A 42,858-nucleotide genomic window follows, 5' to 3' on the forward strand; every position below is an offset into this window, starting at 1 on the left:
AGGCCGCCCGTCAGTGGACGTTTCCAGTCCAGCGCACCGCGTGCCCGGGCTCGCACGGTCACGGCGACAGAGGCGAGCCCGGCACCGGTCGACGCCACCGCGAACGACAGCAGCGGGGCGCCGCCGAGACCCGCGAGGGGCAGGAACCACCCATCCGACTGCCCGAACGCCAGTCGCCCCCAGGGGAATCCGCCGAACGGGACGCTAGAGCGGAGCCACTCGGTGAGCGACCAGCACGCCGCGATCCACAGCGGCGCCCAGCGCAGCCCGGACACGAAGACGGCCAGCAACCCGAACAATCCGATGAACAACGACTCGACAGCGGCGAGCGCGAGCCACGGCAGCGCGCCTACGAACACACCGATCCACGGCAGGAGCGGCACCAGGAACCCGAGGCCCGCGAGATAGCCGTAGCCGAAACCCGCACGGAGCCTGGGCGCCGGTCCCCCGGCGCCGGTCAGCACCAGAACCAACAGGGCGATCCCGATCGGCGCGAGGAACCACAGCGGTCGCGGCGGAAAGCCCGCGAACACCAGGAAACCGGCCAGCACCGACACGACGGATCGCAGCAGCACTCCCCTCCCGCCCGTGGTCCAGCGCTTCACGTGCCCCGGCGTCGAAGTTGCGGTTGCCGGCTCACCGCTCATGAACGACGCTCCCGCGGTGCACCGAACGAAGCAGCACCGGCATCGGAGCGTCCTGCTCGAGACGAGGCAGTGCCGGCACCCGGGAGCGGGGATCGGTGGACCACCGTTGCACGGAGTCCTTGGGAGCACTCACCACCAGTTCACCCGCATCCCAGATCGCGTACGACGCCGGCGCTCCCGGATTCAGCGTGCCCGCCAGTCCGTCCCGCACGCCGCCGGCACGCCACGCGCCGCGGGTCGCGGCCGAGAACGCCGCCCGGGGTGAAATCCCACTGCCGGGGGTGCGGTGATGCACAGCCGCGCGGAGCATGGCCCAGGGTTCCACGGGCGTCACCGGCGCGTCGGAGCTCAACGCCAGTGAGACACCTGCGGCTGCCGCCGGGGCGAAGGGATTGAGGGTGAGGGCTCGTTCGGTACCCAGCCGCTGAGCGTAGAGACCGTCCGCGCCGCCCCACAGCGCATCGAACCCGGGCTGCACGCTGGCGATGATGCCCAGGGCAGCGAGTCGGCGCGCGCTGTCCACCGTCATCATCTCCGCGTGCTCGAGCCGGTGTCCGACCGCGGCGACGGCGGGCCCGCCCAGCTCCCCTGCCACCCGCTCGAAAGCTTCGACCGCCGCATCCACGGCGGCGTCGCCGATCACGTGGAATCCGGCCTGGACCCCAGCGACCGTGCAGGCGTGAACATGAGCCGCGATCTCCTCGACCGTGAGATAGCTCCTACCGGTGACACCAGCCAGATCGGCGTACGGTTCGCTGAGCCAGGCCGTGTGCGATCCGAGCGAGCCGTCGACGAAGAGGTCCCCGCCGAGCGCGTGCGCGCCTGTGGCCTGCATCAGTTTTCGCGCCTCGTCCGCGTCGGTCACCGCCTCGCCCCAGTAGCCGCGGACCTCGACCCCGTGTGGGCTGGACAGGAGTTCGCGAAAGTCGTCGAGCCCGGCGATGTCAGGGCCACCGCACTCGTGCACGGCCACGATTCCCCGCGCAGCCAGGGTATCGAGTGCCGCGGCCCGTGCGGCGGCCCGCTGCTCGGTGGTCAGAAGTGAACGGGCGACGGTGCGCGCGGCATGGTGAGCGTCGAAGGTGAGCGGGCCGTCCGTGGCGAAGCCCGACGTGGCGGCGAGGTCGGGAACCAGCGCCCGCAGTGCCGTCGAGCACACCGCCGAGTGCACGTCGATTCTCGACAGGTACACCGGCCGTCCCGGTGCGGCCTCATCCAATTGGGCCGTGCTCGGGACCGATTCCTCCGGCCACGTCGACTCGTCCCAGCCGTGCCCCCAGATCACGGCGTCGCCATGCGTGCGTGCGAACGACTGCAGTCGGTCGAGGAGTTCACGTATCGAGCCGACACCGACAAGGTCGAGTCCGACGATGTTGAGCCCGAGGGCGGTCACGTGCACGTGCGTGTCGACGAACGCGGGTGTGACGAACGCCCCACCGAGATCGATCACCTCGGCGTCCGGGTGCAGCGCCCGCGCGGCCCGATCGTCGCCGACCCACACGACCGTGCCGTCGGTGACCGCCATCGACGTGGCATCCGGTGCGAAGGAACTGTAGATTCGGCCGCCGACCAGCAGTTGTGTAGTCACGGGCAACCAGTCTGCCTCCTAGGGCAAGGCGCGGGGCTCACGGGTCCGGGTTCGGGAAGTCCACTCGACGTCCACCACCTCACCCTCGATCACCTCGCCGGCACCGCGACGCGGTGCGCGCGTGAACGCCTCGGCGCCGGCCGCGACCACCGCCGCCCGGCGCCCGGCCAGCAGAACCACCACCGGTCGCATCAGCCAACGGGTGGGCGGAATCAGGAAGAGGAGCCCGAGCACCGAGGTCACGAGGCCGGGCACGAACATGAGGGCAGAACCCAAGGCGACGAGCGCGCCATCCGCGACCGCTGTTCCGGGCGACCCTTTCCCACCCGCCGCCTGGCGCAATCCCTGTATGACACGACGCCACTGCGAGCGCATCAGCAGAAGTCCGATCAGCGTGCCGCCGAGGAACAGGAGGACTGTCCACAGCAGGCCGATGGTGCTGCCCATCCAGACGAGGGCGGCGATCTCCACCACCGCATACAGCAGGAACAGTGCGGCGTACATGACGCTCCCTTTCGGACGGTCGAGTTGGTCGAGGCCTGTGTAGCGGACCGTCTGATGATTCAACGCGCGACGGCGCCGGTTTTCTCCCGACCGAAGATCTCGAACAGCTCACGATACTAACCCTCAAGTTGACATCGAGACTTTGCCCGTGATGCAGTGCTGTCGATGGGGTTCTCGAAGCCCACGCCACCGAGGAGTCACAATGAGTCGTTCCACCTTCGTCCGCCGAGCCACCTCCGCTCTCGCCTCCGCCGCCGTCGTCGGCATGCTGTCCGCTGCCCCGGCCACCGCGGATCCGGCCCCCGTGGCCCAGGTCCCGGATTCCGCGAGGGGCGCCGCCGAACTGCAAGCTCTCGCCGCCGAGGTGTCTCCCGCCGCGTCCGCCGCCGTGAACCAGATTCTCGGCGCCAGCGTGTTCGTGCCCAAGGAGATTCTCCGACTGGACATGACCACCCCGCAGGACTTCGCGTACCCGTCCCCCACCTTCGGCTGCGGCGTGGCCGGCGAGGAGGCGACGGCAACACTCGCGAGCGCGCAGGCGGGGCCCAACTTCCTCCCGGGGATCGGACCGGGTCAGCTGAGGTTCCAGGCGATCCCCGGTTACATCGGGATACCGCAGACCTCCGGTCTCAGCGTGGCCTGGTTCAACCTCACCACGTTCCAGGGCGGCATCGTCCCACTCGACGACGAGATACCCGTCATCAATACCCCGCTGCTCTCGAAGATCGTCGACACCGGCAAGGGCACCGTCCTCGCAACGATGTACGGCACGGTCGGGTATCCGGATTCGGTGACGTGCACGGTGGTCCCGACCGTCGGCACCTTCACCGCATAGCTGGGCGGGTTCCGAACTTCCCCACCCGCCCGCCTACGAGCCGGGCCATACCAGCCCGGTCTCGTAGGTCGCGATCACTGCCTGAAACCGGTCGCGGACATCGATTCGGTGAGCATCCTCCCCTGTGCGATTCGATCGTCGACTCCGACAGGAAGAGCCGCGCCGCCACCTCCTCTTCGTAGGCGCGCCGGGCGCCGGGGCACTCTGCTATCCGTGTGATTGAGTCGGCACCATGGATGTGGGGAATTGGGCTGTCCTGCTGACCGCCGCGGCGGCCGCCGGATGGGTGGATGCAGTAGTGGGCGGCGGCGGACTGATCCTCATTCCCGCCCTCTTCCTCGTCGCCCCGAACCTGACACCGCAGGCGACGCTGGCAACCAACAAGCTCACCGCGTTCACCGGCACGTCGGCGGCGGTGCTCACATTTGCGCGTCACCTCCCCATGAACTGGCGACTGCTCGTTCCGGCCGGTCTGCTCGCCGCGGTCGCATCGGCGCTCGGCGCCGCGACGGTGTCACTCATCGACAAGGACGTCTTCATCCCGCTCATCATGGTGGTTCTCGTCGGTGTGGCCGTGTTCGTCACCCTCAGGCCACAATTGGGCACCATGCTGGCGAAGGACCGGCCGACGCAACGCAAGTTCACGGCCGTCGTTCTGCTCTCGGCCGGACTGTTCGGCTTCTACGACGGACTGTTCGGGCCGGGCACCGGAACCTTTCTCATCATCAGCTTCGCAACGTTCCTCGGCACGGAGTTCGTTCGCAGTGCCGCCATGGCGAAGGTCATCAATCTCGGATCCAATCTGGGTGCACTGGTGTTCTTCGCCGCCACCGGTCACGTGCTGTGGGCACTCGGACTGACCATGGCGATCTGCAACGTGGCCGGCGCGGTCACCGGGTCGCGGATGGCACTGCGCCGAGGTTCCGGATTCGTCCGGGTCACGCTGCTCATCGTGGTGATCGGCATGGTGATCCGGCTCGGTTGGCAACAGTTCGGCTGATTCTCCTACTACGGTGGTGCGGGTGACGGATCCTCGACAGGTCGACCCGGAATTCCTTGCGCTCCCCCTGCGTTCACTGGCCGACGCGGCACTGTCCACCGCACGTGCCGCCGGCGCATCGCATGCCGATATGCGGGTCCATCGGCTCACCAGCCAGTCCCTGCGCCTACGCGACGGCGAGGTCCAGGCGGCGGTCGACACCTCCGAACTCGGTTTCGCCGTTCGGGTCGTGGTCGACGGCACGTGGGGATTCGCATCCCACGCCGAACTGACGCCCGCGACGGCCACCGCGACAGCGGAGACCGCGGTGGCGGTGGCCCGGGCCCTGCGCGGGCTCAACCGTGAGCACATCGCGCTCGCGGACGAACCGGTGTATCCCGACGCCCACTGGGTATCCGACTACGACGTCGATCCCTTCGAAGTGTCCACCGCGGAGAAGGTCTCGTTGCTCACCGACTACTCGCATCGACTGCTGGCCGCCGACAGCGTCGATCACGTGGTGGCGAGTTGCCTGCAGGTGAAGGAGCAGACCTTCTACGCCGACCTCGCCGGGTCCTCCATCGTCCAGCAACGGGTGCGGCTGCATCCCTCACTCGAGGCGACGACCGTCGACCAGTCGGCCGGGGAGTTCGAGACGATGCGTACCCTCGCTCCCCCGGTCGGCCGTGGCTGGGAGTACGTCGGTACGGACGGCGTGTGGAACTGGACCGACGAACTGGCCCGGATTCCGGAGTTGCTGGCGGAGAAGGCGAAGGCCCCGTCGGTGCGGGCCGGACCCACCGATCTGGTGATCGACCCCACCAATCTGTGGCTGACCATCCACGAGTCCGTGGGGCACGCCACCGAGTACGACCGTGCGATCGGATACGAATCAGCTTATGCCGGAACCTCCTTCGCGACGCCGGATCAGCTGGGCACCCTGCAGTACGGTACCCCGATCATGCACGTCACGGCGGATCGGACCGAGCGCCACGGCCTCGCCACCACCGGCTACGACGACGAAGGTGTGCACACCCAGTCGTGGGATCTGATCGCCGACGGCGTCCTGGTCGGCTATCAACTCGACCGCGCGTTCGCACCGCGGCTCGGTCTCACGCGGTCCAACGGATGCTCGTACGCCGATTCACCCCATCATGTTCCGATCCAGCGGATGGCGAACGTGTCGCTGCAACCCGACCCCGTCACGGATCGCAGTACGGATGATCTGATCTCCGGTGTGGAGAACGGCATCTACGTCGTAGGCGACAAATCGTGGTCGATCGACATGCAGCGCTACAACTTCCAGTTCACCGGGCAGCGGTTCTACCGGATTCGCGGAGGTCGGCTCGACGGCCAACTCCGCGACGTGGCCTACCAGGCCACGACCACCGACTTCTGGGGATCGATGGAGTCGGTGGGCGGACCCTCCACTCGCCGGCTGGGTGGTGCATTCAACTGCGGGAAGGCGCAACCCGGTCAGGTGGCGGCCGTGAGTCACGGCTGCCCGTCCGCACTGTTCCTCGGCGTCAACGTACTGAACACTCGGGCGGAAGGCGGCCGATGATCGCACCGCAGCAACTCGTCGAGCAGGTCCTGGGCGGGGCCACCGTGGACGAAACGATCGTCATCGTCACCGACGCCAGCGAAGCGTCCCTGCGGTGGGCGGGCAATTCGATGACCACCAACGGCGTGTCCACCCTGCGCACGTGGACGGTGATCTCGATCGTGCGCGTCGGCGACACGGCTCGGGTGGGTGTCGTCACCTCGTCGAGTGTCGATGCCGCCGACGTCGGCGCCGTCGTCCGATCTGCCGAAGGTGCTGCCCGTGGGGCCCGTCCCTCATCCGATTCGATGCCGCTGCTCACGGGGAACGGGCCGGACACCAATTGGGACGATCCGGCCGCACACACCGAGATCGGAGCGTTCGAGCAGCTCGTCCAAGATCTGAGCAGGGGCTTCGACGGCGACGACCAGCTGTACGGCTTTGCCCATCACCAGCTCCACACCACCTGGCTGGGCACCTCCACCGGCATCAGGAGGCGGTTCGCCGCACCCACCGGATCGGTCGAGATCAACGGCAAGCGCGGTGACGCCAGCGCGTGGGTGGGTGCCGGCACCAAGGACTTCACCGACGTCGCGAGCGTGAAGATGCTCGAGGAGCTCTCGACCCGCCTGGACTGGGCTCGCAGCCGGGTGGAGCTGCCGGCCGGGCGGTACGAAACGATCCTGCCTCCGTCCGCCGTGGCGGATCTGATGATCTATCTGATGTGGTCGATGGAAGGCAGGGCCGCCGAAGAAGGTCACTCGGCGCTGTCGGTACCCGGAGGCACCAGGGTGGGAGAGCGTCTGAGCTCCCTTCCCCTCACTCTCTCGTCCGACCCATCCGCGCCTGGCCTGGAATACGCGCCGTTCGTCGTCACCGAGTCCTCCTCCGAGTCGGTGTCGGTCTTCGACAACGGCATGGACGCACGCCGCGTCGAATGGGTGCGCCACGGCATCGTCAACGCCCTTGCCTACCCCCGTGCGGCCGCCGCGGAGTTCGGTGCGGAGGTGGCAGTGCCCGGCGAGAACCTGGTTCTCGACGCCGGCGGTGCCGCGAGTCTCGACGAGATGGTGGCCGAGACCGAACGCGGGCTGCTCCTCACCACGCTGTGGTACATCCGCGAGGTCGACCCCGCCACCCTGCTGCTGACAGGGCTCACACGAGACGGCGTCTATCTGATCGAAGAAGGAACGGTGACCGGCGCGGTCAACAATTTCCGTTTCAACGAGAGTCCCCTCGACCTGCTGCGGAGAACAACACAGGCCGGTCGCACGGGGCGCACCCTCCCGCGGGAGTGGAAAGACTGGTTCACCAGGACGGCGATGCCGCCTCTGCGTATCCCGGATTTCCACATGTCGTCGGTGAGCAGGGCGCTCTGAGCGACCGGCGCTCGCGGTGCCGATCCCAACCCGGGCCGAATACGGACATTCGCCTGGGTAAGCGATTCGAATCGTTTGGTATAAATACAGGGAGCAACATGTATGACCTTCCCCACATTTTGCGGGGTGGGCATCGTTGATCACCGGTCTCCAGAGAACGGGACCTCGCCTCGGACGCGCCCTGCAATCGGCGCGCCCCGAGTCCGTCCCGCCAAACTCTGCCGAGGTGGTTCCATGCAATCCGAGACAGCGCCCGAGCACACGGGGCCCCACCACAGAGTGCTTCACCACAGAGCGCTTCACCACAGAGCGCAACACCGAACCGCGCTCGACCGCACAGCGCGCGCGGATTCGCCGCGAGCACGTCGGTGGGACAAGTTCGGTCTCGCGGATGCAGCGATCGTCTCGTTCGTCAGCGTGGTGTCCCCGGTGGGGATCGGAATCATCGCCGGATCCGCAATTGTGGCGGTAGCCGGCGGTGTGATCGTCTTTGTCGCCACAGCGGTATTCATCGCTGCCGTGTGAGTGTTCGGAAAGGCAGAACCGATGTCAATAGAGCAGAAATCTCCGTCTCACGCGGGAATCGAGGAGACCGTACGGTCAAACCGCCGGGGGTCGTACCGGTACGGCGACGGACGTGAAGTCCTCGCCATGGCCAAGGGCGTCCTCATCGCGACCCGCGGCTACGGCGATGCCGAGGCCTTCGACGAGTTACTCGACGTCTCCCGGCGTCACCACGTCAGTGTGCTGCGAGCAGCAAAGGCCCTGGTGGATCTCGCCACCCACCGACAGCAGGAGGACACGACTCCCGTCGACGCGCCGGACCCGCTGAGTTTCGACGAATGGGCGGGTCTGCTGACCCGGTAGTTCCCGCAGGCTGGTGTCCCGCCGCCGCAGCGGCCGCGCTGAGCCCTCGCCAGTGACAGTGGGCGAAATGTCCGCTATAAAGGGACCAGACGGCCATACTGCATCTCGTGTTCCAGCCGGGAATGCTGCGGGCTCGAATCACATCTCCGGTCTCCAGAGAACGGGACCAAACCTCCGATTTCATGCCGCGAGCTCACGCGCGCCCGGAGTTACCCATCTCGTCTCGTCAGGAGAGATCATGCATTCCCCCATACTCGACGCCGAGTCACCGACGGCCGCCGGAATCCGTCCCTTCGCGACGGTTCGTGCGCGCGCCGGTGCTGCCGACGCCCTGATCATCACCTTCGTGTGCCTCATGTCCGCGATCAGCATCGGCGTCATTTCCGGGTCCGTGGTCGCCGGTGCCGTGTCCGGCCTCATCGTCCTGGCGGCCACCGTCGTCGTGGTGGTCGTCGTATGACCGTGCACCACTTCCACAGATCCACATTTCTCACCACCTCGCCCGTCCGGGTACACCTCCTTCCCCAGGCCAAGAGTCTGCTGATCGCCCGGCGCGGGTACGGCGACGCCGAAGCGTTCGAAGAACTGCTCGACGTGGCTCATCGCCACCACGTCAGTGTCGCCCGCGCAGCCCGTTCACTGATCGAACTCGCCTCCCGCACGGAGAATTCGGGTCACGCGCTTCCCGGTGATTTCGCAGAATGGTCGGCCCTCCTGGCGCGCCCCCTCCTCGCCGGAGGGGTGTAGCGGCGGTTTCGGTCTCCCGGCTCCAGGGAAAGCAACACCTATGACGTCGCTATGGCTCGATCGCGCCCGCCTGGTCTCGACAACGCAGGACGTCCGTGCCTGGGGAGACCGGCGCCACTACGACACCGTCGTCGTGGGTGCCGGGCTCACCGGATTGACCACCGCATTGTTGCTGGCACGCTCGGGCCGGACGGTAGCCGTCGTCGAGGCACGCACGGCCGGCGCGGTGACCACCGGTAACACCACCGGGAAGGTGAGCCTGCTGCAAGGCACCCGGCTCAGCGCCATCGCCCGCCGGCATTCGCGTCACATCCTCCGCTCCTACGTCCAAGGGAATCTCGAGGGGCAGCAGTGGCTGCTGCGCTACTGCGCGGAGCGAGGGGTCTCCTTCGACGTCGAGCCGGCGGTGACGTTCGCGCAAGAGTCGTCCGGCGCCGACGCCGTCAGAGCTGAGTACGAGGCCTGTCGGGCCGCCGATCTGCCGGTCCGGCCGGCGACCGAGATCGATCTTCCCGTGCCGTCCACGGCTGCCGTCGTTCTCGAGGAGCAGGCCCAACTCGATCCGATGCCATTGCTCGCTGCCATGGCGGACGACCTGCGCACCTGTGGTGGGGACCTGTTCGAACACCGCCGAGTGACCGGGGTACACCGTTCCGGTGCCGACGGGCACCGCGTGGTCACGGCCGACGGGGACATCGAGGGGACGCATGTCGTTCTGGCCACGGGGATACCGATTCTCGACCGGGGCGGATTCTTTGCACGTCTGCATCCGGAACGTTCCTACGCGCTCGCGTTCGCGATGCCGGACGGCGCACCGCGTGGAATGTATCTGTCAGCCGATCAGCCCACGCGCTCACTCCGGCCCGCCGACGATCGACGTGTGCTTCTGGTCGGCGGAAACGGGCACATCGTCGGCCGAAAGGATTCACCCCGCACAGCGGTCGACGATCTGATCGACTGGACACACCGCTATTTCCCCGGTGCCGAACTCACACACCGCTGGGCGGCACAGGACTACTCGTCGCTCGATTCCCTCCCGTATGTCGGACCGTTGGTACCGGGACGGGAGGGCATTCTGGTGGCGACAGGCTACGGCAAGTGGGGCATGACGAACGCCGTCGCGGCGGGTCTCCTTCTGTCCGCGCGGATCCTGGGCAGCCGCGTGCGATGGGGGGACGCCTTCCAGAGCTGGTCCCTCGCACAGGTCTTCGACGTTCCTCCCGCGGTCAGGATCAACGGCGAGGTGGCCGTCAACATGGCGACGGGCTGGATCGGCACGGCACTCGGCCGCGACCGTCACGCGGACGCGCAGCCGTCGAACACCCCGTCCGGACGAGTTGTGAGGGAAGGACTGCACCCGGTGGGAGTGTGCACGGCCGACGGGAAGAGTTCCCGTGTCTCTGCCGTGTGCCCACATCTCGGTGGAATCCTCCGGTGGAACGACGCCGAAGAGTCCTGGGATTGTCCCCTGCACGGATCGCGCTTCGCCGCCGACGGCACCGTTCTCGAAGGTCCCGCCACCCACGACCTACGCCGGATAGAGGTGTGAGAAACCATCCGACCGGCCCGCGTGGTTCGAGTAGGCGGCACCTGACCGCTCCCCGTGGCAGACTCCGCATATGGCATTCACAGTGCAATTGCGCAGCAACCGTCTCGGATTCGGAGACGACGTTCGCTACGAGGTCATCCCGGGCGGAGTACTGCAGATCACCAAGGCCGACGGTGAAGTGATTCTCTACAGCCCCGCCGAATGGTCGGCTGTCGAAGCGACGCCGGCCCGCTCAGCCTACGAAGCCGAAGACTGAGATCGAGTTACCTACCGTGACTCGGTGATCGCCAGACCGATGGTGCCGGTCCTTCCACGACGAAGCAGGCTGCCCTTCATCGAGATCCAGCCGAGGATGCCGTACTTGCGTGCGATCACGTCACGCGCATGATCGGTGGCCTCGGCATCGAGAATGTCGGCGCGGGCGGGAATCGCAGGCCCCTTCGGCTTGCCCCGCAGGTCGCACACCGCGACCGTCACTTCCGGGTTGCGGCGGATGCGTTTGACCTTGTACGAGTCGGTGACCGTCCACATCAGCAGGCGATCACCGTCGGGCGCCGCCCACAGCGGTGTGGCCACCGGAGTGCCGTCTTTGCGAAACGTGGTCAGGAGAACGTACTTCGCGGCCGATACCTTATCGAATTCTGTGGTCACCCGGCCCATGCTAGACGGGCGGCTGCCCGTGATCACCTATCGAGCTCGGAGGCAGCTGGTCGAACGGACTACTCCCCCTCGAGCTCACCCTCGGTTTCGAGGTACACCTGCCGGAGTGCGTCGAGCGTCTGCTGTTCGGGGTGCTCCCACATATCCCGCTCGGCCGCCTCGAGCAGCCGTTCGGCGATCCCGTGCAGGGCCCACGGATTGGACTGTTCCATGAACTTGCGATTCTGCTCGTCCAGCACGTACGACTCGGCGAGCTTCTCGTACATCCAGTCGGCCACCACGTTGGTGGTGGCATCGTATCCGAACAGGTAGTCGACGGTGGCGGCCATCTCGAACGCACCCTTGTAGCCGTGCCGCCGCATCGCCGCGAGCCAGCGCGGATTCACCACCCGCGCACGGAACACCCGTGCCGTTTCCTCCGACAAAGTGCGGGTGCGGACCGACTCCGGTCGGGTGCTGTCGCCGATGTACGCCTCGGGGGACTTTCCCGTCAGCGCCCGCACCGTCGCGACCATCCCGCCGTGGTATTGGAAATAGTCGTCCGCGTCGGCGATGTCGTGCTCGCGGGTGTCGGTGTTCTTGGCAGCCACGGTGATTCGCCGATACGCCGAGCGCATGTCGTCGGCAGCCGGAACACCGTCCAGCCCCCGACCGTACGCGAACCCACCCCACGTGGTGTACACCTCGGCGAGGTCGGCATCGCCGCGCCAGCTCTTGGAATCGATCAGTTGCAACAGTCCGGCGCCGTAGGTGCCCGGCTTCGAACCGAAAATGCGGGTAGTGGCGCGCCGTTCGTCACCGTGCTCCGCGACATCCGCCTGCGCGTGCGCCCGGACGAAGTTGCTCGCGGCCGGCTCGTCCAGACCGGCGACGAGCCGGACGGCGTCGTCGAGCAGCGCCAGCACATGCGGGAACGCGTCGCGGAAGAAGCCACTGATCCGGACGGTCACATCGATCCGAGGACGGCCCAGTTCCTCGAGGTCGATCACCTCGAGGTTCACCACCCGCCGGCTGGCCTCGTCCCACACCGGGCGCACGCCGAGGAGCGCGAACACCTCGGCGATGTCGTCTCCCGAAGTGCGCATGGCCGAAGTTCCCCACACCGACAGACCTACCGAACGGGGCCAGTCGCCATGATCGGCACGGTAGCGCTCGAGCAGCGAGTCGGCCATGGCCTGGCCGGTCTCCCATGCGAGCCGTGACGGGACCGCCTTCGGATCGACGGAATAGAAGTTGCGGCCGGTCGGGAGCACATTGATCAGCCCGCGCAGCGGGGAACCGCTGGGGCCGGCAGCGATGAACCCGCCGTCGAGGGCGTGCAGCACCTGGCCGATCTCGTTGTCTGTTTCCCGCAGACGCGGAACCACTTCGGTGGCTGCGAAGCGGAGGATCCTGGCGACCACCGGATCGTCGGTGAGGGTCGCGGCCGCCGCCGGATCCCACTCCACGTCGAACATGCCCTGTACCAGTGCATGCGCCTGCGCCTCCACGTCGTCGACGCGGTTGCGGGACTCGTCGCCTTCCTCGCTGAGACCGAGGGCCTCGCGCAGCCCGGGCACGGTCTGCTCCCCGCCCCACATCTGCCGGGCACGGAGCATGGCGAGTACCAATTCCACCTCTGCGTCGCCCTGTGGCGCCTGCCCGAGCACATGCAGGCCGTCACGTATCTGGACGTCCTTGATCTCGCAGAGCCATCCGTCGACGTGCAGGAGCATGTCGTCGAACACGTCCTCGTCGGGGCGTTCGCCGAGACCGAGGTCGTGGTCCAACTTCGCAGCGCGCATCAGTGTCCAGATCTGCTGCCGGATGGCCGGCAGCTTCGCAGGATCGAGCGCGGAGATATTGGAGTGCTCATCGAGCAGTTGCTCGAGCCGGGAGATGTCGCCGTAGCTCTCGGCACGGGCCATCGGTGGGATCAGGTGATCCACCAGCGTGGCGTGCGCGCGCCGCTTCGCCTGCGTGCCCTCACCGGGGTCGTTGACGAGAAACGGGTAGATGAGCGGCAGGTCGCCGAGCGCGGCGTCGGTGCCGCACGACGCGGACATGCCGAGCGTCTTGCCGGGCAACCACTCCAGATTGCCGTGCTTGCCGAGGTGCACCACGGCGTCGGCACCGAAACCGCCTGCGGCGGCGTCCGCAGCGATCCACCGGTAGGCCGCCAGGTAGTGATGACTCGGCGGCAGGTCGGGGTCATGGTAGATCGCCACCGGCTTCTCGCCGAACCCCCGAGGCGGCTGCACCATGAGAACAAGATTCCCGAACTGCATTGCGGCAATGACGATTTCGCCGTCCGGATCCCGGGATCGGTCTACGTACAGCTCACCCGGCGCCGGACCCCAGTGCTGCTCCACGGCCTCGCGCAGGTCCGCGGGCAACACCGAGAACCACTCGCGGTAGTGGGCTGCGGAAATCCGGATGGGGTTGCCTTCGAGCTGCTCGGCGCTCAGCCAGTCGGGATCCTGCCCGCCCGCGGCGATCAGCGCGTGGATCAGGGCGTCCCCGTCCTGGGCGGCGAGCCCGGGCACCGCATCCGGTCCCTCCTCCGGCCCGAGGTCGTAGCCCACCGCGCGCATCTCGGTCAGTAACCGGATCGCACTGGCCGGGGTGTCGAGCCCGACGGCATTGCCGATGCGGGCGTGCTTGGTGGGATACGCGGACAGCATCAGCGCAATCCGTCGTTCGCCGGCGGGGATGTGCCGTAGCCGGGCGTGCCGGACGGCGATGCCCGCGACTCGGGACGCACGTTCGGCGTCGGGCACGTAGGTGGACAGGCCGTCGGTGTCGATCTCCTTGAACGAGAACGGCACGGTGATGAGGCGTCCGTCGAACTCGGGCACCGCCACCTGCGTCGCAACGTCGAGTGGTGAGAGCCCGTCATCGTTGGAATCCCAGGATTCGCGGCTGCTGGTGAGACAGAGTCCCTGCAGGATCGGCACGTCGAGCGCGGCCAGTTCGGCAACGTCCCACGCCTCGTCGTCGCCGCCGGCCGACGCACCGGCCGGCCTGGTGCCGCCGGCCGCGAGCACGGTGACCACGAGAGCATCTGCCCGGCGCAGGCTCTGCAGCAGCTCCGGTTCGGCGGTGCGCAGCGACGCGCAGAAGATCGGAAGAGGATTGCCGCCCGCCGCGTCCACCGCCTCACACAGCGCCTCGATGTAGTGGGTGTTTCCGGCCAGATGCTGAGCGCGGTAGTACAAGACCGCGATCGTGGGCCGATCCTCCGTCGGCGTTCCGGCGAAGGACGCCACACCCCAGCTGGGCAGGTGGACCGGGGCGTCGAATCCGTGGCCGGTGAGCAGCACGGTGTCGGACAGGAAGTGATGCAGCTCGGCGAGGTTGTCCGCACCGCCCTCGGCGAGATAGTTGTGGGCCTCGGCCGCCACCCCGGCCGTCACGGTGGAGCACTCCATCAGCTCGGCGTCGGGGGCGTGCTCCCCGCCGAGGACGACAACCGGCAGGCCGGTGGCCAGGACCGCGTCGATACCGTCCTCCCACGCGCGTCGGCCGCCCAGGATACGCACGATCACCAGGTCGGCGTTCTCGAGCAGCCCCGGCAGATCTTCCTCGACCAGAAGCCGAGCCGGATTGGCCCACCGATAGTCCGCCTTGCTGGCTCGTGCACTGAGCAGATCGGTGTCGGAGGTGGAGAGCAGCAGGATCACGGTGGAGCCTTCCTGGGGTGTCGCGCCCCGTGTAACGCAGGTCGATGGACCGCAGTGAGGGTCTGGCTCGCCCGCCGGTTCGACGAGTTCACAGTGGCGCGACCGCACCGGATTCACACCGGTTTCCTCTCCTGCTGCCGCAAGTGCTGGTGATGCTACCGGGCGTCGGACGTAACCTGAGAACCATGGTCGCTCCACGTTTCCGTCCCGACGCCTGCCCCGGTGCGCTGCAGGTGCACCAGGCCGCCGACGGGGCTCTCGCCCGGGTCCGCCTTCCCGGCGGTGTTCTCACGTCGGCGCAGGTGCAGATGCTCGCCGAGTCGGCGCGTGACCTCGGGAACGGTGAAATCGAGTTGACCTCGCGGGGCAACGTCCAGTTGCGGGCGGTCCGCGATCCGGGCGAATTCGCTCGCAGGCTCGGCGACGCCGGACTGCTGCCGTCCCCGACGCACGAGCGGGTGCGCAACATTCTGGCCTCCCCGCTCAGCGGCCGGATCGGTGGAGTCGCGGACCTGCGGGAACTGGTGCACGACCTCGACCGGTTACTGTGCGCCGACCCCGCACTGGTGGAGCTTCCCGGGCGGACCCTGTTCACCCTCGACGACGGACGTGGAGATGTCTCCCTGCTGGGCGGCGACTTCGGTGTCCACGCGATCAGCCGGACCGAGGTGGCGCTGATCCTCGCCGGCCGCGACAGCGGTGCGCGCGTGGCGGCCACCGACTCCGTCGAGGTCCTGCTGGGCGCCGCGCGAGCATTCCTCGCGATCCGCGAGCAGCACTGGCGGCTGTCGGAAATCGTCGGCGGTGTCGAACAGACGCTGAGGAACCTCGCCCTGGAGGCGACGTCGGAGCCGGTCACCGCCTTCGCTGAATCAAGGCCACCGATCGGGTGGCTCGATCAGCCGAGCGGCGCGGTGACCCTCGCCGGCGGCCTGGCCTTCGGCGTTCTCGGTGTCCGAATGGCCGAGTTCCTCGCCGCGGTCGAGAAGCCCGTCGTGATCACCCCGTGGAAGTCGGTGCTGCTGTGCGATCTCGACGAGTGGACCGCCGAGCAGGTGGTGCGGGTGCTCGCCCCCATGGGTCTGATATTCGACGAGAACTCCCCGTGGCTCGAGGTCAGCGCGTGCACCGGCCGGCCAGGATGCGAGAAAGCCCTCGCGGACGTGCGGACCGAAGCGCGGGAGGCCGTCCGACTAGGAACGTTGCCGGTCGAGGGCAGACAGCACTGGTCGGGATGTGAGCGGTGTTGCGGCCGGCCCAAGGGTGAGGTGGCCGACGTCGTTGCCACCCCAACCGGTTACCGGGTGGAAGGGCCCTGACCGGCGTTCCTCTATGGTCAGGCCATGACCGAGTACATCCGAGACGGCGCGGAGATCTACCGCCAGTCCTTCGCCACGATCCGTGCCGAGGCGGACCTGAGTGCATTCCCAGGGGACGTCTCGCAGGCCGTGGTCCGCATGATCCACGCGAGCGGCCAGGTCGATCTCGTGAAAGACATCGGATTCACCCCCGGTGTCGTGAAGGCCGCGAGGGAAGCCCTCGCGAACGGTGCTCCGATCCTCTGCGACGCGAACATGGTCGCCGCCGGCGTCACCCGCAAGCGCCTGCCCGCGAACAACGAGGTGCTGTGCACCCTTCGTGACCCGCGCGTTCCCGTGCTCGCGAAGCAGATCGGGAACACCCGGACGGCGGCCGCGCTCGAACTGTGGGGCAGCAAACTGGGGGGCGCCGTCGTCGCGATCGGCAACGCCCCGACCGCGCTGTTCTACCTGCTCGAGATGATCGAATCGGGTGCACCTCGGCCGGCGGCCATCGTGGGTGGGCCGGTCGGTTTCATCGGTGCGGCCGAATCCAAGGAAGCGTTGATCGAGCATCCCAGTGGGCTCGACTATCTGGTGGTGCGCGGCCGGCGTGGTGGCAGTGCCATCACCGCGGCAGCCCTGAATGCGATTGCGAGCGAAGTGGAATGAGCGGCGAGTCGAGCGGATCCGGCAAGTTGTGGGGTGTCGGTATCGGACCGGGCGACCCCGAACTGGTCACGGTCAAGGCGGCGAGGGTCATCGCTGCCGCCGACGTCGTGGCGTTTCACAGCGCCCGCCACGGCAAGAGCATCTCGCGGGCGGTCGCCGCGCCCTACATGCGCGAGGGCCAGATCGAGGAGCACCTCGTCTACCCCGTCACCACCGAGACCGTCGACCATCCTGGTGGGTATCAGGGCGCAATGGACGAGTTCTACGAGGAAGCCTCGCACCGACTCGCCGCGCACCTCGAGGCCGGCCGTTCGGTGGCCCTGCTCGCCGCCGGCGATCCCCTCTTCTACAGCTCCTACATGCACATGCACAAGAGGCTGGCCGATCGCTTCGAGGCCGAGGTGATCCCCGGCGTCACGTCGATCAGCGCCGCGTCCGCCGCCCTGGGCACACCGCTGGTCGAGGGCGAGGAAATACTCACCGTGCTCCCCGGAACCCTGCCGCAGGGCGAACTCACCCGACGTCTGCGAGAAACCGATGCCGCCGCGATCCTCAAGCTGGGGCGCACCTACCCGGCGGTACGGCAGGCGCTGAAGGATTCCGGTCGCATCGACGAAACCTGGTACGTGGAGCGGGCCAGCACCGGGCGAGAGCGCATCGATCGCGCGGACGACGTGTCCGACAACGACGTTCCTTACTTCTCCATTGCCATCGTTCCGAGTCCGTCGAACTCCCGCGGGGACGCCGAGGTGCCCCGGGGTGAAGTGGTCGTCGTCGGACTCGGCCCCGGCGATCAGGCCTGGACCACACCCGAAGTCCGGCAGGAACTTTCGCTCGCCACCGACCTCGTCGGCTACGGCCCCTACATCGACCGGGTTCCCGAGCGGCCCGGCCAGCGCCGGCATTCCAGCGACAACCGCGTCGAGGCGGAGCGCGCCGCGATGGCCCTCGACCTCGCGAAGAACGGCGCCCGCGTGGCCGTGGTCTCCTCCGGCGATCCCGGTGTGTTCGCGATGGCGGCCGCCGTGCTCGAGGTGGCCGCCGAGGACCAGTGGCGCGACGTCCCGGTGCGCGTACTTCCCGGGATGACCGCCGCGAACGCCGTGGCAAGCCGGGTGGGCGCACCCCTCGGGCACGACTACGCCGTGCTGTCGCTGTCGGATCGCCTCAAGCCCTGGGACATCGTGGCCACGCGGATCTCCGCGGTGGCGGCCGCCGACATGGCCTTCGCCGTCTACAACCCCGCGTCCAAGTCGCGCACCTGGCAGGTGGCCGCCATGCGCGACCTCGTCCTCGAGCACCGCTCCCCCGACACCCCGGTGATCATCGGCCGCGACGTCGCCGGTGCGCAGGAATCGGTGCGGGTGGTCCGGCTCGCCGATCTCGACCCGGCGGAAATCGACATGCGGTGCCTGCTCATCGTCGGTTCGTCGATGACCACCGTCGTCGAGCACGAGCACGGCACCCGGGTCTTCACCCCGCGAAATTACCCCGGCTGAGCGGCGAGAGTTCCACCCGCACTCTCTGCGCCCGCGAGTCCGGTAGGACCGTTACGACTCGATGCGGTCCAAGAGCTGGCGCGGACCGATTACGTTGGCCCCGAGCGTCTCTGCCCGAGCGCGGAGCCCGCGATCTGCCGTGACGACGGTGATCGAACGGTTGTCGTCCTCCTCTGCTGCCGCAGCCACCACACGCACGATCTCGTCGTCACCGGAACCGTGCGCGAGCACCACACGAAGGCCTTCGAGTTCCGGATCGTCCGCACCGGCGACCGCGGCTATGGCCGCGCCCTCGAGCACGACGACCACTTCGGCCGGTAGCTTCGAACGCACATCCAGCGAGTTCAGCTTCACCAGCAGTCGTCGAGCCGCACCAGCACGATCTCGCCACCACCCATCGGGCCTCGAACCGACGACATTCGCAGCATCCACCACCATCAGCTGACCTCGGTCATCCGTCACACGCTCAGTCTCCTCCTCCTCGTCGATCTCCCCACGGGAAGAGGACATGCCGTCTACGCAGCGAGAAGGCGTGTAGTCGTCCGGAGGCAACTATCCAGCCTCATATCGTTTTCGAGATACCATGAATGGTATGTCGGCACCTCGCCGCACGTCTTTTCCCGGACTGGAACACCTGTCCGAGCAGCGCCGGGCGCTAATGGACGAACTGGTGGCGTCCCGTCGCCACCACGGCTTCAGCCAGACGGATATCGCCGCCCGGATGGGTACCTCGCAGTCAGCCGTGGCCCGGCTCGAGCGAGGAGACATCGATCCTCGTCTCTCCACTCTCGAGCGGTATGCGGCTGCGGTGGGCGGCACGGTCGACTGGCGGATACGTACACAGCGGGAGCCCCCATGAACATCTGGCCACCACCATCCCCACCGCCCTTTCCTCCGTTTCACACCCCGTGGGAGCCGGAGCCACGCCCCGCCACGCCCCGGCCGACCGCGCCCACGCAGTACGTCATCGCCGGCAGACCCGACTGGCTTGCGGAGCGCCTGTTCGACCAGCGGATCATCTCCCTGACCGGACGAGTCGGTCCGGACGACGTCAATCGGGCGGTCACCTCCCTTGCACTGCTCGACGCCTCGGGTGACGACCCCGTGCAACTGTGGCTCTGCGATGTCGACGCCGACCTCGACAGCGTGTTGACGCTGCTCGATGCGCTCGGCTCGATGAGGGTCCCGATCCACGTCCGATGTCTGGGCACCATTACAGGGATCGCGATCGCTCTCCTCGCCCCCGCCGATCAGCGCACAGGAACCCCACACGCCACGTTTCGTCTCCGGGAACCGCGCACCACAAGTAGTGGTCGCCCATCCGACGTCACCAGTGAAGCCGAGCGCCATCGGCAACAACTGAGGACGCTGCAACGGCGCATCGCCGACGCATGCCACCGCCCGATCGAGGACGTGACCGCCGACATGCACGCACAGCGCATCCTCTCCGCCCCGCAGGCATTGGAGTACGGGCTCCTCGACACCATCACGTCCGAACGAATGCCTGAGCGGGACTGACGACGAGGTCCGCCCGAAGTGAAGGAGGTAGCGCTGTGAAAGCCGCTGTGTTCCACGGAGGCGACCCCACGATGACCATCGAGGACATTCCGCGTCCGACACCACGGCGCGGTGAAGTACTCGTGAAGGTATCGGCATGCGGGGTATGCCACACCGACCTGCACGTGCTCCGGTCGGAGGTGAGATTCCCGGCACCCGCCGTTCTCGGGCACGAGGTGTCGGGCACGGTCGAGGAAACCGGAGACGGCGTCGAGGGATTCGAGCTCGGTGATCCGGTGGTGTGCAGCTTCATCATGCCGTGTGGCGACTGCCGGCACTGCGTGCGCGGCAGAGAAGATCTGTGCGAGAAGTTCTTCGCGTACAACCGGCTCGAGGGCACGCTGTACGACGGCGAGACACGGCTGTTCCGTCCGGACGGAACACCGTTGGCGATGTACTCCATGGGCGGGCTCGCCGAGTACTGCGTGGTTCCCGCAACCGACGTGTTCAGGGTCCCCGCAGGTGTCGGGCTGCGGGAAGTCTCGATCCTCGGCTGCAGCTCATTCACCGCGTTCGGCGCCGTGCACAACGTTGCCGAACTGTCGATGGGCGACAAGATTGCCGTCATCGCGGCCGGTGGGGTGGGCTCGAGCATCGTCCAATTCGCCAAGGTTGCGGGCGTGTCCCAGATCATCGCCGTCGACGTGAGCGAGGAGAAGCTGACCGCGGTTGCGGCCCTGGGGGCCACCCACACTGTCAATTCCGCAACCACCGACCCGGTGGCGGCGGTACGGGAATTGACCGGAGGCAGAGGCGTCCAGGTGTCGTTCGAAGCACTGGGTCGAGCCGACACGTTCGCGACGGCGGTGAACGTGCTCGACGACGGTGGACGTGCGGTGGTGGTCGGCATCGCCCCTGCAGGTATGACCGGCGAGATCGACCTCGCCCGCCTGGTCCGTCGCAAACTCGAGATCCGGGGCTCGTACGGCGCCCGCGCCCGGGCGGACATGCCGGTGCTGCTCGACATGGTGGCGGCGGGGATCGTGCAGCCCGAGCGGGTGATCACCAGGCGATACAAGCTCGACGACGCCGCGGACGCCTACCAGGCTCTCGCCCGCGGCGACATCGTCGGCCGCGCCGTCATCGAGATGAGCTGAGCGCGACGTCTCCGCGCATCGTTCCCGTTCGTCAACCGCGGTTGTGCCCGTCCACCGTTCGGCGGGACCATGATGCCGTGGCCGGCTGCGTGACCGTCCGGGTGTATGCCGAGCTGAACGACTTCGTCGCCGCCGAATACCGGGGCGTCGCGGCAAGCCGTCCGTTCCGTGCACACCAGACGGTCAAGGACGTCATCGAGGCCATGGGCGTGCCGCACACCGAGATCGACCTCATCCTGATCGACGGGGAACCGGTGAGCTTCGGGTACCGGCCGCGGGCGGGAGACCGAATCGCGGTCTATCCGCTCTTCGAAGCGCTCGACATCGGATCGATTGCGCGGCTGCGGCCGGAGCCGCTGCGTGAGCCGAGGTTCGTCGTCGACGTCAACCTGGGCGGGTTGGCTCGCCTGCTTCGCCTCCTGGGTTTCGACGTGAGCTGGGATTCGTCCGCGGAAGATCACGCCTTGGCACGGATCACCCAGGAAGAGGCGCGGATCGTCTTGACCCGCGACCGGGGCCTGCTCAAACGCCGAGCGATCACCCACGGACTCTTCGTGCACTCCGATCGCCCGTTGGAGCAGGCCGTCGAAGTCACCCGCCGCCTCGACCTCGGTGGACGCCTCGCCCCGTTCACACGATGCCTGCGCTGCAACGGCATGCTGGTCGCGGTGCCCAAGGCCGAGGTGATCGACCAACTCGAACCGCGCACTCGCAAGTACTACAACGAGTTCAGCCGCTGCTCACACTGCGGTCGGATCTACTGGGCAGGGTCGCATCATCACACACTCGAATCGCTCGTGGACGCGATCACGCAGGGTGTCACAGCATGATCGGGGCCACCCTCCACTCCGACCGTGGCATCAGTTTCTCGCGCCGAGGGCCGTCGACGGCCCGGTGGCTTGCAGACCCCCCGCGGGCTGCGGCCGCGAGGTTCTCCTACGCCGGGGTGATGAGACCGTAGTGCCCGTCGTATCTGCGGTAGAGGAGTCGGCCGCGTCCGGTGTCGGCGTCGGCGAAGAACAGGAACGGTGTCCCGAGCAGGTTGAGCCGCTGCACCGCCTCCTCAGTGGTGAGCCGGGGCGCGGGCTGGCTGCTGACCGTCAACTCGAGCTGATGTGTGCCGAGCTGAGACGGCTCGGGTGGCGTCAGCTGAGCCAGACGGTAGCCACCGGACTCGTCGCGGTAGAGAACGCTGTCTTCACCGGTACCCACCTCGTTGAACAGGTGGAAGTCGTAGTCGAGCAGGTCCATGTCGAACGCGGCCTCGTCGACCGTGCTGTTCGACAGAGCAAACGACTTGTGCCGGACTATCTCCCTCTCCTCTTCCTGCCTGGGAAAGTAGTCCGGACGGTGCGCAGGCTCGGACGTGTGCCGCCACTCGTGCGGCTCGGACGACGGCATCTTGCCCCGCCGGCTCTCCCAGTGTTCCGCGATGCGCTCGAGACGGTGGCGCAGGCGGGCCTCGAGTCGGTCGACCGCTTCGCGCGTGTTCGTGGCTTCGACCTGCGCACGGACCGGGCGCCCGTTCACGTCCAGGTTCGCCTGCGCGACCACAGGTCTCTCCACGGCGGGATCCGGATGTTTGCTCACCTTGACTCGCGCGGAGAGGATCGGCTCGTGGGCCAGCCGGCCCAGCCCGCCGATCTTGTAACGCACGTAATCCTCGGCACCCGGATGGTGACCGTGGGTGGTCACGTCGATGTCGAATGTGGTTTCTGGCTCGGATGGATGGCTCATGATTCGTTGCTACGCCGCGGTCCCGGATGCAGGAAGAGTCGAAGGGCCCGAATGGGGGCAGCACGATCCGGTCACACGTCGATCGTGACCGCGCACTGCCATCCCTGCGGCCCGGGAGCCAGCCGGAGCTGATGCAGCGACACCGCCTTCGGAACGGCCCCGGTCTGTTGTAATGCTCGTGCGTCTGTCATCGCGAACACGACATCGACGCCACCGTCCACCGCCTCGAGTGCCACGTCGACGGGCACCTCCCCGGTGGTCTCGAGGAGATAGATCATCTCGTCGAGCACGGCGACGAGCACATCTTCGTCGCCGCAGGCACTCAGCCGACGCCGACACGTGTGCTCGGAACGGGCCGCGGACAGGTCGAGGAAACTCGAGACGGTGCCGAGCACCGCGCGAGCGATGCACCGGTCGCGGGTGGGTGCCCAGGCCTCGATTCGCAGGTCCGCCGTGTGGGGCACGGCGCGGTAGCCGGCCACCTCGTCATTCAGCGGGTCATTCACGTGCGGCTCCCTGATCTTGTTGCCAGCAGCACCTCTGCGTGGCGACGATAGGTGTACGGGAATCCGAACACTCATGATGGACGCATCGTATGAAAATCGTCGAGGAAACCCCGTACCGCTTTCGGATCGAACGAGAAGGCGCGATGCGGGTGCCCGGGATCGTGTTCGCTGCGAGGTCCCTGCTGCCCGAAGAAGACCAGGCGCTGACCCAGGTGGCCAACGTGGCGACACTGCCGGGAATCGTGCAGGCGTCCTACGCCATGCCCGACGTCCACTGGGGATACGGCTTTCCCATCGGCGGAGTCGCTGCGACCGACATCGATGCAGACGGTGTCATATCCCCCGGCGGGGTCGGCTTCGATATCTCCTGCGGGGTGCGGCTCCTCGTCGCTCGTGGCCTGGAGCGGCAGACGCGGGAACGTTGGATCGGCCCCGTGATGGATCGGCTGGACCACGCCATACCGCGCGGCATGACCACCAGGGGGGTGTGGCCCCTGCCGAGCCGCACGATGTTGCTGCGCGTGCTGGAGGGTGGGGCCCGGTTCGCGGTGGAACAGGGGCACGGCATCGCCCGGGACCTCGCGCGGTGCGAGGACGACGGCGTCATGAGCGGGGCCGACGCGGCCGCGGTCAGCGAGCGCGCCGCCGAACGCGGCCTCGGACAGCTCGGGAGCCTCGGTTCCGGCAACCACTTCCTCGAGATCCAGGCCGTCGACCGCATCTTCGATTCGCAGACAGCTGCAGTGATGGGCCTGCGGGAGAACGCGATCTGCGTGATGATCCATTGCGGATCCCGGGGTCTCGGTCACCAGATCTGTACCGACCACGTCCGGGAGATGGACAAAGCCATGGGCCGGTACGGAATTCACGTACCGGATCGCCAGCTGGCGTGTGCCCCGGTCCGCTCCCCCGAAGGGGAGGCATACCTGTCGGCGATGGCCGCTGCGGCCAACTACGGACGTGCCAACCGCCAGCTGCTCACCGAGGCCGTACGCAGGATCTTCGAGCAGCAGACAGGAACGACGCTCGATCTCCTCTACGACATCTCGCACAACCTCGCCAAGATCGAGTCGCACGTTGTCGATGACCGGCTCCGCACGTTGTGCGTACACCGTAAAGGCGCCACCCGGTCACTTCCACCCCACCATCCCGACGTCCCGGCCGACCTCGCCGACGTGGGCCAGCCCGTTCTGATTCCCGGGACGATGGGCACCGCCTCGTACGTCTTGGTGGGAGTTGCCGGCAACCCCGCTTTCTTCTCCACCGCCCACGGTGCCGGCCGGGTGCAGAGCCGGCATCAGGCCGCACGGCACACCAGCGGAAAGGCCTTGCGCGCCAAACTGGAGAACCAGGGCGTCCTCGTCCGCGGAAGCTCGTGGAAGGGGCTCGCCGAGGAGAAGCCGGAGGCCTACAAGGACATCGATGCCGTCGCCGACACCAGCCATGCGGCAGGACTGGCGCACAAGGTGGCCCGCCTCGTTCCCCTCGGTGTGGTCAAGGGTTGAATAATCCCCTCGTGCAAACTCATCGAGTTGACATGACGCGTGCGGAGCTATGGTTCACTGCTTCGTCTCGTCAGGTTTCCCCGCCTCTTCCGGCGTGGTCGCGCCTTCCGACTTGCCTTCGGATCCACTCAGCGTGCGGTCCGCGCTGCGGACGATGCTGCGCAGAAAGTCGTACTGCGTCGTGACGAGCTTGTCTGCCATGTCCAGGGCGGCGTCGATGACCGTCTCACGCCGCGAGGGGCGGTCGCCCGAAGTGGGAATCGCCTCGTCGACGGTGTTGACGAACTTGCGTACCGCCTCGATCGCGGCCCGCTGTCCGGATTCGACCGACTCGAGCACCTCCTCGGACAGGTCGGCCGCTCGACTCGCTACGGACTTCTCGGTGCCTTCTGACATGGTGGCGCTCCTCAGGTTGGATGCAAGACGCGAGCGCTCCGGTCGGTCTTCTCACTTCGGGCAGGCGGCCGACCAGGCGGTTCCCGTGGTGACGATAGTAGGCGCTCGGGGATCCTGATTGGACAGATCACTGATCTGAGGGACCAAGGTCCCTCGGGACAGTAACGGGCGACCCTGTTGAAGACGAGAGCACGGTCGCACTCTGGAGATACCTGTCAAGGAGGTGCCACCGATGCCGTTCCTCGATCGCCGCGACGCGGGGCGTCGGCTGGCAGAACACCTCCAGGCCTACCGCGGCGAGAACACCGTGATTCTCGGCCTGCCTCGCGGGGGTGTCCCCGTCGCGTACGAGGTGGCCCGGGCACTGGAAGCCCCGATGGACGTTATCGTCGTGCGCAAACTCGGCGTTCCCTACCAGCCCGAGCTGGCCTTCGGAGCCATCGGCGAAGACGGCGCGAAGGCAATCAACGACGAGATCGTTCGCACGGCCCACGTCTCCGCGGAAGAACTCACGATGGTCGAGCAGGCCCAGCGGGCCGAGCTGCAGCGCAGAGTCGTACGGTTCCGGCAGGAGCGACCCCGGATTTCGCTGACGGGACGAACAGCCATCATCGTCGACGACGGGATGGCAACCGGTGCCACCGCCCGCGCGGGGTGCCAGGTCGCCCGCGCCCAGGGCGCCGAGCGAGTGGTGATGGCGGTTCCGGTGGCCTCGCGCGAGGCGGCCGACATCCTGACCGACGTGGCCGACGAGGTGATCTGCCTGGAGACCCCGGCCTTCTTCTACGCCGTCGGGCAGTGGTACCAGGATTTCGGGCAGACCTCCGACGACGAGGTCTGCGACCTGCTCCGCCGCGCAGCCGAACTCTTCCCGGAACCGGTCCAGGGGCCGGCAGGCGACGCGGCTGAGCGGGAGGCGGTCGCCGACCCGGCACCACGGGACGAAGAGGTCACGGTGCGGGCAGGTGAGGTCTCGTTGGCAGGACACCTCACCATCCCCGAACACCCCGTCGGCATCGTCGTGTTCGCCCATGGCAGCGGCAGTAGCCGGCACAGCCCGCGCAACCGGTATGTCGCCTCGGTACTCAACCGGGGCGGTTTGGGCACCTTGCTGTTCGACCTGCTGACCAGGGAAGAGGAATCCTTCCGCGCCCACGTCTTCGACATCGCGATGCTCGCCGAACGACTGGTCGAGGTGACCCGATGGCTGGGCACCCAACCGGACATCGCCCGGTTGCCGATCGGATACTTCGGGGCGAGTACCGGTGCCGGAGCGGCACTGTGGGCCGCGACGGACCCCCACGTCGATGTCGGCGCCGTCGTCTCCCGGGGTGGCAGACCCGACCTCGCAGGCGCCAGACTGCCCTCGGTGCGGGTACCGACACTGCTGATCGTGGGCGGGCACGACGACATCGTGATCGAACTGAACAAGAAGGCGCAGGCGGCGATGCCGTGCGAGAGCACCCTTGCGGTGGTGCCGGGCGCCACCCACCTGTTCGAGGAACCGGGCACACTCGAGCAGGTCGCCGAACTCGCGCGCGACTGGTTCGTCAAGCACCTCGCACCGGCGACATCGGGCGGCCGAGCCGGATCCGGGACCACCATGTGACGGTCCTTCGCATCGTTTCCGGCACAGCCAACCGTCCCCTCGCGGACGCGATCGCGAACACCCTGCGGCTCGGGCTCGCCGGTTGCACCGTGGAGCGTTTTCCGGACGGCGAGCTACGTCCCACCGTCGAGTCCGTGCGCGGCGCCGACGTCTATGTGGTGCAACCGACCGCCCCACCCGTGAACGAGCGCATCGTCGAACTGCTGTTGCTGCTCGATGCGTGCCGGCGAGCCGGCGCCGCACGCGTGACCGCGGTCGTGCCGTATTTCGGGTACGCACGCCAGGATCGTCGCGACAGGGCGGGCCAGGCGGTGGGCGCCCGCGTGATTGCCGACGCACTGGCTGCCGGAGGTGCCGATCGACTCGTCGTCGTCGACCCCCACACCACCGCATTGGAAGCGATGTGCGACTTCCCGGTGGAGATGCTGACCGCGGTTCCGGTTCTGGCGGCCATGCTGATGCAGACGACGGCCGAGGGGACGGTCGTGGTGGCTCCGGATCTCGGTGCGGTCAAACTCGCCGAGCACTACGCGTCACGCCTGCACGCCTCGGTGGCGGTGGTGCGCAAGCACCGGGAAAGTGGTTCCGTCGTGCACGCCGAGGAACTGGTCGGCGACGTACGGGAACGCCCTGCGATCGTCATCGATGACATGATTTCCACCGGCAGCACGATCGAGACGGCGGTACGGCTCCTTCTCGATCAGGGCGCGGCGCCGGGCATCGTGGTGGCCGCCACGCACGGGCCGTTGATCGAGGCCGCGACCGGTCGGCTACGCGATCTTCACCTCCGGCGCCTGGTGGTCACCGATACTGTGGCGCAACAGGATACAGCGCCTCCGGTGCACGTGTGCTCGCTCGCCCCCCTGCTGGGCGAGGCGATCGCACGCCTCCATGGAGACCAGGCGCTCGACGACCTTCTCATCCGCACGTGAAAGGCCGGTCCAGTCGATGGAGCCCATCACCTCGGGGACCGGAGAATGACAGGGGTCGAGCCTGCGCCCGCAGGGCAGGACGAGGCCCTGCTGCTCACGCTTGTCCGGGATCTCGTGGCCCAGCGGCACACCGTGGACCGCGCAGCGCGCGCAGAACTCGACAGCTCGTTGGATCGCGATCTCGGACTGGACAGCCTCGGCATCACGGAACTACTCGACCGCGTGCAGGATGCATTCGGGGTGAGCCTGGGACGCGGCATCCTCGGCACCGTCGCGACACCGCGTGACATTCTGACTGCGGTGCGACGTGCTCCTCCGCGGGTTGTCACGCGGCAGGCGATGCCCGTGCGACACGCCGTTCCGTCCCGGATCGACCCCACTCCCGACGGAACCGCCACCCTCACCGAGGTGCTGTCCTGGCATGCCCGCACCCACCCCGACCGGGTGCATCTGCGGATCCTCTCGGACGAAGCACCGGACGAGATCGGCTACGGCGAACTGCAATCCGCCGCCACGACGGTGTCCGCCGCGCTGCTCGCCCGCGATCTCCGCCCCGGGGACAGGGTGGCCATCATGCTGCCGACCGGACGGGACTACTTCACCACGTTCGCCGGTGTGCTCCTGGCGGGCGGCGTCCCGGTACCGGTCTACCCACCGGTGCGCCCGTCGCAACTCGTCGAGCACCTTCGGCGTCAGGTCCACATCCTCGGCAACGCGCAGGCGCGAGTGCTGATCACCGATCCTCAGGCCGCACGGCCGGCCCGACTGGTGCGCGACCAGGTCGAGTCGGTGCACCACGTCCTCACCCCGGCCGAGCTGACCGGTTACGGCCCGGCGCTCGGCGGGGTCCGCGGGGCGGACGACATCGCGCTGCTGCAGTACACATCCGGCAGTACCGGCGATCCCAAGGGCGTCACGCTGACCCACGCCAACCTGCTGGCCAACATCCGGGCCATGGGCAAGGCAGCCGAGGTCTCTTCTCACGACGTGTTCGTCAGCTGGCTACCCCTCTACCACGACATGGGTTTGATCGGCGCCTGGCTGTCCAGCCTGTACTTCGGGGTCCCGCTGGCCGTGATGTCACCGCTCGATTTCCTCACCCGGCCGGCACGGTGGCTGTGGGCCGTCCACGCCCACCGCGGCACCCTTTCCGCAGGCCCCAACTTCGCCTACGAACTGTGCCTGCGCAAGATCACCGACGCGGAACTGGACGGGCTCGACCTCAGTTCGCTGCGCATGGTGTTCAACGGCGCCGAGCCGGTGAGCGCGGACACCGTGACCCGGTTCGCCGAGCGGTTCGCCGCCTACGGGCTGCGCCGCGAGGCCCTCGCCCCGGTTTACGGACTGGCCGAGGCCTGCGTCGGACTCACGTTTCCGCCCGTGGCGCGTGGTCCGGTTGTGGATCTGGTTGCCCGACAGCGCTTCCTGCGCACCGGCCGGGCGACCCGGGCTGCCGGGGACGACACCGCTCCACTCCGCTTCGTCGCGTGTGGCCGGCCCCTTCCCGATCACGAGGTCCGCGTGGTCGACTCGGCGGGAAACGTTCTGGGTGATCGGCGCGAGGGCCGGATCGAATTCCGCGGCCCCTCGGCGACCACGGGATACTTCCGGAATCCGCGTGCCACTGCAGCGCTGGTGCGCCGCGGCTGGCTCGACACCGGCGATCTCGGCTACCTCGACGGCGGTGAACTCTACGTGACGGGCCGGGTCAAGGACCTCATCATCCGGGCGGGCCGGAACCTGCACCCGGAAGAACTCGAGCGGGCAGTGGGTGCAATCCCGGGAATCCGCACGGGGTGCGTCGCGGTCTTCGCGACCTCCACGCAGACGGGCGGCACCGAACGTCTGGTCGTACTCGCCGAGACACGTGAGACCGCGGGTTCCGCGCTCGACGAACTGCGGGAACGGATCATCGGTGCCAGCGTCGACCTGCTGGGAACACCACCGGACGACATCGTGCTCGCACCACCCCGATCGGTGCCGAAGACCTCCAGCGGCAAGCTTCGGCGGGCCGCCGCCCGGCGACGGTACGAACAGGGCGGCGGGCAGGATCGTCATGAGCCGATGTGGTGGCAGCTGACCCGTTTCGGCGCCCGCGGTGTGATCCCGCGCGTGCGTCGGGCCGCACGAATCACGTACACCGGGGCGTACGCCGTGTGGTGCTGGTCGATGCTCGTCGCCGTGAGTCTGCCGACCCTGATCGCCCTGGCGGTGGTACCGAGGCTCGCCGCGCGCCGGGCTGTGGCGCGGGCTGCCGCCCGGACCCTCGCCCGGCTCACCGGTACTTCGGTTACGGTGGATCGTCCCGAGCGTCTCGCGCGACTCGCCGCCTGCCTCGTGGTAGCCAACCACGCCAGCCTCCTCGACGGCATCGCGATGTCCACCGTCCTGCCCGGCTACTACACCTTCGTGGCCGGCGAGGTGTTCGAGCACAAGCCGGTGATCGGCTTCGTGTTGCGGAAGATCGGCACCCGGTTCGTCGAACGCGCCGCACGCGAGCGGGGGGTGGAGGACACCCACCACCTCGCGTCGGCAGCCCTTGCCGGCGAACGGCTGGTGGTGTTCCCCGAAGGCGGGCTCTCGCCGGTTCCGGGGCTGCGGCCCTTCCACATGGGGGCGTTCGTCGTTGCCGCCGAAGCCGGGCTTCCCGTCGTGCCCGTCGCGATCTCGGGCAGCCGCGCGATGATGTGGCCCGACCACGGCACGGTCATCCGGCGAGGAGCCATCCACCTCGTCGTCGGCGATCCGCTCGTCCCGGACGGGCACGGCTGGGATGCCGCCACCGCACTGGAACGCGCCGCACGCGCCTCCATTGCGCGACACTGCGGGGAACCCGACAACCGGCGGTGATCCCACGAACGCACCCGCCCACCTTTCGGGAACTTGTTCGAGTACCCGTGCATCACGCTGCGCGCGGCCTTACTCTGTGAGCGCAGAACATCCCACCGAACAACTATCCGCGGAGCACGTGCGCCGAAAGGCTGTGGCCATGCTTGCCAGGTCGAGTCTGCTCGTCCTCTGCTGTGCAGCGGTGTCGACGGTAGCTCTGCCGTCGCTCGCCCACGCGACTCCGTCGGAGGGCGTCACCGCGCAGATACTGTTCGCAACCACGGTGCCCGGCACCGATCTCACCCTCCGCCGCATCGAGATCGCCCCCGGCGGCACCACCGGCTGGCACTTCCACGACGGCCCGGTCTACGCGTACGTCGATTCCGGGGTTCTCTCGAGGACGCTGGACGACTGCAGCACGGTCGACACGGCTCCCGGTCAGTTGATCGCCGAAGACCACGGAAGCGACCACGTGCACGAGGGTTCCAATCCGGGGACCGTGCCGTTGGTGCTGTACGCGTTCTACACGGAGCCGCAGGGGAAGCCGCTGTCGGAAGACGCCGCCGCAGCCTGCTGACCGCCCCTTGCGCCTCTCCTCAGGTCAGCGACCTGACCCAGCCGACGGCCTTCGCAACATCGTCCACCGTCGGAATCGCCGCAGGCAGCGGCGGCCGGCGCACCACCACCACCGGAATCCGGAGATCCCGGGCGGCGTCCAGCTTGGCGGCCGTCTGATCACCACCACTGTTCTTCGTGACCATGATGTCGATGGCGTGCTCGCGCATCAGCGCTGTCTCCGCCGCCACGGTGAACGGGCCGCGGTCGAGCAGCAGCGTCGAACGCGGTGGCATCGGCACCTCCGGCGGATCGATCGCGCGTATGAGGAACCAGGGCGTGTGCTGATCGGCGAACCGATCGACTCCCTGCCTGCCGATGGTGAGGAACACTCTCTCTCCGAGCGTGCGCACCACCCCTGCCGCCTCGGACAGGTCGGCCACCTGCCGCCAGTCGTCATCGCTCCGCGGCATCCACTCGGGGCGCCGCAGCACCACCAGCGGCGTGCCGCAGCACTCTGCGGCCGTGATCGCGTTCGCGGTGATCCGGGCAGCGAAGGGGTGCGTGGCATCCACGACGACGTCGACCGGATTGTCCTGCAGCCACGCGGCGAGGCCATCCGCTCCCCCGAACCCGCCGATTCGCACCTCCCCGGCGGGAATCCGCGGATCGCGAAGGCGCCCCGCCAGCGACGACACGGTGTCGACACCCGGATCGTCCGCAAGTGCAGCTGCCAGGGACCGCGCTTCCCCGGTACCGCCCAGGATCAGAACCCGCGTCATGTTCAGTGGGTGGCGCGTTCGCGGGTCGCGGAATACAGATAGCTGTCCGGGAATCCCTCGGCGGCAAGCACTTTCCCGACGATCACCACGGCGGTCTTCGTGACACCGGCCGCCCGTACCTGGCCGGCGATCGTGGCGAGGGTGCCGCGCAGCACGATCTCGTCGGGGCGCGAGGCGAACGCCACGACCGCTGCCGGACAGTCCCGGCCGTAGTTCTCCGTCAGTTCCTCGACTATCCGGTCGATGCGGTGAGCACCCAGGTGTACCACCATCGTGGCCCCACTGCGACCGAGGGAACGCAGGTCCTCCCCCTCGGGCATGGCGGTGGACAGCGTCGACACCCGCGTCAGCACGATCGACTGGGAGACACCGGGAACCGTGAGTTCGCGTCCCAGCGATGCGGCCGCGGCCGTGAACGCCGGCACCCCGGGCACCACGGTGTAGGAGACTCCGGCGGCCTCGAGCCTGCGCACCTGTTCGGCGACCGCGCTGAAGATCGAAGGGTCACCCGAATGCAGCCGTGCCACGTCCTGTCCGGCCGCGTCGGCCTCGATGAGAATGGCCACTATCTCGTCGAGGCTGAGCCGCGCCGTGTCGATCACCCGTGCGTCCGCGGGGCACTCGGCCACCAGTTCCGGCGGGACGAGACTTCCCGCGTACAGGCACACCGGACTCGCCGCGATGATCCGCTGGGCCCGTACCGTGATCAGGTCGGCGGCGCCGGGGCCCGCTCCGATGAAGTAGACCGTCATGTCGTCTTCCCTTTCGACTGCTTCGTCACCGACCACTGCACCACCGGCAGTTGCGGACGCCACGCGGTGAACTCGCCCAGGGGCCCACCGCGATACACCTGGAACTTGCGTAGCTGCCCACCGCATTTCGAGAACCACTGCAGCAGCAGCGCTTCGGATTCGGCGGTCACGGCGTTGGCCACCAGTCGGCCCCCGCCGCGGAGGCTGGTCCAGCACTCCTCGAGCAGCCCCTCCTGGGTGACGCCGCCGCCGACGAAGATCGCGTCGGGCTCGGACGTCCCATCTGGCGCGTCCTCGAATGCGGAGGGCACCGCCCCGAGTATCACGAGGGAAGGGACACCCAGCCGGGTGGCGTTCGCCTCGATCTGCCCCATCCGTCCCGCGTCCCGCTCGAAAGCCACCGCGCGACAACGGGAGTCGGTTCGCATCCATTCGATCCCGATGGTGCCCGAGCCGCCGCCCACGTCCCACAGCACTTCCCCCGGTGCGGGCGCCAGCGCGCACAGGGTCAGGGCGCGGATCTCGTGCTTGGTCATCTGTCCGTCCCCGGAATACGCTGCGTCGGGGAGGCCGGGAATTCTGGTGAGCCGCAGGCGATCCGGACCGGCCACGCACTCGATGGCGATCACGTTCAGACGCGCACCCGGGTCGGAGGTCCACGACGACGCGGTTCCGTCGACCCGCGACTCAGCCGGTCCGCCCAGGTCGCCGAGCACGCTGAGCCGTGACGCTCCGAACCCGGCGGCGCTCAATAGCGCGGCCACCACGGCGGGAGTGTGTTCGTCGCGGCTCAGGACCAGCACGCGCCCGCGATCGGTCAGTGCGGGCGTGAGGGATTCGACAGGCCGGTTCACCAGACTGACAATGGCGGTGGCGTGCAGCGGCCATCCCATCCGGGCACATGCCAGGGTGGCCGACGACGGGTGGGGAATCACCCGCACCCGCGACGAGCCCAGCAGTTCCACGAGGGTGACCCCGACGCCGTGGAACATCGGGTCACCACTGGCCAGCACACAGATCCGCCGGCCGTCGAACTGCACGAGCAGCCCCGGCAATGCGGGCACCAGCGGAGACGGCCAGGGCACGCGCCGGGCAGTCGAGTCGGGAACCAGGTCGAGCTGACGCGGAGACCCCAGAAGGACATCGGCGCCCTCGATTTCGCGGCGGGCGCGGGGCGACAGCCCGTCCCACCCGTCGGCGCCGATGCCGACGACGACGATCGGATCGGTCATCGCGGCATGCGGCGCCAGACCGCCTGCGGAAGCAGCCTCATCACGAAGAACACGGGACGCAACAGTCCGGGCACCCATACCCTGCTCGCGCCCCGACGCAGTCCGCGCACAACTGCATCCGCCACCTGAGTCGGATTGCTCGACATCGGTGCCGGCGACATGCCCTCGGTCATCCGGCCGATCACGAAGCCGGGGCGCACCAGCATCAGCGAGACACCGCTGCCGTGCAGCGCGTCACCGAGCCCGCTCGCGAACCCGTCCAGGCCCGCCTTCGCGGAGCCGTAGACGTAGTTGGCCCGGCGCACCCGGATGCCGGCGACGGACGAGAACACCACGATCCGTCCCGAACCCTGATCCCGAAGCAGAGTGGCGAGATGGGTCAGCACGCTGATCTGGGCAACGTAATCGGTGTGAACCACCGCGACTGCGTGCCGTGCATCCCGCTCAGCGCGCGCCTGATCGCCGAGGACGCCGAAGGCGAGCACTGCCACCGCCAGGGGCCCGTGATCCTTCACGACCGACGTCAGCACCTTCTCGTGACTGTCGAGATCGTCGGCATCGAACTCCACGCACTCGACGGCCGCGGCCCCGGCATCGAGAAGCGACTGCTTCTCGGTCACCAGGTCGGCGCTTCGACGGGCCGCGAGGACGATGGTGCGTCCCGGTGCGAGCCGGGCCGCGATCTCGAGACCGATCTCACTGCGGCCACCCAGGACGAGCACGGTCCCCGCACCTATCGAGTCTTCCGTCCTACCGCTGTCCTTCTCCGATGCCAGGCTCACCCGTCCAGTGTCCTGGATTACCGTCAAGGCATGGACCGCACCCCCCAAGCCTCCATCCGCCTGACCGACGACGCCCTGGCCTTCCTCGCCGAATACCACCTCGGCACGCTCACCACGCTCCGCAAGAACGGCACACCGCACGTCGTGGCGGTCGGCTTCACGTGGGATCAGGAGCACGGCCTCGCCCGCGTCATCACCAACGGATCTTCACAGAAGGCACTCAACGCCGAGCGAGGCGGTTACGCGGCCGTGAGCCAGGTGGACGGGCCACGCTGGCTGACCCTGGAAGGTCCTGCACGGGTCCTCGACGACGCCGATTCGGTCGCCGATGCCGTCGCCCGCTACGCCGCCCGCTACCGGCAGCCCCGCGTCAACCCCACCCGGGTGGTGGTCGAGATCGCCGTCAGCCGCGTACTGGGCTCTGCCGCTTTCCGCCACCACTGAACCGCAGCTTCCACGGCACCAGCGCCGACTCCAACTGCACACCGAGACTCATCTTGGACACACCCTCGGTGCGTTCCTCGAAACGGATGGGCACCTCGGCGATCGTCATCCCGCGCTGCACCGTGCGGTAGTTCATCTCCACCTGGAATGCGTAGCCGTTGCTCTGCACGGTCACGACGTCGATCGCCCTCAGCGTGTCCGCGTGCCACGCCTTGAAGCCGGCGGTCGCGTCCTTGACGTGCAGTCGCAGGATCGCGTTGACGTAGAAGTTGGCCCACGCCGACAGTGCCTTGCGATGCCACGGCCAGTCACTGGCCACCGCGCCCCCGGTTACGTATCGCGACCCGAGCACCACGGCGGCGTCCGTCGTGTTCAGCGTCTCCACCATCCGCGGGATCGCCTCACACGGGTGGGACAGATCTGCGTCCATCTGGATCACGATTTCCGCACCCTCGTCCAGCGCGCGGGTCATGCCTGCGACATAGGCCCGTCCGAGTCCGTCCTTGGCGGTGCGGTGCAGAACCCCGACGGGGATCGGACCGTCGATCACCAGTTTGTCCGCCACCTCACCCGTGCCGTCCGGGGAGTTGTCGTCGACCACGAGTACATGCAGGTTCGGGAGCTTCAACCCGGCAAGAAACTCGACGATCTTGGGCAGGTTGTCACGTTCGTTGTACGTCGGTACAACGACGGTGATCTTCGGGGCGACGCTCGACATAACACCTTCGTTTGATCTGTGATCCCGCCTCACCGGGCTGGGCCACGGCGAGTGCGGTCGCGAACAAAGGGAAGATGTTACTACCCCTCACGCACCGTGCCCGCACGCTCCGCTCGGCTCGGCGGGATCAGCCGGGCAAAACGGTCAGACCGTGCGGACGCGTGTTGACAGGTTCGCAGCCGTCGGCGGTCACGATGACGATGTCCTCGATCCGAGCACCCCAGGCGCCGCCGAAGTAGATTCCCGGCTCCACGCTGAACGCCATTCCCTCCGCCAGCTCGATCGAGTTGCCCGCCACGATGTACGGCTCCTCATGCACCGACAGGCCGATGCCGTGCCCGGTCCGGTGCACGAACACCTCCGCCAGCCCCTGCGCCGCGAGTACGTTCCGGGCGGCCGCGTCCACGGCTTCGGCCGTCACTCCGGGCCGGACGGTGTCGACGGCTGCCGCCTGGGCCTCCTCGAGCACCGCGACACGTGCCGCCACGGTGGGATCCGGCTCACCCATGCTGTAGGTGCGGGTGGAGTCGGAGTTGTATCCCGGTTCCACCGGACCACCGATGTCGATGACCACCACGTCGCCCGACTCGATCACCCGCTCCGACACCTCATGATGCGGATCGGCGCCGTGCGGTCCCGAACCCACGATGACGAACGCCGCCTCGGTGTGTCCTTCGGCGAGAATCGCGGCGGTGATGTCTGCTGCCACCTCGGCTTCGGTCCGGCCCACCTTCAGGAACTCCCCCATCCGGGCATGCACCCGGTCGATGGCCCGGCCCGCCCGCCGCAACGCATCGATCTCCGCGTCGTCCTTGATCATTCGCAGTTCCCGCAGCACATCGGTGGCCAACACCGGCGCCGCCCCGAGCGTGGCCGTCAACGGAATGAGATGCAGCGCGGGCATCGCGTCGGTGACCGCGGTGCGCGCCGGCGCCGGCAGCAGACCCGCCACCATGACGTAGGGATCGACGCCGTCCACCCAGTCCCGAATGGTCAGGCCCAGATCGGATGCGGCGGAGTCGCCGAGCGACGCCAGTTCGAGACGCGGAACCACCACCGACGCGGTGTCCCCGTTCGCCGGAATCACCAGGCAGGTGAGCCGCTCGAACGACTCGGCCCGCGAACCCAGCAGGTACCGCAGATCGGGTCCGGGAGTGATGAGGAGACCGTCGAGTCCTGCCTCGCCGGCGAGCGTTCCGGCACGCGCTATCCGGTCGGCATAGATGGTGGTCGGGAAGCGTGCGGTCGAGGCGCCGAGGGAACTCATGGCTTCAGGCTAATGCGGTTTGGCAGGATGGGGGCCATGAGTGGGCCTTTGCTTCTCCTCGACGGTGCCAGCCTGTGGTTTCGCGCGTATTACGCGCTGCCCGACTCGATCACGTCACCCGACGGTCGACCGGTCAACGCCGTGCGCGGATTCACCGACATGGTCGCTGCGCTGATCACCAGGCACCGGCCGTCCCGGCTCGCGGTGTGCCTCGACCTCGACTGGCGGCCCGCTTTCCGGGTGGAGGCGGTACCCACCTACAAGGCGCATCGGGTGGCCGAGGGCACCGGGGGTCTCGAGGAGGAGGTCCCCGACACCCTGACGCCGCAGGTTCCCATGATCCTGGACGTCCTCGCCGCCAGCGGAATCGCGACCGCAGGCGCCGAAGGTCTGGAGGCCGACGACGTCCTCGGCACTCTCGCCGCCACCGAAGCGAGCGATCCGACCATCGTGGTCACCGGGGACCGGGACCTTCTCCAGGTAGTTGCCGACGACCCGGTATCGGTGCGGGTGCTGTACGTGGTGCGCGGCCTCGCGAAGGCCGAACTCCTCGGCCCCGCCGAGGTGGCCGCCAAATACGGGGTGCCGGCCGAACGGGCCGGAGAGGCGTACGCCGAACTCGCCCTGTTGCGCGGCGATTCCTCCGACGGCCTCCCGGGGGTGCGCGGTGTGGGCGAGAAGACCGCATCGAGCCTGCTCATGCAGTACGGATCATTGCAGAACCTGCGGGCCGCCGCGCTCGACCCCGATTCGAACATGTCGAAGGGTGCGCGCGCGAAGTTCGCTGCCGCCGCCGACTACCTCGACGCGGCGCTGCCGGTTGTGCGAGTGGTGCGGGACGCGAATGTCGTTCTGTCCGGGGACGACACGCTGCCCGCCGAACCGGCCGACGGGGACCGGCTCGGCCGTCTGGCGGAAGAACTCGGTATCGAGAGTTCCGTTGCCCGCCTCACGGCGGCGCTGACGGCGGTGACCGACGGGCAGGTGGTGTGACTGACCGTCCGCCCGCATCGGCGACACCCTCTAGCTCGGGCGGCTCACCTCGTAGGTGCCCTCGTCATCGGTGAAGGTGAGGGTGACCTGCTTCTTCTCACCGTCCACGGTGAGATCGCACGTGAAGCTGTTGCCCTTCTTCACTTCCTCGCCCGACGGGCAACTCACATCCGAGACGTTTTCCGCGCCATAGGAGTCGGTGACGATGCGCTCGACGCCCTGCTCCGCAGCTTTCTGATCGAGAGTGTCGGTTCCGAAGACGGTGAACGCGAGCACGACCGCGACCGCGGCGATCACCAGGACGACGACCGCGCCACCGATGATCCACGGCAGCTTGGACTTTCCGGACGGCCCGGGAGGCTGACCCCACTGCTGCTGACCCGGAGCCGGACCCCACTGCTGAGGCGGGCCGGGCTGCTGACCCCACTGCGGCTGCTGCGGCTGACCCCACGGCTGAGCGGGAGGTTGCTGACCCCACTGCTGAGGCGGGCCGGGCTGCTGACCCCATGGCTGAGAGGGTGGTTGCTGACCCCATGGCTGAGAGGGTGGTTGCTGACCGTACTGCGGAGCCCCGTACTGCCCACCGCCCTGACCCGGGTCGCCCTGACCCGGCTGCTGCTGTCCCGGTGCCCACTGGCTGTTCGGGTCGTTCGGTCCGTAAGGGCCGCTCATCGTCGCCTCCCGCTCCCAAGTGAATGTCGTACTACCGTAGCGCCCCGCCGCCGTACCCGGGCGCGTGGACAACGCGTGAACCCCGCCGCGGCACCGGTCACGCCGCATCGACAGCAACGACTCCACGGCGGATCGCGGCCACCGCTCGGCCGGCAGCCTTACCCACATCGGGATCCGGCGACGCGGAACGCACCTGCTCGAGGAGGTCGATCACCTGCCGGCACCACCGGACGAAATCCCCGGCCGACAATGCCCGGCCCTGATCGCCCGCTGCCACAAGGGCGTCGACCAGGGAACTGTGGCTTGCCCATTGGAAGACCGCGGAGGCGAAACCGAGATCGGGCTCGCGGGTCGGAGGTAACCTGTGCCGAATCTCGTCGGCCCGCAGTTCCCGCCACAGGTGCACCGTCTCGTCCAGTGCGTGACGCAGCACACCGGGTCCACCGACATCGGTGGTGTCGCCTTCGCGGCGCGATTCGAAGATCACCGCCGAGACGACAGCGGCAAGTTCGGCCGGACCGAGCCCTTTCCACACCCCCTGCCGCAGGCATTCGGCCACCAGCAGATCACTCTCCGAATAGATTCGGCGCAGCCGGGCGCCGTGCTCGGTCACCTCGGGATGCTCACCCCCACCGAGGTAGTCGCGTTCGGCGAGCAACGACAGGATCCGATCGAAAGTGCGCGCAAGCGAATTCGTCGTCGCCGCCGCCTGCTGACGCATCGTCTCGGTTTCCCGGGCGATCCGGTTGTATCGGTCGCCGATACGGCTCAACTGCTCGCGGTCGGGGCGGCTGTGACACGGGTGCTGTCGAATTTCGCGCCGCAACCGGTTGATTTCGGCGTCGTCACCCGCACCGGACTTCTTCCGTTTACGTCGGCCCTGGGCGACGATCCCGGTGCTGCGCAGCGCGGAGGCGAGATCGCGCCGTCCGCGAGCGGTGTGATGATCGGTCCTGCGCGGCAACCGCATCGTCCCCAAGGCGCGGGTCGGCTCGGGAAAATCACCGACCGACACTCGCCCCGCCCATTTTCCTTCGGTCAGGATCAGCGGTTTCGGATCGGTGGGGTCGCGGTCCGGCTCCAGCACCACTGCCAGGCCCGCATGGCGTCCCACAGGAATCGAGATCACATCGCCGCGTCGCAAACCGACGAGGGAGGCAACCGCGGTCTCGCGCCGCTCGGTGCGCCCCTGCCGCTCGAGCGCCCGTTCCCTGCTGCTCAGCTGATCCCGCAACCGCGCGTACTCGAAGTACTCACCGTCCGCGCCGCCGAGCCGCTCCCGGAGTGTGTTCAATGCGGCCTCGTTACGTTCGATCCCCCTCGTCAGGCCCACGACGGAACGATCGGCCTGGAACTGGGCGAACGAGCGTTCCAGCAGGGCCCGTGATTCGGCCACACCCATGCGGTCGACGAGATTGATCGACATGTTGTAGCCCGGGCGGAACGAACTGCGCAGGGGAAACGTCCGGGTCGAGGCCAGGCCCGCCACATCCACCGGTTCCACGCCCGGCTGCCACAGGACCACCGCATGACCCTCGACGTCGATGCCGCGCCGCCCGGCCCGTCCCGTCAGCTGCGTGTACTCCCCCGGCGTCAGTTCGGCATGCGCCTCCCCGTTGTACTTCACAAGTCGTTCGAGAACGACCGTGCGAGCCGGCATGTTGATACCCAGGGCAAGCGTCTCGGTGGCGAACACCGCCCGCACGAGACCCTTGACGAACAGTTCCTCGACGGTCTGCCGGAAGGCGGGAAGCATCCCGGCGTGGTGCGCCGCCAAACCGCGTTCGAGGGCCTTGCGCCATTCCCAGTAGCCGAGAACCTCGAGATCTGCTCGCGGCAGGTCTGCGGTATGGGCGTCGACGATGGCGCGAATTTCGCTGACCTGCTCGGGTGTCGTGAGATCCAGTCTGGACCGCACACACTGGGTCAGTGCGGCGTCGCATCCGGCCCGGCTGAAGATGAACGTGATGGCAGGTAGCAGACTCTCCTCGTCGAGACGGGCGATCACCTCCGGGCGCGGAAGTGGCCGGAAATCGCTGGACGCTACTCGGCCGCCACCGCGGCCGCGGCCCCGCGACTCCCACGAGTCCGCCCGGTCGAGCGCTTGGCGCTGTTTGACATGACGGACCAGATCCGGGTCGACCACCAGGTCCCTGCGGCCCTCACCGGCAGCGCGGGTATCGAAGAGATCGAACAGCCGTCGGCCGACCATGATGTGCTGCCACAGCGGAATCGGCCGATGCTCGTCGACGATTACCGCCGTGTCGCCGCGGACCGTCTCCATCCACGCGCCGAACTCCTCGGCGTTGCTGACCGTCGCAGAAAGACTGACCAGGCGGACATCCTCGGACAGGTGCAGTATCACTTCTTCCCACACCGCGCCGCGGAACCGGTCCGCCAGAAAGTGCACCTCGTCCATGACGACATGGGACAGTCCGCGCAAGGCCGGCGAATCGGCGTACAGCATGTTCCGCAGAACCTCGGTGGTCATGACGACCACCGGCGCGTCGGCGTTGATACTCGAGTCGCCCGTCAGGAGTCCGACGGTGTCCTTGTCGTACCGGCGTACCAGTTCCGCGTACTTCTGGTTGCTCAGCGCCTTGATGGGTGTGGTGTAGAAGCACTTGCGGCCGGATGCGAGCGCCAGGTGCACGGCGAACTCGCCGACCACGGTCTTTCCCGCGCCGGTCGGTGCGCAGACCAGAACGCCGTGACCCCCCTCGAGCGCGCGACAGGCATTGATCTGGAAAGGGTCGAGAACAAAGCCGAGCAGCGCCGAGAACTCGTCGAGTTCGGTGCCGCCGGACGATCTACCTGTTGTCACTGCCACACAGCCAGAGTGTCACAGGGTATCGGAGAAGTCCTGACCAGGTGTGTTGTGCCCGGTGGTGGCCGTGCTCTCCACAGTGGCCGCGGCAGCGGACTTACGATTTCTGCGCGACCGCCGGAACCGGCCCGCAGGTTCGGGAGACGGTTTCGCAGTCGAGTCGAACGCCTCGTCGAGGTCGGACGGCGCGGCGATCGGTGAAGCCGCGTCGTCGTCGAGGGCGCCCCAATCCTGCTCCGTGCGCCGGGCCTTCCGACGGTCGTTCAGGCGGGCGATCTGCACGGCGATCTCGAACAGGAGGGTGAGGGCCAGCGCCAGGGCAAGCATCGAGAAGGGATCCTGGCCGGGAGTGGCGATCGCGGCAAAAACGAACAACGCGAAGATCAGGCCGCGTCGCCACGCCTTGAGCTTGGCGTAGGGCAGGATGCCGACGAAGTTGAGGGCCACGATCAGCAGCGGGATCTCGAAGCTGACACCGAAGATGATCAGCAGATTGACGATGAAGCCGAAATACTCGGCACCGCTCAGGGCGGTGATCTGGACGTTGTCACCGATCGTCAGCAGGAAGTGCAACGCCTTGGCGACCACCACGTAGGCCAGCACGGCACCGGCGACGAACAGAACCGCAGCGGAAAGCACGAAACCGATCGCGTAGCGGCGTTCCTTCGCATACAAACCTGGTGTGATGAAGGCCCACAGCTGATACAGCCAGATCGGGCAGGCCAGGACGATTCCGGCGGTCAGCGCCACCTTGAACCGAAGCATGAATTGCTCGAACGGCCCCGTGGCGAGCAGTCGGCATGCGCCGTCGCTGCTCAGGTCCGCTCGACTCGAGTCGGGCAACGAACAGTACGGTCCGCGCAGAAGATCGCCGAGGCTCTCGACTCCGAGAAACGTGTGGGAGTACCAGAAGAACCCGATCAGCGTTGTCACGAAGATCGCCAGTACCGACAGCAGCAGCCGGGTACGAAGCTCGTAGAGGTGGTCGATCAACGACATCGTGCCGTCGGGATTGGTCCTCCGCTTGCTGTACCGCGGATCGAACGGAATTCGCACTGTGCGCCCTAGTCTTGTCAGCAGGCAACCGGGGTGAAGCTCACCCCGGTTGACGGAAACGCTCGGGCTACGCCGACTTGGGATCGGTATGCTGCGCCACCGGCGCCGGTGGCGTTACCGGAGCAGCGGCGGTGTCTGCCACGGGCAGCTGGGTCTGCGCGGCAGGAGCGGAAGGGGGCGC

Annotated in this window: 41 protein-coding genes, 1 pseudogene and 1 riboswitch; of the genes and pseudogenes, 24 read left to right on the top strand and 18 right to left on the bottom strand. The window is 67.8% G+C overall.

Translation table 11 applies throughout. From position 1 onward, the window contains the following. The 3 genes and pseudogenes from WAW17_RS24705 to WAW17_RS24715 all read right to left on the bottom strand — a co-directional run. A pseudogene (locus tag WAW17_RS24705) lies at positions 1–647 on the bottom strand (apolipoprotein N-acyltransferase); the annotation flags it as partial. Further along, the gene (locus WAW17_RS24710; protein WP_422335515.1) at positions 637–2,241 is read right to left on the bottom strand and encodes an amidohydrolase; all 1,605 of its coding nucleotides are present in this window, start codon (positions 2,239–2,241) and stop codon (positions 637–639) included. The pseudogene WAW17_RS24705 and the gene WAW17_RS24710, both read right to left, overlap by 11 nt. Positions 2,242–2,253: 12 nt before the next feature. After that, positions 2,254–2,739 carry an FxsA family protein gene (locus tag WAW17_RS24715; RefSeq protein ID WP_422335552.1) on the bottom strand — a complete coding sequence of 162 codons (486 nt, stop codon included), beginning with the start codon at positions 2,737–2,739 and terminating at the stop codon, positions 2,254–2,256. Between the two features lie 202 nt (positions 2,740–2,941). Between WAW17_RS24715 and WAW17_RS24720 the strand changes: the two genes are divergently transcribed. The 10 genes from WAW17_RS24720 to WAW17_RS24765 all read left to right on the top strand — a co-directional run bounded on the left by WAW17_RS24720 (position 2,942) and on the right by WAW17_RS24765 (position 10,894). Further along, complete coding sequence (locus WAW17_RS24720; protein ID WP_422335516.1) at positions 2,942–3,574, top strand: hypothetical protein; 633 nt, start codon at positions 2,942–2,944, stop codon at positions 3,572–3,574. Positions 3,575–3,806: 232 nt separating this feature from the next. After that, complete coding sequence (locus WAW17_RS24725) at positions 3,807–4,574, top strand: TSUP family transporter (RefSeq protein WP_422335517.1); 768 nt, start codon at positions 3,807–3,809, stop codon at positions 4,572–4,574. 22 nt (positions 4,575–4,596) lie between these two features. Next, a complete protein-coding gene (locus tag WAW17_RS24730; protein ID WP_422335518.1) occupies positions 4,597–6,117 on the top strand; it encodes a TldD/PmbA family protein in 1,521 nt (506 codons plus the stop codon). Next, positions 6,114–7,475: a metallopeptidase TldD-related protein gene (locus WAW17_RS24735; protein ID WP_422335519.1), complete on the top strand. Its 1,362-nt coding sequence runs from the start codon at positions 6,114–6,116 to the stop codon at positions 7,473–7,475. Before WAW17_RS24730 ends, WAW17_RS24735 begins: the two co-directional genes overlap by 4 nt. A 234-nt stretch (positions 7,476–7,709) precedes the next feature. Next, the gene (locus tag WAW17_RS24740; protein WP_422335520.1) at positions 7,710–8,000 is read left to right on the top strand and encodes a hypothetical protein; all 291 of its coding nucleotides are present in this window, start codon (positions 7,710–7,712) and stop codon (positions 7,998–8,000) included. A gap of 21 nt (positions 8,001–8,021) precedes the next feature. After that, positions 8,022–8,342 (top strand): ANTAR domain-containing protein, encoded by a 321-nt coding sequence (locus WAW17_RS24745; protein WP_422335521.1) that lies wholly within the window; start codon positions 8,022–8,024, stop codon positions 8,340–8,342. Positions 8,343–8,580: 238 nt separating this feature from the next. Beyond that, positions 8,581–8,802 (top strand): hypothetical protein, encoded by a 222-nt coding sequence (locus WAW17_RS24750; protein ID WP_422335522.1) that lies wholly within the window; start codon positions 8,581–8,583, stop codon positions 8,800–8,802. Then, the gene (locus tag WAW17_RS24755; RefSeq protein WP_422335523.1) at positions 8,799–9,089 is read left to right on the top strand and encodes an ANTAR domain-containing protein; all 291 of its coding nucleotides are present in this window, start codon (positions 8,799–8,801) and stop codon (positions 9,087–9,089) included. The genes WAW17_RS24750 and WAW17_RS24755 overlap by 4 nt, the downstream gene beginning before the upstream one ends. A 40-nt stretch (positions 9,090–9,129) precedes the next feature. Then, complete coding sequence (locus WAW17_RS24760; RefSeq protein WP_422335524.1) at positions 9,130–10,638, top strand: FAD-dependent oxidoreductase; 1,509 nt, start codon at positions 9,130–9,132, stop codon at positions 10,636–10,638. Between the two features lie 70 nt (positions 10,639–10,708). Then, complete coding sequence (locus tag WAW17_RS24765; protein ID WP_422335525.1) at positions 10,709–10,894, top strand: hypothetical protein; 186 nt, start codon at positions 10,709–10,711, stop codon at positions 10,892–10,894. 11 nt (positions 10,895–10,905) lie between these two features. Here the strand turns inward: WAW17_RS24765 and WAW17_RS24770 are convergent, their stop codons facing one another. Both WAW17_RS24770 and cobN read right to left on the bottom strand, forming a co-directional pair. Then, complete coding sequence (locus WAW17_RS24770; protein ID WP_422335553.1) at positions 10,906–11,298, bottom strand: PPOX class F420-dependent oxidoreductase; 393 nt, start codon at positions 11,296–11,298, stop codon at positions 10,906–10,908. Positions 11,299–11,357: 59 nt separating this feature from the next. Further along, the gene (gene cobN, locus WAW17_RS24775) at positions 11,358–14,960 is read right to left on the bottom strand and encodes a cobaltochelatase subunit CobN (protein WP_422335526.1); all 3,603 of its coding nucleotides are present in this window, start codon (positions 14,958–14,960) and stop codon (positions 11,358–11,360) included. Between the two features lie 36 nt (positions 14,961–14,996). Further along, positions 14,997–15,135, bottom strand: a riboswitch (cobalamin riboswitch). 10 nt (positions 15,136–15,145) lie between these two features. On the opposite strand from cobN, the gene cobG reads away from it, so the two are divergent. From cobG to cobJ, 3 genes are read left to right on the top strand one after another with little or no spacing between them, the layout of a single operon-like run. Continuing rightward, positions 15,146–16,279, top strand: coding sequence for a precorrin-3B synthase (gene cobG, locus WAW17_RS24780; RefSeq protein ID WP_422335527.1), 1,134 nt, complete (start codon positions 15,146–15,148; stop codon positions 16,277–16,279). Positions 16,280–16,303: 24 nt separating this feature from the next. Next, on the top strand, positions 16,304–16,930 hold the full coding sequence (locus WAW17_RS24785; protein WP_422335528.1) for a precorrin-8X methylmutase: 627 nt from the start codon (positions 16,304–16,306) through the stop codon (positions 16,928–16,930). Continuing rightward, positions 16,927–18,429, top strand: coding sequence for a precorrin-3B C(17)-methyltransferase (gene cobJ, locus WAW17_RS24790; protein WP_422335529.1), 1,503 nt, complete (start codon positions 16,927–16,929; stop codon positions 18,427–18,429). Before WAW17_RS24785 ends, cobJ begins: the two co-directional genes overlap by 4 nt. A 51-nt stretch (positions 18,430–18,480) precedes the next feature. Here the strand turns inward: cobJ and WAW17_RS24795 are convergent, their stop codons facing one another. Continuing rightward, the gene (locus tag WAW17_RS24795; RefSeq protein ID WP_422335554.1) at positions 18,481–18,867 is read right to left on the bottom strand and encodes a PIN domain-containing protein; all 387 of its coding nucleotides are present in this window, start codon (positions 18,865–18,867) and stop codon (positions 18,481–18,483) included. Between the two features lie 154 nt (positions 18,868–19,021). Here WAW17_RS24795 and WAW17_RS24800 point away from each other — a divergent pair, with 154 nt between their 5' ends. The 4 genes from WAW17_RS24800 to WAW17_RS24815 all read left to right on the top strand — a co-directional run bounded on the left by WAW17_RS24800 (position 19,022) and on the right by WAW17_RS24815 (position 21,913). Continuing rightward, positions 19,022–19,288, top strand: a complete 267-nt coding sequence (locus tag WAW17_RS24800) for a helix-turn-helix domain-containing protein (protein WP_422335530.1) — start codon at positions 19,022–19,024, stop codon at positions 19,286–19,288. Further along, entirely contained in the window at positions 19,285–19,947 is a 663-nt protein-coding gene (locus WAW17_RS24805; protein WP_422335531.1) for an ATP-dependent Clp protease proteolytic subunit, read from the top strand. Before WAW17_RS24800 ends, WAW17_RS24805 begins: the two co-directional genes overlap by 4 nt. A gap of 35 nt (positions 19,948–19,982) precedes the next feature. After that, complete coding sequence (locus WAW17_RS24810; protein WP_422335532.1) at positions 19,983–21,083, top strand: zinc-binding dehydrogenase; 1,101 nt, start codon at positions 19,983–19,985, stop codon at positions 21,081–21,083. Between the two features lie 77 nt (positions 21,084–21,160). Then, the gene (locus tag WAW17_RS24815; protein WP_422335533.1) at positions 21,161–21,913 is read left to right on the top strand and encodes a Mut7-C RNAse domain-containing protein; all 753 of its coding nucleotides are present in this window, start codon (positions 21,161–21,163) and stop codon (positions 21,911–21,913) included. A gap of 106 nt (positions 21,914–22,019) precedes the next feature. On the opposite strand, the gene WAW17_RS24820 is transcribed toward WAW17_RS24815, so the two are convergent. Together WAW17_RS24820 and WAW17_RS24825 are read right to left on the bottom strand one after the other, a co-directional pair. After that, positions 22,020–22,820, bottom strand: a complete 801-nt coding sequence (locus tag WAW17_RS24820) for a ribosome hibernation promotion factor (RefSeq protein WP_422335534.1) — start codon at positions 22,818–22,820, stop codon at positions 22,020–22,022. Between the two features lie 71 nt (positions 22,821–22,891). Next, complete coding sequence (locus WAW17_RS24825) at positions 22,892–23,326, bottom strand: archease (protein WP_422335535.1); 435 nt, start codon at positions 23,324–23,326, stop codon at positions 22,892–22,894. Between the two features lie 89 nt (positions 23,327–23,415). On the opposite strand from WAW17_RS24825, the gene WAW17_RS24830 reads away from it, so the two are divergent. Continuing rightward, positions 23,416–24,831, top strand: a complete 1,416-nt coding sequence (locus WAW17_RS24830) for an RtcB family protein (RefSeq protein ID WP_422335536.1) — start codon at positions 23,416–23,418, stop codon at positions 24,829–24,831. Between the two features lie 54 nt (positions 24,832–24,885). Here WAW17_RS24830 and WAW17_RS24835 read toward each other — a convergent pair whose 3' ends face one another. Further along, positions 24,886–25,227, bottom strand: coding sequence for a hypothetical protein (locus WAW17_RS24835; RefSeq protein WP_422335537.1), 342 nt, complete (start codon positions 25,225–25,227; stop codon positions 24,886–24,888). 232 nt (positions 25,228–25,459) lie between these two features. On the opposite strand from WAW17_RS24835, the gene WAW17_RS24840 reads away from it, so the two are divergent. The 4 genes from WAW17_RS24840 to WAW17_RS24855 all read left to right on the top strand — a co-directional run bounded on the left by WAW17_RS24840 (position 25,460) and on the right by WAW17_RS24855 (position 31,174). Then, complete coding sequence (locus WAW17_RS24840; RefSeq protein ID WP_422335538.1) at positions 25,460–26,836, top strand: phosphoribosyltransferase family protein; 1,377 nt, start codon at positions 25,460–25,462, stop codon at positions 26,834–26,836. After that, positions 26,833–27,768, top strand: a complete 936-nt coding sequence (locus WAW17_RS24845; RefSeq protein ID WP_422335539.1) for a ribose-phosphate diphosphokinase — start codon at positions 26,833–26,835, stop codon at positions 27,766–27,768. Before WAW17_RS24840 ends, WAW17_RS24845 begins: the two co-directional genes overlap by 4 nt. 45 nt (positions 27,769–27,813) lie before the next feature. Further along, positions 27,814–30,618, top strand: a complete 2,805-nt coding sequence (locus tag WAW17_RS24850; RefSeq protein ID WP_422335540.1) for an AMP-binding protein — start codon at positions 27,814–27,816, stop codon at positions 30,616–30,618. 76 nt (positions 30,619–30,694) lie between these two features. Next, positions 30,695–31,174, top strand: coding sequence for a cupin domain-containing protein (locus tag WAW17_RS24855; protein WP_422335541.1), 480 nt, complete (start codon positions 30,695–30,697; stop codon positions 31,172–31,174). A 19-nt stretch (positions 31,175–31,193) separates the two neighbouring features. Here the strand turns inward: WAW17_RS24855 and WAW17_RS24860 are convergent, their stop codons facing one another. The 4 genes from WAW17_RS24860 to WAW17_RS24875 are packed head-to-tail and all read right to left on the bottom strand — an operon-like array spanning position 31,194 to position 34,700. Then, positions 31,194–31,934: a cobalt-precorrin-6A reductase gene (locus tag WAW17_RS24860; protein ID WP_422335542.1), complete on the bottom strand. Its 741-nt coding sequence runs from the start codon at positions 31,932–31,934 to the stop codon at positions 31,194–31,196. A gap of 2 nt (positions 31,935–31,936) precedes the next feature. After that, the gene (gene cobM / locus WAW17_RS24865; RefSeq protein WP_422335543.1) at positions 31,937–32,686 is read right to left on the bottom strand and encodes a precorrin-4 C(11)-methyltransferase; all 750 of its coding nucleotides are present in this window, start codon (positions 32,684–32,686) and stop codon (positions 31,937–31,939) included. Next, entirely contained in the window at positions 32,683–33,918 is a 1,236-nt protein-coding gene (gene cbiE, locus WAW17_RS24870; protein WP_422335544.1) for a precorrin-6y C5,15-methyltransferase (decarboxylating) subunit CbiE, read from the bottom strand. Before cbiE ends, cobM begins: the two co-directional genes overlap by 4 nt. Beyond that, the gene (locus tag WAW17_RS24875) at positions 33,915–34,700 is read right to left on the bottom strand and encodes an SDR family NAD(P)-dependent oxidoreductase (RefSeq protein WP_422335545.1); all 786 of its coding nucleotides are present in this window, start codon (positions 34,698–34,700) and stop codon (positions 33,915–33,917) included. Before WAW17_RS24875 ends, cbiE begins: the two co-directional genes overlap by 4 nt. A 30-nt stretch (positions 34,701–34,730) precedes the next feature. Between WAW17_RS24875 and WAW17_RS24880 the strand changes: the two genes are divergently transcribed. Continuing rightward, positions 34,731–35,144 (top strand): PPOX class F420-dependent oxidoreductase, encoded by a 414-nt coding sequence (locus WAW17_RS24880; protein ID WP_422335546.1) that lies wholly within the window; start codon positions 34,731–34,733, stop codon positions 35,142–35,144. Here WAW17_RS24880 and WAW17_RS24885 read toward each other — a convergent pair. Together WAW17_RS24885 and WAW17_RS24890 are read right to left on the bottom strand one after the other, a co-directional pair. Further along, positions 35,104–35,862, bottom strand: coding sequence for a polyprenol monophosphomannose synthase (locus WAW17_RS24885; RefSeq protein WP_422335547.1), 759 nt, complete (start codon positions 35,860–35,862; stop codon positions 35,104–35,106). The genes WAW17_RS24880 and WAW17_RS24885 overlap by 41 nt on opposite strands. Before the next feature lie 127 nt (positions 35,863–35,989). Beyond that, complete coding sequence (locus tag WAW17_RS24890; RefSeq protein WP_422335548.1) at positions 35,990–37,129, bottom strand: M24 family metallopeptidase; 1,140 nt, start codon at positions 37,127–37,129, stop codon at positions 35,990–35,992. A gap of 36 nt (positions 37,130–37,165) precedes the next feature. Here WAW17_RS24890 and WAW17_RS24895 point away from each other — a divergent pair, with 36 nt between their 5' ends. Beyond that, positions 37,166–38,122, top strand: a complete 957-nt coding sequence (locus WAW17_RS24895) for a 5'-3' exonuclease (RefSeq protein ID WP_422335549.1) — start codon at positions 37,166–37,168, stop codon at positions 38,120–38,122. Between the two features lie 30 nt (positions 38,123–38,152). Here WAW17_RS24895 and WAW17_RS24900 read toward each other — a convergent pair whose 3' ends face one another. The 3 genes from WAW17_RS24900 to tatC form a co-directional block, all read right to left on the bottom strand. After that, positions 38,153–38,794, bottom strand: a complete 642-nt coding sequence (locus tag WAW17_RS24900) for a DUF4333 domain-containing protein (RefSeq protein ID WP_422335550.1) — start codon at positions 38,792–38,794, stop codon at positions 38,153–38,155. Between the two features lie 97 nt (positions 38,795–38,891). Beyond that, positions 38,892–41,618 (bottom strand): DEAD/DEAH box helicase, encoded by a 2,727-nt coding sequence (locus tag WAW17_RS24905; protein WP_422335555.1) that lies wholly within the window; start codon positions 41,616–41,618, stop codon positions 38,892–38,894. Positions 41,619–41,636: 18 nt separating this feature from the next. After that, positions 41,637–42,677 carry a twin-arginine translocase subunit TatC gene (tatC, locus tag WAW17_RS24910; protein WP_422335551.1) on the bottom strand — a complete coding sequence of 347 codons (1,041 nt, stop codon included), beginning with the start codon at positions 42,675–42,677 and terminating at the stop codon, positions 41,637–41,639. Positions 42,678–42,858 lie beyond the last annotated feature (181 nt).

The organism is Rhodococcus sp. (in: high G+C Gram-positive bacteria) (assembly GCF_049286785.1).
GTDB lineage: Bacteria > Actinomycetota > Actinomycetes > Mycobacteriales > Mycobacteriaceae > Rhodococcus_F.

What these genes read in the sequence shown, in the direction of transcription:
- WAW17_RS24720 (WP_422335516.1), top strand. Translation starts at nt 2,942, where the DNA reads ATGAGTCGTTCCACCTTCGTCCGCCGAGCCACCTCCGCTCTCGCCTCC.
- WAW17_RS24715 (WP_422335552.1), bottom strand. Translation starts at nt 2,739, where the DNA reads ATGTACGCCGCACTGTTCCTGCTGTATGCGGTGGTGGAGATCGCCGCC.
- WAW17_RS24755 (WP_422335523.1), top strand. Translation starts at nt 8,799, where the DNA reads ATGACCGTGCACCACTTCCACAGATCCACATTTCTCACCACCTCGCCC.
- WAW17_RS24805 (WP_422335531.1), top strand. Translation starts at nt 19,285, where the DNA reads ATGAACATCTGGCCACCACCATCCCCACCGCCCTTTCCTCCGTTTCAC.
- WAW17_RS24830 (WP_422335536.1), top strand. Translation starts at nt 23,416, where the DNA reads ATGAAAATCGTCGAGGAAACCCCGTACCGCTTTCGGATCGAACGAGAA.
- WAW17_RS24820 (WP_422335534.1), bottom strand. Translation starts at nt 22,820, where the DNA reads ATGAGCCATCCATCCGAGCCAGAAACCACATTCGACATCGACGTGACC.
- WAW17_RS24895 (WP_422335549.1), top strand. Translation starts at nt 37,166, where the DNA reads ATGAGTGGGCCTTTGCTTCTCCTCGACGGTGCCAGCCTGTGGTTTCGC.
- WAW17_RS24860 (WP_422335542.1), bottom strand. Translation starts at nt 31,934, where the DNA reads ATGACGCGGGTTCTGATCCTGGGCGGTACCGGGGAAGCGCGGTCCCTG.
- WAW17_RS24890 (WP_422335548.1), bottom strand. Translation starts at nt 37,129, where the DNA reads ATGAGTTCCCTCGGCGCCTCGACCGCACGCTTCCCGACCACCATCTAT.
- WAW17_RS24785 (WP_422335528.1), top strand. Translation starts at nt 16,304, where the DNA reads ATGACCGAGTACATCCGAGACGGCGCGGAGATCTACCGCCAGTCCTTC.
- WAW17_RS24765 (WP_422335525.1), top strand. Translation starts at nt 10,709, where the DNA reads ATGGCATTCACAGTGCAATTGCGCAGCAACCGTCTCGGATTCGGAGAC.
- WAW17_RS24795 (WP_422335554.1), bottom strand. Translation starts at nt 18,867, where the DNA reads ATGGTGGTGGATGCTGCGAATGTCGTCGGTTCGAGGCCCGATGGGTGG.
- WAW17_RS24835 (WP_422335537.1), bottom strand. Translation starts at nt 25,227, where the DNA reads ATGTCAGAAGGCACCGAGAAGTCCGTAGCGAGTCGAGCGGCCGACCTG.
- cobG (WP_422335527.1), top strand. Translation starts at nt 15,146, where the DNA reads ATGGTCGCTCCACGTTTCCGTCCCGACGCCTGCCCCGGTGCGCTGCAG.
- WAW17_RS24725 (WP_422335517.1), top strand. Translation starts at nt 3,807, where the DNA reads ATGGATGTGGGGAATTGGGCTGTCCTGCTGACCGCCGCGGCGGCCGCC.
- WAW17_RS24800 (WP_422335530.1), top strand. Translation starts at nt 19,022, where the DNA reads ATGTCGGCACCTCGCCGCACGTCTTTTCCCGGACTGGAACACCTGTCC.
- WAW17_RS24740 (WP_422335520.1), top strand. Translation starts at nt 7,710, where the DNA reads ATGCAATCCGAGACAGCGCCCGAGCACACGGGGCCCCACCACAGAGTG.
- cobM (WP_422335543.1), bottom strand. Translation starts at nt 32,686, where the DNA reads ATGACGGTCTACTTCATCGGAGCGGGCCCCGGCGCCGCCGACCTGATC.
- WAW17_RS24880 (WP_422335546.1), top strand. Translation starts at nt 34,731, where the DNA reads ATGGACCGCACCCCCCAAGCCTCCATCCGCCTGACCGACGACGCCCTG.
- WAW17_RS24735 (WP_422335519.1), top strand. Translation starts at nt 6,114, where the DNA reads ATGATCGCACCGCAGCAACTCGTCGAGCAGGTCCTGGGCGGGGCCACC.
- WAW17_RS24885 (WP_422335547.1), bottom strand. Translation starts at nt 35,862, where the DNA reads ATGTCGAGCGTCGCCCCGAAGATCACCGTCGTTGTACCGACGTACAAC.
- cobJ (WP_422335529.1), top strand. Translation starts at nt 16,927, where the DNA reads ATGAGCGGCGAGTCGAGCGGATCCGGCAAGTTGTGGGGTGTCGGTATC.
- WAW17_RS24750 (WP_422335522.1), top strand. Translation starts at nt 8,581, where the DNA reads ATGCATTCCCCCATACTCGACGCCGAGTCACCGACGGCCGCCGGAATC.
- WAW17_RS24900 (WP_422335550.1), bottom strand. Translation starts at nt 38,794, where the DNA reads ATGAGCGGCCCTTACGGACCGAACGACCCGAACAGCCAGTGGGCACCG.
- cbiE (WP_422335544.1), bottom strand. Translation starts at nt 33,918, where the DNA reads ATGACCGATCCGATCGTCGTCGTCGGCATCGGCGCCGACGGGTGGGAC.
- WAW17_RS24760 (WP_422335524.1), top strand. Translation starts at nt 9,130, where the DNA reads ATGACGTCGCTATGGCTCGATCGCGCCCGCCTGGTCTCGACAACGCAG.
- WAW17_RS24745 (WP_422335521.1), top strand. Translation starts at nt 8,022, where the DNA reads ATGTCAATAGAGCAGAAATCTCCGTCTCACGCGGGAATCGAGGAGACC.
- WAW17_RS24850 (WP_422335540.1), top strand. Translation starts at nt 27,814, where the DNA reads ATGACAGGGGTCGAGCCTGCGCCCGCAGGGCAGGACGAGGCCCTGCTG.
- WAW17_RS24840 (WP_422335538.1), top strand. Translation starts at nt 25,460, where the DNA reads ATGCCGTTCCTCGATCGCCGCGACGCGGGGCGTCGGCTGGCAGAACAC.
- WAW17_RS24770 (WP_422335553.1), bottom strand. Translation starts at nt 11,298, where the DNA reads ATGGGCCGGGTGACCACAGAATTCGATAAGGTATCGGCCGCGAAGTAC.